Origin of the sequence: Aquabacterium sp., assembly GCF_029946005.1 — a bacterium.
GTDB lineage: Bacteria > Pseudomonadota > Gammaproteobacteria > Burkholderiales > Burkholderiaceae_C > Aquabacterium.
In genome coordinates, this window is record NZ_JAQSDR010000012.1 from 168461 (window position 1) to 224513 (window position 56053).

Genomic DNA, 56053 nt, shown 5'->3' on the forward strand with positions numbered 1-56053 from the left:
GCGTGAATACCGTTCGATGGTGTACTTGCTCACCATTGCGCCAAGAATCTGCTTGCGATTGGTGTGGATATATACACGGTGCTTCATATCGGCTGATCCTTTCTGGTCGATATTAGTCAAGTGTCGTTGCACTATCAGTCGATGCAACAGCAAGATGATTACTTAGTTCATCGCCGCAACGATGAGCTCGGCCACTTTCCCGGCAGAGAGGCTGGAAAAATGTGAGCCGTCGTATAGCGGAAATACTCCGGCGTCATTGGCTGGGAGAATGCTGGGGGTAATGTGGTAGGTGATCACCGCCAAGACGGCCAATGCCCTCATTCCGTCTATCTCGGGCCTGTCAGCCTGGGCCTGCGCGGGCATGGACATGGACATGGACATGGACATCATGCAGCGGATGGTTGCTTGCCAAGTGTGGGATGGGTGGTCCGGGATGTTTGGGTGCCTGCTTGGCGCTCATGCTGCGCCAGCCAGGATTGAAACATCAGGACATCCCATAGCTGGTAGGTCCAGTTACGCTTCCCGGCCTGATGCTCCTGCCATCGGCGCTGCACCAATTCAGGTACCAGAAAGCCTTGCCTTCTTAACAGGTCGCTGTCCAGCAAATCAGCAGCCCATGCCTTGAGTGGGCCCTTGAGCCATTCTCCGACAGGAGGTGTGAAGCCTTTCTTGGAGGTGGCGATCAACGCTTCGGGAACGTATTTGCTCATGACTTGCCGCAGGATCATCTTGCCACGGCGGCCTTGGATTTTGTCAGTGAGTGGTAGACGCCAAGCTGACTCAGCCACAAGGTGATCCAGAAACGGCGCACGTGTTTCTAATCCGACTGACATTGCTGCGCGGTCTACCTTGACCAGAATGTCGTCGGGCAAATAGCAATCGATGTCGAGCAGCATCAGGTTCTGCGCGATGGAATCCATGATCATCCCCGGCTCAGGATCCGGGCTGGCATAACCACCAATCACGATTGACTCCCGGCCGGTCTGATGTGTTGTCAATTGGGAATAAAGACTTGCCTGGGAATTGGCCGATAGTAGCTGTGCGACCTTTTGAAGTTTTTCAGCGAGGTCGCTGATCCTGGCAGGCATGGCATTCAATGCGCCCGGAGGTAGCGACTCAAGGAGCCTGCTTACACACCGTCGTGCCGAAAGTGGCAGGCGCCTGGCCAAGCTCCACAACAGCGGGCCATCCGTGTAGCGGCGATAGCCACCGAACAGTTCGTCTGCGCCATCTCCTGTGAGTGCAACAGTCACGTGTTGCTTGGCGAGCTGACATAGCAGGACTGTGGGAACCTGAGAGGCATCCGCGAACGGTTCGTCATACACATCTGCGATCCTGGGTATCGTGGACAACAATTCCGACTCATTGATGTATAGCTCGGTGTGGTGTGTCCCAAGGTATGTGGCGATGCGCTTGGCCTGGTTCGCCTCGTTGTACTTGGACTGTGCAAAGCCGATCGTGAAGGTGTTAACCGGATTAGGCGACAGACTTTGCATCAAGGCCACGACCAGTGTCGAGTCTATGCCGCCCGACAGGAACGCTCCCAGTGGAACGTCGCCGATCAACTGGCGTTGCACTGCTGATCGCAGGCGGGCATCAATGGTTTCGATCGCTGTGGCACCCTCCTCGTCCTGGCCGTGCGATGCTTGGGCGATGGTCCAGTACCTGTAAGGTGTACCAAGTACCCTGTCGGCCGGCTTGTAGGTCAGGCAGCATCCAGGCGGAAGCTTGTATATGCCCTCGTAAATCGATTGAGGCGCAGGAACATAGCCGCGCTTGAAATAGTCGGACAAGGCTGTGCGTGAAATGCGCGATGCGAAGTGAGGATGTCCCCGCAATGACGTGAGCTCTGACGAGAACAGAAACGAGTCGCCGCACATGCCGTAGTACAGAGGTTTTTCTCCGAAACGGTCTCTGGCCAGAGTCAAAGTATTTTGTTCCCGGTCCCATACGCAAAAAGCAAACATGCCAATGCATTGCTGGAGCGTCTGTTCCATGCCAAGGGCTGAAATGGCCTCGACGAGGGTTTCGGTGTCAGAGTGGCCGACCCAGGCCATCTCGCGGTGCCGGAGCCCGACTCGAATGTCAAGATGGTTGTAGATCTCCCCATTGAAGGTGATGACGAATCGGCCGCACTGCGAGGCCATCGGTTGATGCCCTGAAGGCGATAGATCCTGAATGGACAGTCTAGCGTGGCCCAACGCCACCCCAGAATGGGGTGCCAGCCAGATGCCATCGCTATCGGGGCCGCGATGGCGGATGAGCGCAGTCATCTGCCTACAGATATCGGACATCTCCGTTTCATGGAAGTTGCCTGGACTGATGAAACCGGAAATGCCGCACATGATTCAAGTGAGGTTACGCTTGGTAAGCGTATGGAAAGATGGTTTTGGCTGCGTTGTCCCAGGCATAAGCCTGTTCGACGTACACGCTATCGGAGCGGACATCTGATGCGAGGTAGCTTGCCATCAAATTTGCCGCTTCAGAGGTGCTTTTCTCCAGTGGTATGACACAAGAACCAGGCGGGGCTATTTCTGGCAAAGAGCCTCTGTCGGACACCACGATCTTTCGCCCCCATTTGCCAGCCTCTACCACCGGCAGACCAAAGCCTTCGTATTGCGACAGGAGTACAAGCGCCTGCGCAAACCGGTACAGCTGATCCAGGACTTGGTCCGTCACATTGCCCATGATGAAGATGTTTGGGTAGTCTGCGGTATATCTCTCGATATCGAAGTCATGGTTGACCGGTGTGCCAACAATCACCAGCTTGCCTTCGTAGGCATGATCGCTCACCAGTCGCTTAAAGACATCGATGGTGTAACGAAGGTTTTTGTGGGGGCGTCTGTCCCCGACGTATAGCAAATACGCGCCATTGATGAGCGGCTGTTGGTCCTGTTCGTTTGCCTTGCGGGACACACCGAGATGGCAGGGATGAATATCGACACAATAGCGCGCTGGATAGATGCTGAGCATGTCATCGCGTGTAGCGCGAGAGGCGGTGAAGCATGTTCTGCGTCGCATCAGATTGAGCCGAATAATTTCTTTGAAGTATTTTTTTTTCAAGAACACCATGCGCTGAATGTAGAGGTCAATCTTCAGCGGGATGAGATCGTGCACCACGAAGGTTGTCCGCACACCAGTCAACAAGGGGGCGTCGAAGTGGGGGTAAAAGTAGTGATCCGGGCGATGCCGGTTTAGCCATCGCGAGACGGCCACCTGCTGACGGATTGAAATCGGAGGACAGTCGATGTATTTGATGACACAGCGGCCAGCCTGGGCGGCCTGCTCGATGGCGGGAAAGTAAGGATTGCTCTCCCAGTCCAGAGAGTTCTGAAGCAGCACTGTCAAATTGATCGACGGGTGGTCATGCGTGCGCAACAGCGCCTCAATCAGAGAGCCGCTGTAGCGCCCCAGCCCTGTGTAAGGCGCGGTGATATGGCGGGCATCGTAGACGATGTTCATGGGGTGGATGCTGGCATGGCAGCCAGGCGTTCACGGATTGCATGAAGCCAAGATGGCAGACTTTTGTAGTCTTTAACGATGCATTCTTGGTCGTGGTCGACTGACTCTGGAAGCCCACCTGTGTCGGATACGAGCACGGGAATGCCCAGAAGCCGAGCTTCTCGAGACACGCGTCCATAGCCTTCGATGCATTGCGAGGGCACGATCACCAGCTTGGCGCGCTGGTAGATGCGCCAGGGCTCATTGGTCCATCCGTGCCAGGTGACGTTGCGCTCAGTTTGGCTGTTCGCCACCAGGCGCGAGTAGATCGAGAACGAAGTTTCCGGCAAGTGCCTTGCCAGCGCCTGCACGATGTCCAGCCCTTTCCAAGAGCTATCGCCAACGAAGACCACATCGGTAGGCCGGCGGCCATGCAGGCGCAGCCCCTGTGCGATCGGGACTATGTCTATGCTTGGGACATTCACCTGGGAGTCGATCCCGAACCGTTGTTTGACCTGCCCTGACATGTAGTCGGAATTTGCAACAACGGTAGAGCGTGATAGTGCCAGTCGGAGGTCTTGGCGATAACGCTGGATGGCAGGCCATTGGGCTAGGTTATGCGCGTGCTTGATCAATCGTTTCAGCCCTACCTGGTAGTTCCCTGTGATGCCGATATCGCTTTCAGATCGGATGTAATACCGCACAGGGCCTGCGAAACCGATGGCAGCCGCAGGCGCCAACGTACCGTATGTCCACAGCTCATCAAAGTCCAGCGCCGCGAAATACGTGCGCAACCGCTCTGCGTTGAGTGCGTACTCCAGATAGGCTGAGCGTGGACTGTTCACCATGTTGTCCATCTCAATGAACTGATAGCCGGCCGGCATTTTTGCCAGCGACATGGTTTTTCCCAGAAAGGTGGCCTTGCGCTGTGAGATCACAGTGATAGCCGCGCCCTCGCCAGCTGCCTTGGCCAATAACTCCCTTGTGCTGGCCTCTGCGCCGCCCATCTCGTAGGCCAGATACTTCGAGAACGCAGCAATGCGTTTCATGCCGTGACCTGCTTTCCCGCAGCAAAGTCCAAGATGCGCCGCGCACGGATATGCCAGGAATACTCCTGCTCGATTTGCAGCAAAGCCACGTTGGCACGGCGCTGTGCTTCTTTGGGAAAGGTCAGCATGGATTGCAGCGCTGAATGAATGGATGTGTGATCTTCCGGATCGAAAACGAAAGAGTTTTGGGTGTCCAGCACCTCAGAGATTGAACCAATTGCTGAGCCCAGTATGGGCGTGCCGCTGGCCATGTACTCAAACAGTTTCAGCGGAGAGCAGCACCAATAGGTGCTGGTGTCCTTGGTGATCATGTAAAACAGGATATCTGCACAAACTTGGTAGCGTCGAACGGCATCGGCGGTTTGTCGGGGCCGAAACAGCATGTTTTCCAACCCTAGTTGCTGATAGTGCTTGGACCAACGATCTATGTCCTCGGACTCACCCCCCACTTGTACAAACACCACATCGGGTGAGTGCCGGGCGAGATGTTCGAAAAGGTGCGCGCCCCTGCCCTCATAGAGACTTCCTGTGTGCACGATCAGGATTTTGTTCTGGGGCAGGCCTAGCTCTTCGCGAAGATCCTGCGTCGGTGTTTGTCTTAGCTTGACATAGTCCTCGGGGAATGCGCCGTCGTGAGCTGTCAGCGCACGTCCGTCAGGGATTCGGTAGTGTTGCTGGTAGAAGTTGCTGAGTGCCTGAGAGATGTAGACAAAGCGGATTGACGGCAGCCTGGCCAGCACCCATGTGCATATTCTGGCCGCACGCCCTTTCGGCTCCTTGTGAGCCTCATAGATCGCCTGGCCGCCTAGTGTGGCTGCCGTGAGTGCGACGAAGATATCTCGGGTGTAAATAACGATCGGTCCTTTGCTTCCCAGCACATGCCGTCCTGCGGTCAGGCATGCGGCCAGGTAGCGTCCTTTGTCGCTGATGGTACGCAGGGGGAGCGCTTGGTGATACGAAGGGCGAGGGGCTGTTCCAACGGATGACGCCAGTGTGAAACTGGCGCCTATCTGCTGGCTGAAAGCCAAAGCCATCGCCGATATTTGCTGTGATTGAGCCACGCGGGATGGGATGCGGGTTCGGGTGACATATTTCAGAATCAACGACAGACCTCCGCGTAGACATCGATGACCTTTTGCGCGTAAAGGTCCCAGGTGAAAGTGCGAACGCGTTCGCGCGCCTGTTGGCCCATGACTGCGATCTGGTCAGGGTGGCGTTTGAACCAAAGCATGTGCTCGAGAAGCGCCACTTCATCGCCAGCAGAAATGACAAAGCCATCCACTCCGTGACGCACAATGGATCCGGCGCTGTGTGTCGTGATGACAGGTAGGCCGCACGCCATGGCTTCGTAGATAGCCTTGGCCGAACCCTCACTCCAAGAAGGGAACACAAATACATCGCATTGCTGCAGGTATTGGAAGGGATCAATGAATCCTGGCGTGACGATGCCAGCATGGTTGCTATCGTGCAGAAGTTTTTTCACTGACGGGGTGAGTCGGCCGCACAGATGCAGGCGGTCTTTGGCAAAGGCAGGCTGACGCCAGCACGCCATCAGTTCATTCATGCCTTTGCGTTGATTAATGATGCCCACAAAGGCGAAGTCAAGCTGCTCTTTGCCGCTTGGCGTGGGCAATGCCTGTTCGGGCATGCACGTGCCGAATGCGATGACACGGATTTTCTGCTCTGGCACGCCATCCCTGATCAACTCCTCGGCCACGAAATTGGATGGTGCAATGATGATATCCGCGAGCTTGAAGGCTGCGCGCTCCAGGTCCATCTGTCTTTGGAAGAAGTTGAGGCATTCGCCACGTCCCGTTTTGTGCAGTCTGTTCACGTAACTGAATGGCGCCACTGGTACGTCTAGCACGATCGGAATGTGATTCCTTGCCAAGGCGCGCATCGAGTCCGTGCAAATGTCCCAGAGGTGTGCAACATCGACACTTTTGAGCAGTAAAGCATCAAGGTGCTTTTCACTGTGTCTCGCAAACAAGCGCAAATCCCATTTGCGATGATCGAACCGTGGGTTCAAATAGATGTTAGCTGCGTTCAATAGCCTCGGAACATGCCCCATCCACCCCATGTCAAGGTAGTTGTAGCCAATTTCTCGAACGGCCGCAGCGCGGCATATGCAGTATCCACTGCCACCAGCAGCAACATGCATTTTGATAATTTTGGCTGTCCTGACGCCAATATTGCCGGGCTTTCCGATGATCGTATTGGCGAAGTGGGCAATTGATATAGGGGCTCGCATCAGATATTTTGAGTTGAATTAAATCCGGTTGCCTGATCTGATCAACACCGCACGAACGCAGTGCGCGCGGCCTTCCCCCAGGGCCTCATAATTCAATGCGGCTGAAACTCATCGTGCAATGTACCAAGGCATGGCTTCGACTATGCCTTCTGCCAGCGAATGAGTAGGTGCGTAGAGCAACAGGTTTCGTGCTTTGCCGATATCTGCTTGGCTGTGGAGCACATCACCAACACGAAAATCGCGGTAGATTGGTTCGATCTGCTGGTTGACGCCAGCACTTACCAAGTTCGCGCGGAGTAGGCTGAACAGGTCGCTCAGCGACGTGCGGTCGCCAACCGCCACGTTGTAAACCTGATTCAAGGCCTCAGAATTGCCTGTTGTGGCGGCCAATAAATTGGCTTGTACGGCATTGGCAACGAAGCAAAAATCTCGACTGGTTTCACCATCGCCATTGATGTAAATCGTTTGACCTTGCAACAGCGCAGCGGTCCATTTCGGGATGACAGCGGCGTAGGCTCCATCAGGGTCTTGCCTTGGTCCAAAGACATTGAAATAACGCAGACCAATCGATGCAAAACCATAGCAACGGGAAAATACGTCAGCGTACATTTCGTTAACATATTTGGTCACGGCATATGGACTCAGGGGGGCGCCGATCACATCTTCGATTTTGGGAAGACCAGGGTGATCCCCGTAAGTGCTGCTGCTGGCAGCGTAGGTGAAGCTTTTGACTTTGACGTCGCGTGCGGCCACCAGCATGTTCAAGAACCCGGTGATATTGGATGCATTGGTTGCCAAGGGATCTTCAAGGCTGCGAGGTACGCTGCCTAGCGCGGCTTGGTGCAAGACGTGGTCCACACCTTGGCAAGCTTGCGTGCAATCAGTGAGGTCTCGGATGTCGCCTCTGATGAGTTTGAAATTGCGCCACTGGCGGGCACTTACAACTCCCTGAACCTCATCCAGGTTGCGCTGATCACCCGTTGCAAAGTTGTCCAGTCCAACAACTTGCTGGTCAAGCAGGAGCAAGGTTTCCAAAAGATTGCTGCCAATGAAGCCAGCCACACCTGTAATGAGCCAGGTTCTGGGCTCGACCAGCAGTTGAGCTTTCAGTTTTTCGTATGCGCTCATGTTCACAGCCGCAGGTCAGCTTCATCGGGCGTGAACAAGTACTTGAGGTCATAGAGAACATGCGTTGGCTTGCCGAGTCGACGGATAGCCTGTGCGCCCATGCTCTTGAACTGGTGATGCGCCACAGCGAGCACTATGCCGTCATAAAAATCCGGCCGCAACTCGGTGACGGGTGTAATGCCGTACTCGTGTTGTGCTTCTTCAACTGAGGCCCACGGGTCATAGACGTCAACCTTGCAATGATATTCCTTGAGCTCTGAAACCATGTCAACCACGCGAGTGTTGCGAATGTCCGGGCAGTTTTCTTTGAACGTGAGCCCCATGACAAGTACACGTGCGTCTTCTACCTGAATACGGCGCTTCATCATCGCTTTGATCAACTGCGAGACAACGTAGGCGCCCATGCTGTCGTTCAGCCGTCGGCCAGCCAGGATGATTTCTGGGTGATAGCCAATGGCCTGTGCTTTGTGGGTCAGGTAGTAAGGATCGACGCCGATGCAGTGACCACCAACTAGGCCAGGTCGGAAGGGCAGGAAGTTCCATTTGCTGCCGGCGGCCTTGAGCACGGCCTCGGTGTCGATGCCCATTTTGTTAAAAATGAGTGCGAGCTCGTTGATCAAGGCAATATTGAGGTCTCGTTGCGTGTTCTCAATCACCTTGGCGGCTTCCGCCACTTTGATGCTTTCGGCTTTGTGCGTGCCCGCGGTGATGATTTCGTTGTACAAGGCATCCACGATATCGGCGATGACGGGTGTCGAGCCGGAAGTGACTTTGCGAATGTTGGTGATTCGGTGTGCCTTGTCACCAGGGTTAATGCGCTCAGGGCTGTAGCCGCAGTAAAAATCATGATTGAACTTCAACCCGGAGGTCTTCTCCAGGACAGGTACGCAATCATCCTCGGTGGCCCCTGGGTATACCGTCGATTCATAGATGACAATGTCGCCCTTCTTGAGTACTTTGCCGACGGTCTCGCTGGCTTTTAACAATGGGGTCAGGTCAGGGCGATTATGTTCGTCAATCGGCGTCGGCACGGTCACGATGAACACATTACATGAACGCAGTTGGTCAATGTTCGTGGTGTATTTCAGGTGATGGGCGGCTCGGAGCTCATCGGAGGTGGTCTCGAGAGTAAAGTCTTGCCCAGAAATCAATCCATCTATGCGACGCTGGTTGATATCAAAGCCAACTACTTGGCGGATGCGGCCAAACTCTACTGCCAGAGGCAATCCTACATAGCCCAAACCAATGATGGCCAGTCTGAGATCAGACAAGTTCATGTGTTGAATCATTAAATTTCATGTTGAAATTAACCGGCTTGCATCGGCTCAGTTTGTTTGTTTGTGGATTGAGGTTGACATGTTTGGTAAATCCAACCATAAATTATTGCAAAAGCAACCGCGCCAATCACTAATGGTCCGGGTTGCTCGTTGGCCGCTACAGCCACCACCTGGCAAACTACAACCAAACCCCAGATCGTGGCGGTGGCCAAGCCATGGTTGAGCCAAGCGTGAGTTAGGTATTTCCCGCCGATGAGTTGTGATTGTTTGTATAACAACTGATGAAGGTGTGCCATGTCTGGCAAGCCGCTGCCGACATGTGCCACCACACGTCGGCGGTACACTGAGTACACCGTTTCCCATACTGGATAGAAACAGGCTAGTAAAACTGCCCAAGTGGAAACATTTGGATTTCGCGCCAGTAGCAATACGCCACATTCGGCCACCCAGAAGCCCGCCAGATAAGCCCCGCCATCGCCCAGAAAAATCCGCCCAAACGGATAGTTCAACAATAAAAAACCAACCATCGCTGCTATGCCCCAAAGGCATAGCCTCATAACCAGCGGGTCGCTGTGCAGCCATGCGATTGAAGCCAGCCCGGCAAGCATCAGCGATACGCTGCCCGCAGCCAGTCCGTTCAAGCCATCAATAATGTTAACGGAATTGGTCATTCCTCCTACTGCGAAGCAGGTGAATAGAATGGAAGCTACTGGGTATTGGATTAAAAAATCCAGAATAGGGGTGTCAAGATTAGTGAGTCGTGCATCAAGCAACCAAATTGCCATGCCGGCAGATACAAAAGAAGACAGCAGCCGTATCCGGATAGACACGCGTTTGGTCAAGTCTTCAATCAGGCCTGCAGCGAACACGGGTAATGCGCATGCCAACAAGATCATTGCCGCTGAGTGCGTCTGACCTTTCATCAAAAATCCAACTGCGCCACCCATGGCGAGAGCAACGAGCAACCCCACGCCACCGATCCTTGGAACGGGAGACTCATGAATTTTCTGTGCGCCCTCCAAATCACTGTCATGAGACAAGTGTCCGTGCCAGCGTTGTGTCATCACGAGCAGCATGCATGCTAGAAAACTGGTGCTCAATATTGCAATAGCAGGCACTACCCAAGAAGGGGTATTCATGAAAAAGTCAGTCATACTATTGGCTCCACCCAGATTTGATTTTTATCGTGATTGTAAGTCGCCAACAGTTGCGCGCATGGTCAAGACATTAGCTAACCCATCTGGATGATTACGTCTCACTCCCTGGGCGTATCCAGCAAGTCTTCCGTTGTTGGCTTGACTTCAACCCGAAACTGCTCACTCGCCCAAGCCCCCAAATCAATCGCCTTGCACCCCTTGCTGCAAAACGGCCGATAGGGGTTGTCGGTGCGGTAAGACGCCATGTCCCCACACGAGGGGCAGCGCACAAGGATTTCACTCATGTCTCAAAACTCAAGCGCAAAGGGTCAATTCAAAAGCCGCATCAATGTCTGAGGCGAGTTTCAGCTTACCCTCGATGTCCTGCCGCATCAAGCGAATGGCCACCATGAGCCTGTTGCCACTGATCTCGGGCACCAGCCCCATGCCGGGGTCGATGCGCAGGCGCAACAGCAAAAACGGCTTGTTCTCTTTCAGGCTTTGCTGATAGCTCCCACCCGGCGCAGCCACCATGTGTGGGTGCCCCGTGTCCCGCAACAGGCTGAGCATCAACTTCAGCGCCTCGGCCAGCGGGGTGAGGGTGGCCACCCACTGTTGCAAATCGGCCTGTCGCTTTGGGGCGGCTTCGTGTTGCCACGCAAAGTAAGACGGCAAATCAAACTCACAAGTACCACCCGGGATGCTGATGCGGCTGCGGATGCTCATCAGCCAATCGTTGCTGGCCAAGGTTTGCCCGGCTTTGCCGGGCACTTGCTGCAAGGCGTGGTGAGTTTGCTCGATGCGGCCTAGCACTTGGTCGAGCACGGCCTCTTGAATGGCCGGGTTGCCGCGCCAGCCCATGAACTGCGATTTGAACCGGTCCAGCTCTTTGAGCAGATCAGCCTTGAGGTCGGCCCGCGAGGCCACGTCCATGATCTCGAAGATGGTGCCCAGGGCGTAGTGGTGGTCGGTCGGGTGCTCGCGCCACATCAGCAAAATCAGGCGGTTGAACAGGTGTTCAAGCCGCAACATGGTGCGGATGCTTTCGTTGAAGGGATATTCGTACAGAATCAACGCGCCACCTGAGCTAAGTTGGGACACCAGCAGTCAAGCGTGATTGTTCCACAGGCGCCAGACCTTCTGGACCTCGTCCCTTAATTCATCCAGGCTCAAGCCGTCATTGAAGATCACCTGGTCGGCCACGGCCAGGCGCATCTCGCGCGTTGCTTGCTGCGCGATGACTTTTTCCACCGCCTCGCGCGTCCAGCCCGAGCGCGCCATCACGCGGGCAATTTGCGTTTCAACGGGGCAGTCCACCACCAGCACGCTGTCGACCTTTTGCTTCCACCGCGTGCCTGATTCGGCCAGCAGCGGCACGTCGTAAACCACGATCTGGTCGGGCTGGGCCTGGTTGGCATGCAGGTCGGCATGTTGGCCTATCAAGGGGTGCAGGATGCCTTCAAGCTGGATCAGGGCACCTGGATCAGTGAAGGCCAATTCGCGCATGCGGGTGCGGTTCATGGCGCCGTGCTCGTCCACAAAATCCGGGCCGAATTGCCGCTGAATATGGGCGATGGCCGCCCCGCCTGGCGCCGTGAGGGTGCGCGAGATGGCGTCCAGGTCGACCAGGTGGGCGCCCAGGCCGACCAGCATCTGGGCCACGGTGGATTTGCCGCTGCCGATGCCGCCGGTCAGGCCGATTGTTTTCAGGCCCAGCCCAGCCATCCCAGCACCCGCTCTGGCCCTGCCAGCATGACCACCAGGCCTGCGCCGCCCAGGAATGGGCCGTAGGGGATGTAGTGGCCTTCACGCAGGGTGCTGGCCAGTTTCATGCCGATGCCCACGATGGCGCCAATGATGGACGAGGCCAGCACCACCGGCAGCACCATTTGCCACCCCAGCCAGGCGCCCAGGGCCGCCAGCAGTTTGAAGTCGCCGTAGCCCATGCCCTCTTTGCCCGTGGCGAGCTTGAACAGCCAATAAACCGACCACAGTGACAGGTAGCCAGCCACCGCTCCCCACACAGCTTCGCTCAAGGGCAGCGTCCAGCCCAGCGCGGCAGCGATCAAACCGGCCCAAAGCAAGGGCAGGGTCAGGTCATCGGGGAGCAGGGTGGTGTCCCAATCAATGGCCGATGCCGCCACCAGCACGGCCACAAACCCGCACCACAGCAAGGTGGTGGGCTGGGCGCCAAAACGCCAGCCACAGGCAGCGAAGAGCAGCGCCGTGACCAACTCGATCAAGGGGTAGCGCACGGAGATGCGCGTGCCGCAGCTGGAGCACTTGCCGCGCAAGACCAGCCAGCTGACGAGCGGGATGTTTTCGTACCAGCGGATGGCATGGCCGCAAGAGGGGCAGCGCGAGGCAGGCTTGGACAGCGTCAGTGGCGCGGCGGTATCTTCCGCTTTGGTTGGCAGTTCCAGCATGGCCGCGCTGTCGGCACGCCATTGGCGCTCTAGCATCAGCGGCATGCGGTGGATGACGACGTTCAGGAAGCTGCCGACGCACAGGCCCAGCACGGCCAATCCCCACGTTGTCGTGAGGATGGCCAACAGTTCATGAAACTGCATGGGCCTTCAGACCACCTGGCCGAGTTTGAAGATGGGCAGGTACATGGAGACCACAATGCCGCCGATGATGCCGCCCAGGATCACGATGATGAAGGGCTCCATCAGGCTGGACAGGGCCTTGACGGCTTCGTCAACTTCTTCTTCGTAGAAGTCGGCAGCTTTGCCCAGCATGTGGTCCAGCGAGCCGGACTCTTCACCGATCGAGGCCATCTGCAGCACCATGACGGGAAACAGGTTGGCGGATTGCATGGATGTGGTCAGGCTGGTGCCGGTGGACACGTCGCGCTGGATTTGCTCGGTGGCTTCGGCGAAAACGGCATTGCCTGCGGCACCGCCCACGGAGTCCAGCGCCTCGACCAGGGGCACGCCCGCGGCGAACATGGTGGACAGGGTGCGTGTCCAGCGCGCCACGGCGGACTTGAACATCAGGCTACCAAACACGGGCATTTTGAGGAGCAGCCGGTCCATGGTTTTCTGCATCTTTTCAGAGCGGCGCCAGGTTTGCATGAAAAAGTAGACGCTGCCGCCAATGGCCCCAAAAATGGCCCACCAGTACGCCACGAAGATCTCCGACATGGCCATCACGAACAAGGTCGGGGCGGGCAGTTCGGCGCCAAAAGAGGTGAACACTTCCTTGAACGCGGGGATCACGAAGATCATGATCACGGCGACCACCACGAAGGCCACCACCAGCACGGCGATGGGGTAGGTCAGGGCCGATTTGATCTTTTGCTTGATCGCGATGGTTTTTTCTTGGTAGATAGCCAGGCGTTCCAGCAGGGCTTCCAAAATACCGGCGGCTTCACCGGCTTCGACCAAGTTGCAGTACAGGGCATCAAAGTACAGCGGGTGCTTGCGGAACGCGGCCGACAAGCTCGTCCCGGTTTCAACATCCTGGCGGATGTCGTTGAGCAGTTTGGTGACGCGAGGGTTCGTGCTTCCCCGCCCCACGATGTCGAACGATTGCAGCAAGGGCACACCGGCGCGCATCATGGTGGCCAGTTGGCGCGTGAAGATCGCGATGTCCTTTTGTTTGACCGAGCTACCACCTTTGGTGCGGCGCTTCTTGACCTTCTGCACCAGGATGCCTTGGCGGCGCAAGGTGGCGCTGACCACGGCCTCCCCGGCCGAACGCATCTCGCCGCGCACCACCTTGCCGTTGCGGTCCTTGCCTTCCCATTCGAAGACAAATTCTTGTGCTTTAGAGGCGGTTGCCGTGGCCATGTGGGGAACTCCGAGGGCGCGTCGCGCTGATCTGATTTAGTTGACTATTCGTTGGTGACCGAGATCACCTCTTCCAGAGAAGTCATGCCGGCTTTGACCTTGACCAAGCCGGCCTCGCGCAAGTCTCGCACGCCTTCGCGCTTGGCTTGCTCCGCAATATCCATGGCTGTGCCCAGTCGGAGGATGATGCGTTGTATTTCTTCACTGATGGGCATGACTTGGTAAAGGCCAACCCGCCCTTTGTAACCATTGTTGCAACTTGAACAGCCCACAGCCTTGTAAGGACGCCATGAACCGTCGAGGTCGGCCTCTTTGAAGCCGGCCCGCATCAGTGCCTCTTTAGGATACTCCGCCGGTGCTTTGCACACATCGCAAAGTTTGCGCGCCAGGCGCTGTGCCGTGATCAAGATCACGGCCGAAGCGATGTTGAACGGCGGGATGCCCATGTTCAACAGCCGCGTGAGCGTGGTGGGGGCATCGTTGGTGTGCAAGGTAGACATCACCATGTGGCCGGTCTGCGCTGCCTTGATGGCGATGTCGCCTGTTTCCTGGTCTCGGATTTCGCCGACCATGATGACGTCGGGATCTTGCCGCAGGAAGGCCTTAAGCGAGGCCGAGAAGGTCAGGCCCGCGCGGTCGTTCACGTTGACCTGGTTGATGCCGGGCAAGTTGATTTCAGCCGGGTCTTCAACGGTGCATATGTTGACGCCAGGCTGGTTCAGGATGTTCAGGCACGAGTACAGCGACACGGTTTTGCCCGAACCCGTGGGCCCGGTGACCAACACCATCCCGTAGGGCCGATAGATCGCATTCATCAGGCGCTCTTTTTCGGCAGGCTCGTAGCCCAAGGCCTCAATGCCCATTTTGGCCGACGCCGAATCCAGGATCCGGATCACGATCTTTTCGCCAAACAGGGTGGGCAAGGTGCTGACCCGGAAATCGATGGACTTGTTGCCGAACTTGAGTTTCATGCGGCCGTCTTGCGGCACGCGTTTTTCTGCGATGTCCAGCCGCGAGATGACCTTGATGCGCGAGGCCAGCTTGTCCTTGATGGCAATCGGTGGCTGCGTGACTTCGCGCAATTCGCCATCGACCCGAAACCGCACGCGGTAGTTGAACTCGTAGGGCTCGAAGTGCAAGTCAGACGCGCGGGCGTTGATGGCATCGACCAGCATCTTCTGCAGGAACTTGACGACTGGGGCGTCTTCCACCTCGGTGGACAGCTCGGCCGCCTCGGGCTGGCTGGGGTTGTTCAAGTCATCGGTGATGTCGAACTCGAAATCACCGGAGGTCAGGGCATTGAGCTGTTCTTCGGCCGAGGCGGTTTGCCCTTCCAGCAGGCGCGACAGCTTGTCGTGCTCGACGATGACCCATTCCGGGGTCAGCTGGGTGGCGAACTTGATGCGCTCAATGGCTTCCTGGTCGGTCGGGTCGGCGCCGGCCACGAACAGGCGGTTGCCGCGCTTGGACAGCACGACCACCTGGTATTGCGTCGACAGCTTGTTGTCGATCACGCCCTTGGGCAGGCGCTGCAGATCGACGGCGGCCAGGTCGAGCACGGGCACGGCCAGGGAGGTGGACAGGGTTTGGGCCAGTTCGCTGGCAGAAATGGCACCGCTGGACATCAGCGCGCTGATGAAGCTGCGCTTTTGGTCCTTGGCAGAGCGGGTGAGGTCTCCTGCGGATTTGACGTCGAGTTTGCCGGCGTTGACCAACACGCGGGCCACGCCAGTCAACGATCCGGAGCCGGGAGCTTCTACCAGGGTGTTATCGACCATTTAATAAATCATCCGCGATTCAATACCGTCTGTAAACCACAAAAGACCGTTAATCACCCTGGATTATCGCGGTTCAGGTTCAATGGGCGGACTGGATTTTCACCATGCCGGCGTAAAGACCTTGCCGTGCGATAAGTTCGGAATGGGTGCCTTGCTCCACCACTTTGCCTTCGGACATGACGTAGATGCAATCGGCGTTGCGGATGGTGCTGAGGCGGTGGGCGATCAGGATCAGGGTTTTGCTGCCGCGCAGGTCTTCGATGGAGCGCTGGACCACGGCCTCGGATTCAGAATCAAGCGCGGAGGTGGCTTCGTCAAAAATCCAGACGGCGGCGTCGCGGTAGAGGGCGCGGGCGATGGCCAGGCGTTGGCGCTGGCCGCCCGACAAGCGGCTGCCGTTGGTGCCCACGGCGGCGTCCATGCCTTCGGGCAGGGTCAGCACGTGGTTCCACAGATTGGCGGCTTTCAGGCAGTTCTCGACTTTGGCGCGGTCCAGGCCCAAGGGGCTGGCGTACGCGACGTTCTCGGCGATGGAGCCTTCGAACAACACGATGTCTTGCGAGACCACGGCGAAATGACTGCGCAAGCTGGCCAATTTCAACTGCTCTGTGGGCACGCCATCCAGGGTGATCTGGCCACTGCTGGGGTAGGCAAAGCGCAAGAGGGTGTTGACGACGGTGGTTTTGCCGGCGCCCGATGAGCCGACCAGGGCAATGGTGCTGCCCGGCGCGACGTGCAGGTTCAAGCCATTCAAGGCCGGGTTGGTGGCCCCGTCAAATTGAACCGTCACATCGTTGAAATCGATTCGCCCCTGGCTGGTGGGCATCTCCACCGTGCCGGCGTCGGGTTCGGGCGGGGTGTTGAGCAATTCGAACGCGCCCCCGGCCGTGATCAGGGCGCTGTTGATGGGTTGGAACACGTCTGTCAAATGGCGCATGGGCGAAATCGTCATCAACAAGGCGGTGATGAAGGAGACGAACTCACCCACGGTGGAAGCGCCTTTGCTGGCCTGCCACAGGGCCAGGGTCAGGATGATGGACACCCCGATGGCGGCCACGATCTGTGTCAGGGGAGTCACCAGCGAACTGGTGGCCACCTGTTTCATCGTCATGCGGCGATGCAGAGTGGCTTCTCGGTCAAAGCGCTGCAACTCAAAATCAACGGCACCAAAGGTGCGCACCACACGCCAGGCGCGGGCGTTGTCGTCCACCGTGGTCACCAGCCGCAATTGCGACTGGTACTGAGCTTGGCCCACCTTGTTCAGGCGCTTTTGCACCAGTTTCACAGTCAGCCCGAGCAAGGGCATGGACACGAAGGCGATGAGTGTCAGTTGCGGGTTGAGGTAGATCAGGTAGGCGATCAGGAAGAACAGCGTGGAGGCATCTTTCACGATGGACACGATCGCATTGCTCATCAGTGTGGAGGCGCCTTGCGGATCACTGATGACCTTGCTGACGGCCACGCCTGGGCTGATGGAAGTGAACAACTTGGCATCGGCCTTGAGCAAGGACCGCATCAAATCGCGGCGAAGGTTCAGCACCATGGTGGATGAGGCGGAATTCATCACATAGGCGCCGCCGAAGTTGAAGGTGCCTCGGACCACGAACAAGCCGATGACCACCACGGGCACCAACCAAAGCGGGTATTTCAAGCCTTCTTGGAAGCCCGAATCGATCAGTTTTTTGAACAAGGCGGGCAACAGGGGCTCCACCGCCGCGCCCAGCATGAAAAACACCAAGGCCATGCTCAGCATGCGCCATTGGGGGCGGGCGTAGCTCAACAACTGTTGAGCGGTGTCTTTCGATTCCATTAAAGCAACTGGTCCATTGAGGCGAGAACTTCGGTGCGCGATGGTACTTGGCCTTTGCCACCCAGGCTGATGACGTGGCCTGAGCCGGTGACGCCCGCCAAGCCAGGTTCGTGATCGCAGTAAATGCCCAGGGTGGGGCGGCCGTGCGCGGCGGCCAGGTGGGTCAAGCCCGTGTCCAGGCCCACCACCAATTGGGCATGCGCCAAGGTATCGCCGGCTTGGGCCACGGTCAGAAAGGGCGGCACCACGCCGTCGCACGCCTGGGCAATGTTTTTGGCGCGCTGCTCTTCTTCGGGGCTGCCCCACATCACGGCGATGGCGAGGCCTTTCTGACGCAACTGACTGGCGGCGACAATCCAGTCTTGTTGGGGCCAGAGTTTTTCGGGGCGGCTGGCGCAAGGGATCAGGACGGCGTAGGGGCCGGGCGCGGGAGTCCAGGCCTCGGCGCTGGCCTTCAAGCCGAAGTTGGGCGGGGTGGTGGGCAAGGTGTAGCCCAGCACCTGCGCGGCCAATTGGCGGCAGCGGTCTACCGCGTGCAGGTCGCGTGAGACACGGGCATGGCGTTTGTAAAAAAGGCTGGCCAGGGGCTCGCGGATGCTTTGGCGGTCGTAGCCTGCGCGCGGGCCTTGCGCAAAGCAGGCAAACAGCGCGCTTTTGAGCAGGCCTTGCATGTCGATGACCAGGTCATAGCGGTGCAGCGCCATCTCGGCGCGCCAGGTTTTGATGGCCGCTTTGGTGTCGGGGGCCCGCAGGCTTTTGCGCCACTTGCGCCATTGCAACGTGATCACGCGGTTGACCGCCCGGTGCTGATTGGGCATGGCCGCAAAGCTCTTTTCCACCAACCAGTCGATCTGAATACCTGGGATCGCCTGCGCGATGTCGCTGATGGCGGGCAGGGCGTGGACGACATCGCCCATGGAGCTGGTTTTGACGATCAGGATGCGCATTCAGGCATCTTTGGATGGCGTTCGTTGTGCAGGTCGCTCGGTCAAGCGGCCCGTGACGTACTTGTGCAGCACGCTGGCAATGAGCGTTTGATAAGGAATGCCTTCTTCCAGTGCTTTGACCTGAATGTCGGAGAGGTCTCCCGACGACAGCCGGATGTTGACCCTGCGGTCCTTGAGGGCCGTGGCCCTGGCTGCCGCCTTGAACTTGGCCAACTCGCTCTTGCTGGCGATGGACTTCAGTTGGCCTTTTTCAAAGGCCTGGAGAAGTTCGCTCTCTTCGTGATCAATCTTGGTGGGCATCATCGGCTCCTTGGGGCAAGTATTCCTTGGTCGCTTTGCGGCTAGGGATGACGGTTTTGAGAAAGAAGTATTCGTCTTCTTCGACAAACGGAACCAAGTAGGCGTAGCTGTCATGGGCGACGACAAGAACCCGTTGTCTAGGGTATTTTTGCTCATTTGGATGAGCAAGGATGTCCAGCAGGCCACCACCTTCGATGGCGACGACCATGCTTTCGAACGACACGCCTCGTTCTTCCTTGAGCACGTTGTTCTTATCCGGGCTCCAGCGGAATGGCTTCATCGCGTTATGCTAGCCCAATGTGTGCCTTTTGTCACCAGGCGGCTGGTGTTCAGCTCCTGGCCTTGTTCTGCTCCGCCACCAGCGCGGGGTTGAAGCGCGGATCGTTGTACATCTTGAACTGGCGGTAGACCTTGAAATAGGCGCGGCCTGCCTGGGTGTCGGAAATCAAGGCATCAAGGCAATCGCCCAGGTCGGCGCGCTGTTGCAGCAGTTTTTCCAGTTTGACTTGGCTGCTGCTTCGGTGATCGGCGTCCACATCGGTGCGCAAGGTTTGGGCGCGCATGGCGTGGATTTTGAGGGCCATGATGGACATGCGGTCGATGATGCTGCCGGCGGTCTCGCTGTTCAGTCGGGCGTTGGCGGGCACCTTGGAGACGGGGGCGTCGGTTTGTGCCGAGGCGGCATCCACCAGGCCCAGTTCCGTCAGCAGGATTTCATCGACGCGCTCGGTGGCGTCGTTGCGGGCCTGGTTGAACTTGTCGATGGCGCGTTTGTTCTGGGCGATCTCATCGCTGCTGACGGTGGTGCGGCGCGCCAAGTCTTCTTCAGCCCAGAGGCTGCTGTTGAAGAAGTGGTTGGTGTGAATCCAGTGCCAGAGCAGGGCTGGGCGGTCATCATCTGTCGTCGCAGGGCTTGGGGGTGCGACGGGGGGGGCGCCTGCGCAGGCCAGGGTGGTGTCGTGCAGGTGAGCGACTTGCTCGCCCAGGTTGGTCAACATGCTCATCATCAGGCTTGGTTGTTTGAGTGGCCTTGTGCATTACACCGCACGCCGCGAGGGGGTGATTATCTGGTGAGGTTCGGCGTAATATTAAAGTGCTTCGGCGCAAAACACAGCAGGGGTGACGATGCGTGCGTGACCGGCGCTGCCCAGTTGAAGTAACCCGGCGCGGCGATCGCCCGTGACGAGGTAGTTCGCGTCACCAACCAAGGCCATTGCCAACAGGAAGGCATCATTCGGGTCGTGAACTTCTACGCTTGGCGGCAGGCTGGGCCGATGTTCAAGCACGATGGCGCGCTGCATGTTATTCACCATCGCGCCGACACGGTGTGCTGGAAGAATGGCCTTGAGTTTGGGGTAGCGGCTTGCGCGCCTCACCTCATCAAGTTGGGCCAAGGATGTCACCAACTCGAATCGGGCTGCCCGCCAAGCGCGATAGATGGCATCGGGCGAGCCATGCGGAGAAATCAGCGCGCTGAGCAACACGTTGGTGTCGATAACGACCCGCATCAATGCTCACGGGCCCATTGAACCGCTTCATCAATCAGATCCGTCACTTCTGTCGCACTCATGCCAGCAGCAGTGGTGGCTGCTTTGGCTTGTTCAACAGCCCGCTCAAGGATGTACGAACGCACCGCTTGCTCAATGAAGCGAGACAAGTCGCCCTTGCGGCCACCACCCTGTGCCGCAATGAACATGCGAACTGCTTGATCGGTGTCTGGCGATACGGCGATGTTCCAGCGAACTGATTCCATAGTGACTCCGGTGTTTTGGTGCGTAAGTGTTTAGGTGTTTATATGCTTACCTGAATTGTGATGCAAGAGTTGACGAAGCAGCAGCGTCTGAACCGCGCGTTGCGTGTGGGACGCGTACGCATGCGCTTTACGCCTACGAGGCCATAGAAAAATGACCTCGCCTTTATTTTGCATAAATTTAGATAATCGTAAATAATTAGAAATAAATTCCCGTAATTTTCCGTAAAGGCCTGTGATGTCTCAATCCTTGCTCCTCCCGGGGCAGAGTGCAGATTTTTTTCACCGCAATCAGTTGGCTCAGGCCTACGCTGATGCTGCCTTGGACAAAACCCTTGGAGTGAACAGTGGCCTGTTTCTGGCTGCGCCCAGGCGCACGGGCAAATCCACCTTTGTTCGGCAAGATCTGGTGCCGGCGCTTTGTCAGCAAGATGTTGAGGTTCTTTACATTGATCTGTGGGCTGACAAAACACAAGATCCGGCTGTGCTCATATCCGATGCCATCCGCGCAGAACTCAAAAAGGAAGGTGGGGCCATCAGCAAACTGGCGGCCAAAGCCGGGCTTTCAAAATTCACCATTGGTGCGCTTGGCAGCGGCCTGAGTTTTGACCTGTCACAGCTGGGCCTCAGCGCCAATGCCACGCTCACCGATGCACTGTCGGCATTGGCCACGGCGAATGGCAAAAGGATCGTCGTGGTGATCGATGAGGCCCAGCATGCCCTGACCTCGGAGGCGGGGTCTAACGCCCTGTTTGCCCTCAAGGCGGCCCGCGACGCGTTGAATCTGGCTGGCAATGGCCTTCAGATCATCGGCACGGGCTCAAACCGGGACAAGCTTGGGTTGCTGGTACATCAGCGGGATCAAGCTTTTTTTGGTGCCGATCTGGTGAATTTCCCGCCACTTGGTGAAGATTACTGCCAGTGGCTCTGTGCCAGGTTGGGCCTGGGCCTTGATCTTCATCAAGTGTTTGAGTTGTTCAAGGAGGCAGGTTCACGGCCAGAAATGATGGTGCCTGTATTGCGAAGCCTGCGGCTTGACCCGCCAGCTGATGGACAAGACCTCAACCAAGTGTTGGCGATTCGAGTGCGCGAAAAAATCATCCAATGGCAGCAGAGTTTTTTGAACGATTTTGCGCAACTTCCCATGTTGCAGCAGGCACTTTTGCGTGAAATTGCCATCGACTCACTGGACGACGGTGCCAAGCGCGACGGCATGTTCAGCGAGGCCATGAAAGCGCGCCTCAAAAGCCGCATGGAGGCGCAAGGGCAAGACTCCAGCAACCTGTTTAAAGAAGACGCTTCAAGCACGTCGGCCATCCAGAATGCGCTGGACAACCTGCGCGAGAAGAATTTTTTGTGGCGGGCCCGCCGAGGCGCCTATTGGCCAGAGGATGAGCAGCATGTTCGCTGGCTTCTTGGTGAGTGATGGCGCTTGCCGCACTTGAATTGCGTTTGATTGACTCTGTGCCAGAAATTCATGCCGCTTTAAGCATGAACTCCACTTTGACTGAGTCAAACGGAAATTCCACTTGACCCGATGCCGATCGACTTAGAACGCCTGCGTCGAGCAATGCCGTGACATCACTGTGCACAGCCTTCACATCGCGACTGACACGCCTTGAAGCTTCGCGGATGGAAATTGGCCCAGCGCCACACATGGCCTTGAGCAACTCCCATCTTTTGGCGCTAAGAACTTGCCAAAGTAACTCAGGTGATGCGAAACCAATTCGAGCCTCTGCATCGCCCTTGCCTGTGCGCATGGCTCGGGATGCATCCGCCAATGTTTCAGACAAACTACGCACTTCAAGAATGACCGTGTTCATTGTTCCACCTCGCGATATCAGCGTTGAAATCCAGCATGAGCTGGTCCGGTGTTGTGAAGGCGTAATTTGATTCTGTCGCCCCGAAATGAAGGTGATCGCCTTTGCCACGCTCGTTGTCGTATCGCACCACACATTCACCGTTGACCACATAAGCCAGTCGATATTTGAACGGATGTTCCGATGGAGGAATGGGTTCGGAGACTTGCCAGACAGCAACCTCAGCAAATGAATCGGGCGTCAGGACGACACGGCGGCGGAGCAGTGGGATTGCCTTCATGTTGGACATTTTGACATCACAACAAGTTGTTGTCCATTACGACAACACTTTGCGAACAAAATACTTCATGCACGTGCACTGGCGGAAGAAGGACTGGGGCGAACTCAGCAAGATTGCCAATGGCGATCTTGCATGAAACGGATCGTCCTGCGGTCAAAAGCGCGCGATGATCGCCGTGACGAAGTGCGGTACTACTTGTGATGTTGTTGACGACGGTGCCAAGCGCGACGGGATGTTCAGCGAGGCCATGAAAGCACGCCTCAAAAGCCGCGTGGAGGCGCAAGGGCAAGATTCCAGCAGCCTGTTTAAAGAAGACGCCTCAAGCACGTCGGCCATCCAGAATGCGCTGGACAACCTGCGCGAGAAGAATTTTTTGTGGCGAGCCCGCCGAGGCGCCTATTGGCCAGAGGATGAGCAGCATGTTCGCTGGCTTCTGGGTGAGTGACGGTTGCTTGGGCGTGATTTGTCGTAGCGTCCACGCGCGATCGTGCGAAGTCCGGAAAGACCTTCAGCAGGCCGATGCTGTGGTGGCGCTTGTTCATGAGTACTTACCGCATTTGATGAGCCACGGAGTTTCCTCTGTGCCATTTCAGCATGGCCATGAAAGTATCCAGTTTCAATCTGTGTAGAAGTGATCTGTCTGTCGCCGTTTTCTAAGTGGGCGAAGGGCCATGTGCCAGATCAAGGCAAGGCATTCGCTCAGCGACCCTTTACCTTCGTGCTCAAGCAGAAAATTCCGCATGGGCAAGGTGCTTTTCGCTTTGCGGCGTTCTAGTTGCCATGTTCGAGACATATACCGTAACCAGACCGTTCTGCCGTGCTGAGTTTTGAGAAAATATGGAATGATCGACTGGTACCCTTTTGTTACCTCGTTGTTTGTGTTCGAAATGGTAAATGAATCAGCATGCGACCTGAAGAATACAAGAGGTTCGTTGAGGTGCTCTATATACTTGTATTCTTTGGATGTCAGCAAGGAAATCATGGCGTCGGGGCCGGCACCATTTTTTTCATATGGGTGGGATACAGAAGTCGGAAATGTCAGATGCAAATGCTTGCGAACATCTTTGGTTCTGATGAGAATAGCTCCGGGGCTGACGGGCGCCTTGCCCTCGATGAGCAGATCTACGAACAAACCCGGGCTGATCCGACTGGATGTCGGTAAATTATATTCGACCCGTGAGGCTGAGGCTGGCGACGGTCCGATTTGCGCTACACAGTAAACGAAACCGACATCGGGGTCCGCCAGTTTTGGCGTCATTTTTTGCAGGCAATCGGGGTTCAGGCAGTCATCACTGAATAAAATCTTGCAGTAATCTCCTGTTGCCTTGTTGATCCCTTGCATCCAATTCCGAACCGGGCCTAAATTTTTTTCATTGCGGATCAAAACGATGCGTGCATCTTGTTGCGCCAAGCCCTGACAGATCTGCCAAGTTTGGTCGGTGCTAGCATTGTCTGAAACAATGATTTCAATGTTAGGATATTTTTGATTTTGGGCGGATTGAATACATTCCGCGATGAATTTTTCACGGTTGTAGGTGGGAATGATTATGCTGACTTTGGTGTTGGTCATATTTTTTCCGTTCCAGTCAAGTATGAACTATTATATAGTGATGGACCGAAATGTCTTTGTTGTCAATATGTATTCCAGCCCTTAATCGGCTGGATTTCCTCAAAGCATCTTTGCTTGAATTACTGCCTGCCGCTCAATTGCTGGGTCTGGAGGTTTGTGTCTCGGACAATGCATCTTCTGATGGAACGGCGAGTTTCCTTGCTGGTTTGGTGAGCCAGTATCCTTGTTTGAAGGTGAGGAAATTCGATGTGAAGGTTGATATCGATTCTAGTATGATGGCGGAGATAGCCATGGGCACGGGGGAATATGTTTCCCCTTTAGGTGATGATGACTGTATCGAGCCTGGCGCACTTGGTTTGTTGCTGACCTACCTGCATTGTCAGGACGGCATGGTTGTCTGGAATGGGTGGCATACTGGACCTCAGCTTCAAAAAATTCACCTTCACCTGGGTGATGACTTTGCAGGAAAGGCTTACGATCGACCGGATGCAGCATTTTCATGCTTGTAGGCCAAAATGCCATTTGGCTCATTTGTTGTCCGCGCCAAATTATTCCCCAAAACGTTGTCCACGAGGTTTCATGGAACAAGTCATGCCTATACCGGCGTCGTTTGGGATGCCCTAGCTAAAAAATTCGAAACAGATGCGGTTTGCCGGGTAAGTTGCATGGCGGAACCCGTTGTGTTGTTGCGCGGAGCGGAGAAGACATGGAGAAGGGACGCTGTTGACATTCTGCTGTTCCAGATTGGTGTCTGGTTTTGGCGAGTTCCACATCAAAAAATATACCGGCATGCGGTCCTTGAGGCGATGAAGGGCTATGGGCGTATCTATTTAAAGTTTTCAAAGATAATACGATATAGATGCGCGGGAGAGTTGCAGTGGAGCAGCTTTAAAGGATTGCTGTCCATATGGCCTCAACGAAGATTTGTTATCCTTGCCGCCATGCTATTGCCGCCCTCTCTTTTGCGCCGTTATTTAAAGAGAAGAGGCGTTGACCACTCTGTCACAGGCTTATAGTTCATCGGGCGTTTTGGTTAAGGGTGGTGGTCCATTTCAGCATTTTGCTGATGCCTTCCTTTGCAGATACTTGCGGGCGCCAACCGGTTAGTTCGGATATTTTTGTAATATCAGCTACAAATACCCGTTGATCACTTTCTCGAGGTGGGCCCTGGGTAAATTCAAGAGGATGCCCAATTTCTTCTTCGAGCAGTTTGAACAATTCAAGCAGGGACAAGCTATTGCTGATACCTCCGCCAACGTTGAATGCTTGGCCGGCAGCTTTGTCGAGATGTTGCGCGACCAGGAAATACAGCGTAATCATGTCCTCGGCATGAAGCACATCGCGTACCTGTTTGCCGTTTCCGGAAATGCCAAATGGGTTTTTTCTTTCGCCATTTTTGGTTTCCATCGCCATTTGACAAAACCAGCCAATCCAGCCCTGATCAACGGTGGCGAACTGTCGGCCGCCGTACATGGACGAATGGCGAAAGGCCACCGTTCTGAGTCCAAAAATACGGTGATAGTCGCGCAGGTATTGATCAGCGGCACCTTTTGAGCAGCCGTACGGGGAGTGAAAGTCTAGTTGCGTATCTTCTGAGAAACCATTTGGGCGGTCTGTGCAGACGAAGCGCGTTGCCATTTCCTGGTAGGCATACTGCTCAAGGTCACCATATACTTTATTGGTGGACGAGTAGATGATGCCGGCGCGTGGCGCGTATTCGCGAAGTGCCTCTAGTATATTGAGCGTCCCCAAGGCGTTGACCTCGAAGTCCATTCTGGGGTTCGCAATGGAGGTTGTCATGGCGACTTGGCCCGCAAGGTGGAACACCATGGTTGGGTCAAAACCCTTAACCGCCCTTGCCACGTCATTGGCATTGCGTATGTCGCCATGCACGAATTCGAATTTCCCCAGGTTGCGAAGCCAGGTGAGATTTGCCTGTGAGCCCTGTCTGTAGAGGTTATCGAAAACGCAGAGGTCGATACCTTGAGCGATTGCATGGGCGGCAAGATTGCTGCCCAAAAAACCGCAGCCGCCAGTGATCAGCAGTTTCATGCAAACTCCAATTCAATTGTTTTTTGTAGCCCAGTATCCAGGCTATGCATGGGTTGCCAACCCAGGGTGCGAATTTGATCTATGTTGGCCTGGCAGTGCATGGCCTCATTGAGCCGATAAGGTATGGCGCCGAACCGCAGTTCGGTCTTGGATTGTGTCAATCGGTGAGCGGTTTCGACAAACTCGCGGATGGTGGGCGCCTGACCCGTGCCGACCTCGATGTCGACTGCATCGGGCAGGGCCGCAGCCTTGTCCAGCAAAGTCTCATATGCGCTGACCACGTCATCGATGTAGATGAAGTCGCGCCTTTGCTCACCCGCCGTAAGAGGAAGAACGGCGTCGTTTCTGTGGCACGTTTGCAAGACATGGGTGGTGAACTTGGACGGGTCGTCTCCCGCGCCGTACATGTGCTGCAACACCACATTGACCCACTGCAGCCTGCCACCTGTTTGGTTTGCGAAAAGTCGGCCCCACTGCGCCAGCTGGTGTTTGCTCATGGCGTAGGGGTTGACCGACTTGTCTAGTGCTGTGCCTGTGTTGATGAACACGGTAGGGTAGTCAAGGCTTTGTAAGGACTGGAGCAGGCTGATGCCAAGTCTGAGATTGGCATCCACCAACTGCAAAGTGGATTCGCCTTGGCGCCCATATGCGCACGCGGTGTGAATGAGCACATTGGGGCGCGCGCTCTGCACGAAGGCCTGCAGCTGCGCGTCGCTTTGTGGCCGCGCGATGTTGAAGCTTGCCGCCCGATCCTGCAGCCTATCAAGTTTCGAATTGGGCCGCAGTAGCAACGACACCTGATGGCCTTTGCTTTGCAGGTGCCGTGCTAAAGCACTGCCCAGGAAGCCGCTTGCACCGGTGAGCAGGATGTTCAACTTGATCCCCTCAGCTGAAGGCGTCAGAAGCTGACGCCCAGGAATTCTTCGAGCCGGTCGACCATGAAGTCGAGGTGATCCTTATTCAGTCCTGGATAGACACCCAACCAGAAGGTTTGATTCATCACGATGTCGGTGTTGGTCAATTCGCCACTTATCCTGAAGTTCTGGCCAATCATGTAAGGTTGGCGGGTCAGGTTGCCAGCAAACAGAAGGCGCGTCCCGATCTTGTGTTGATCGAGGTAGTTCAACAGATCGACACGCTTGATTCCGGCGATTTCCTTCAGCACCAAGGGGAAACCGAACCACGACGGGTCGGAGTTTGGCGTGGCCTGGGGAAGGTGCAAGAACGCCTCGCAGCTTTTCAGGCGATTCTTCAGATAAGCGAAGTTGGCCTTGCGGGCAGCGATGAAGCCATCAAGGCGTTCAAGTTGTGCCAGCGCGCATGCTGCTTGCATGTCCGTGATCTTGAGGTTGTAGCCCAGGTGGCTGTAGGTGTACTTGTGGTCGTACCCTTCCGGCAACTGGCCCAGCTTCCAGCAAAAGCGCTTGTTGCAGGTGTTGTCCTTGCCGGGAGGGCAGTAGCAATCGCGTCCCCAGTCGCGGAATGATTCGGCGATCAGTTTGAGTTCGGCATTGTTGGTGAAAACGGCGCCGCCTTCCCCCATGGTGATGTGGTGGGCGGGGTAGAAACTCAGCGTCCCGATGTCGCCAAAGGTGCCGACCAGTTGGCCGTTGTAGGTGGCACCCAGTGCATCGCAGCAGTCTTCAACCAGCCACAGCTTGTATTTCTTGCAGAGCGCGGTAACCACATCCAGGTTGAATGGATTGCCCAGGCTGTGGGCCAGCATGATGGCCTTGGTCTTGGGTGTGATGGCCGCCTCGATGAGGTTCGCATCAATGTTGTGCGTTGCCAGATCGACATCGACAAAAACCGGCACGGCGCCAAACTGCAAGATAGGGTTGACCGTGGTTGGAAAGCCGGCAGCGACGCCGATCACCTCATCGCCTGGCTTGATGGCCCGATCGCCAAGTCGGGGCGAGGTCAAGGTCGAGAACGCCACCAGATTGGCCGACGAACCAGAATTGACCGTGATCAGGTGTTTGACGCCCAAGAACTGCGCCAGCTTTTGCTCGAACTCGGCATTGAAGCGGCCTGTTGTCAGCCAGCCGTCCAGGCTGGCTTCCACCATCAGCTGCAATTCACGCGCACCAATGACTTTGCCGGAGACGGGAACGGGTGACTCGTTCGGAACGAAAGCCTTGGGCGCCAGCGCGATGTCGGCGTATTGTTGAACGAGTGCGGCGATCTCGCGGCGAATGGCATCGGGCGATTTCGGCGAAAACTGGATGGGTGTCTCGGTGCTCATGATCAAAATGGTGTCGTGTTTGTTGAGGAGGCCTCGGCGCTGTATTGCCGGATCTGATCCAGGCACAGGGCTTTGACGTCGTCTTTGGCAAGCCAGGCTTGATGCCAGGTGATGATGTGTTCAAGCGCCTGATCCAGGCGCCATTGGGGGTGCCAGCCCAGGCGACTCTTGATCTTTGAAATGTCGAGCTTCAGGTAGTTGGCTTCGTGAGGGTGCAGGCCTTCGTCAAGATGCCATGTGGCGTCCCCGCCCCATTTGGCGGCCATGCGTTCGACGATCCACTGCACGGGGCGGGCATCGTCCTCACTCGGGCCAAAGTTCCAGCCTTCTGCCCATGATTGGCCTTCGCCATAGAGCTTTTCCGCCAGCTTGAGATAGCCCGACAGCGGTTCCAGCACGTGTTGCCAGGGCCTGGTGGCGTAGGGGTTGCGTATGACCACAGCCTGATGCTGCTCAAACGCCCTTAAGATATCGGGTATCAGGCGGTCGAGTGCCCAATCGCCTCCGCCAATCACGTTGCCAGCCCTGGCCGATGCGATGGCGATGTCCTGCTGCTTGAAGAAGGAACGGCGGTAGGCGCTTGTGACCAGTTCAGAGCAACCTTTGCTGTTGCTGTAGGGATCGTGGCCACCCATGGGTTCGTCCTCCCGATAGCCCCAAGCCCACTCCCTGTTTTCGTAGCACTTGTCCGTGGTGACGTTGACGATGGCGCGGACGGTGCCGGCATGCCTTGCCGCTTCCAGAACGTGCACCGTGCCCATCACATTGGTGGCGTAGGTTTCGACGGGGTCGTCGTAGGACAAGCGAACCAGAGGTTGTGCGGCCATGTGAATGACGATCTCGGGCTTGACCAGATTCATGGCCTTGCGCACGGTGCCGTAGTCACGGATATCGCCGATGTGGCTGGCCATCCCGTCGCCAACCCGCGCTTCGGTGAACAGATTCGGTGCGGTCGGCGGCGTCAGGGCCAATCCCTGGACCTGAGCTCCCATGGTCTGAAGCCAAAGGCTGAGCCAGCTACCCTTGAATCCGGTGTGGCCCGTGAGAAGGACTGCCTTTCCCCGCCAGAATTCGGCATTCGCTGGCATGTTCAATCCCACCCCTTCCAGGGCGCTTTGTTGGCTGCCCACAGTTCTTCGAGCAAGTTCTTGTCGCGTAGCGTGTCCATAGGTTGCCAGAAACCGTGGTGCTCATAGGCCATCAGTTCACCATTGTCGGCCAACTGCATCAACGGCTCCTGTTCCCAGATGGTGGCGTCTCCGCTGATGTGGGACAGCACCTTTGGCGACAAAACGAAAAAACCGCCATTGATCATGGCACCGTCGCCCTTAGGCTTCTCCTTGAAACTGCGCACCTGCTTGTTCTTGATGTCCAGGGCGCCAAAGCGACCTGGTGGATAAGTGGCTGTCAACGTGGCTGCCTTGCCGTGGGCTCGGTGAAAGGCGATGGTCTCGCCAATGTCGATGTCGCCGACACCATCACCGTACGTGAAGCAGAAGGCCTCTTCATCCTGGACATACTGCGCAACACGGCCAAGGCGGCCGCCTGTCATGGATTCGTCGCCCGTGTCGACCAGGGTCACTTTCCAGGGCTCCGCGCGTTTTTCATGCACGTTCATGCTGTTGGACCGCATGTCGAATGTGACGTCTGACATGTGCAGAAAGTAGTTGGCGAAGTACTCTTTGATGACGTAGCCCTTGTAGCCGCAGCAGATGATGAACTCGTTGATGCCATGGTGGGAGTACATCTTCATGATGTGCCACAAGATCGGTTTTCCACCAATTTCAACCATGGGCTTTGGGCGAGTTGAGGTCTCTTCACTCAGGCGTGTACCCAGTCCACCGGCAAGAATCACTGCTTTCATCAACGCGTCCTTCAATCTCGAATCAAACGGCGGCCGAGCATACGAATGCATCGGAGAGGAATCTATTCTTCTGCAACCCCGCCTGCAACAGGGCGTGCCTAGCACCGTGGATCATGGCATCGGAACCGCATGCATAGACTACTGTGTTGGTCAGGTCGACGCCCTCGGAGAGCAGCGCATCTTGCACGTGTCCCCGTGCTCCCAGCCAGGTGTCGTTGCCGCGCGAAAGCACGGGTACGAATCGGTGGGGCATGGTCAAGCCGGATGGGGCCCAATACAGATCTGCCGCTGTCCGCCCGCCCCAAAACACAGTAATGGCGCGGGGGCGCTGTTCTTGGGTCATTTTTTCGAGACCTTCCAGCATCGCTTTGACTGGTGCAATACCGGTTCCAGTGGCCAGGAAAACCAGGTCCAGTTGTGAGACGTCCCGCAGAAAAAAAGTGCCGAGCGGGCCATTGAGGCGAAGCAAGTCGTTCGGCTTGGCCTGCTCAAACCAGTACCGGCTCATGACACCGTTTTCGACGGCGCGAATGTGCAACTCCAGCATCTGATCCGCTCTTGATGCGTTGGCTACCGAATAGCTTCTGCGAACGCCACCCTGACCAATGATGTCGATGTATTGGCCGGGGAGAAATGCCCAAGGGCTGCTGGGTGGCAGCCGCAGGGTGGCCTTCAGTACGTCGGGTGCCAGTTTGTCTAGGGTGTGAATCCGACAGGGCAGGGTCCTGGGCGGCGGGATGGTTTGCCCGCTGAGGTCGTCGGCCTCAATTGACAGATCGGTTTCGGCAGTTCTAACGCAGGCGAGCACCCAGCCGTGGACTTTTTCGTCCTCGGACAAGCCAAGTTCCGGACTCATGGCCGATGTGGTCCCGCTGCCGACCTTGCATTTGCAGCTGCTGCAGCGGCCGGTGCGACAGCTGTAGGCCAGCTGCACACCCTGTTTCAGGGCTGCATCAAGGATTGATTCAGCTGGTGCGACATTGAATGTCTTGCCGGCGGTGGTTGTAACTATGGGCATGCCTTCTTGTCCGTGTCGTCAAATCGCCTTGGGGCATATGGCGCAGCCCGTCATTATTGACGATCGCCGCCATCACCCTGGGTGTTGGCGGTGCGAGGGAAGGTATGTCAGCGTGGGTTCCCGGTTTATGCTTGCATCCTTCGTTAAAATTGCATCATCGAAATGATGAAAATACAGTAGCAACCTGGGCAGGGAAGATTGCGAGAAAACGCGCTATGGTTGTGATACAAAATAAATCTGGTCAGTTGGCGAACAGGCTGTTTGCTTTCGCGCACTTCATTGGTAACGCCATCGAGTACGACTACGAGCTTGTAAACCCTTGCTTCGATGAGTATTGTCCTTACTTTCCAGCGTTGACCTCCGCTGAGTGCAGGGGGTTGCGGATTTCAACGGCGTTTCATCCGTCCCTTCCGTACCGTTTTTTTCGCAAGGGTTCTGAGCTTCTCAGGAGGCGTATGCCCGCGTCTCCCTGGCATTGTTTTTACACCCTGGCTGATGGTGATCCGGTGTTTGATCTCCAGGATGCCGCTTACTTGCGCGATGCGCGCCGAAAAGTGGTCTTCACGCACGGTTGGGAGTTCAGGGACCATGCAAGCCTGCTCAAGCACCGGCCTGTCATCAAGGCGCTCTTTGCGCCTGATGCGCGCGTACTGGCGTTGGTCGCCGAATGGCGTGAGAAGGCCATACGAGGGGCCGACGTGCTGGTTGGGGTACATGTCAGAAGAGGCGACTACGCTCGTTGGCAGAACGGCATCTATCTCTATGACGACTCGGTTTACCGGTCTCGGATGATGGACGTGGAAAGGGCATTGAAGGCGCAAGGCAAAACAACCGCATTCGTGATTTGCTCGAACGAGGGCATTGACATGGGGGTTTTTTCACCTTTGCAAGTGACGCCGGGCCCGGGGCATGCCGTGGCCGATCTCTATATGTTGGCGTCGTGCGATTTGATCATGGGGCCGCCAAGCACCTACTCGCTATGGGCTTCTTATCACGGTGGCGGCAAGCTGCTGTTCATCAAGGATCCACACACCGAAGTCAGTCTGGCTGATTTCGAGGTGCATTTTCCAGACGGCGGCGGTGTCAGGCCGTAAGGTGTGCGATCCGTTCAATGAAATGACGCGGGGCTCTTGACTCGATGACCTGCCGCCGCAGCAAGGAAGCCTTGCTTTGCAAGTCAGGCGCCTGAGTCAGAAAAACCCCCACGGCTTCGGCGAGCCCTTCAGGTGAGTGGGTTTTCATTTCGACATGAGCCGATGCGCTTGTTGCTGTGCAGTAGTCGCTCAATGAGTTTGGCCCGGGAGGGACGATGACTGGGGTGCCACATCCAAAGGCCTCAGAGACTATATTGGAGTTCTTGAGCAGATATGCCTGCGGATCGTAGGGCAGCAAGACGCAGTCGGTCTGCCCCAGCGCCTGGAAATACTCGGCCTCTGAGAAGAATGGCTTTGCCACCAACTCCACGAAGCTGCGGCCTTCGAGCAACGGGGCGACGGCGCTGGACTTTTCCGGATGGGTCAACAGCAGTTTGATGGTGATGCGTCCAGCCAGCGGTTCAAGCAGGGGGAGCGTATCGAGAATGAGCTGAAGTCCTTTCTCAGGACGGGGGTCGCCAATGAACAGAAAGCTTGTTCGGTCAGTTTGCGGCCTTTCAAACGCTGTGTCGGGGAGCCTGCAGGGCAGGTCGAGTAGCGCGATGTGCTTGCAGCCCAGACCTTCATATGCGGCTTTGAGCAGCCTGTTTTCACAAAAGAAGCGGATGTGCGGATGGCCTGCGGCAAGTCGGAAGGCATGCTCATATTGCCGCCTTTGCTCAGCCTGGGCCGGCGGCGCCGCATCAAAGTCCGGTGGCAGCATCAGATAGATGTTGGTGGGGCATTGGCGTTTGGCCAGGCGGAGGAACCCGACGGTAGCCAGGATGTGAGGCGCGGAAGCCGTGTGTATCAGGATGGCCGTATTTGCGGGTATGCGGTCAAGCCTGGCTTCTAGCATGTCTTTGAAAAAAGACCGGACGGTTCTTCTCAACTTCTTGCGGGCTTGCTTGGGCTTGCCCACGGCACCATAGGTTCCCCTGGTAAAGATGGGATCGGTGTGGCTGTCGATCAGTGGTGGGGCAATGCCGCGGTTGGCCAGCACATGCACATGCCAACCGGCCTCCTTGCCCGCTGATGTCAGCAGTTTGTTCAAGGCATGATGGTGCCCGGATACGCCCTCATAGGAGAAGTCCAGCACTAGCAGCCGCGGCCACGGTTTGGAAAACAGTGCTCGTCCAGCTGTGAAGCGGCGGAGGAGACTGTAGTAAAAGTAGAAAAGCCGCTGGTACAGGGACATGGTGTCAATCGTGGCGAACATACTCGGGTGATGATCGCCGACGGCGCAGTGCCAATCGCTTTGCTTTGAGGATGCCGAGCGTACCTTGAAGCAGGGCATAGCCCCGGGGCCATCTGAAAGCGTTGACGAGATGCGCGCGGGCCGCGCGGTCCTCTGGGCGTGGCGAGGCGGACAGCCAATCCAGCACCGCGTCGGGCTTGGACGTCATGGCGGCAAGCGAACGATGGGTGATGGCGGCATAGAGTGCATAGGTGGGGTTGCGGACCTCTCTGCATTGCCTGATGGCTTCAAGCAGCTTGCGAGCCATGAACACGTCTGCCATGAGCGCCAACTGGGGATCTGGCGGGAGCCTTTGGATCGATTGGCTGGCGTGTGCAGCGGCCTGGATGGTGTCGGTGCAACTGCGTTCGCTGCGCTCCTTCGTTTGACCGCCTGCGCGCAGACGGTATTGCAGCAAATGCGATGGTACATACAGCAGGGTCCGAGCAGAGGCGACGATGTGCGGTGTCGTGGCCAGATCCTCATGCATGCCCCATTCGGGGAACGGCGGATGAGGTAGCGCTTGGAAGACGCTGCGTTTGATGAATCGGCTCCACAGGCACGGGATGCAATCGTCCAGTGTTTCATACAAGTTGCGTGCAGGTGATGAACTCATCTCCAACGGGCCATGCGAGCGCTTGCGTGATGGTGTCAAGGCGCCCCTTCCATCGTCGGCCCAATCGAGGTAGTCCATCACCAGGATGTCCGGTGCCTGTCTTTCCAGATGTTGGCGCGCGAGGCGAATGCTTTCCGGGCGGACAACATCGTCGCCATCCAAAAAAAGCACATAGTCCTTGCTTGCCGCTGCTAGTCCGGTGTTACGCGTGCTGGCAACTCCCCCATTCTGCTTGTCGATGACTTTGACGAGTGTGCTGCGCTGCTGGACCTGCGTCAGCTTTAGTCTGGTGCCATCTGTGCTGCCGTCGTTGACGATGATGACTTCATCGCCAATTGCTAGGCTCTGCAGCACGCTGTCAACGCATGCGTCGATGTAGCGTTCAAGGTTGTACGCAGCGATGACAAACGAGATGGTCATTCAGTGGTTTTGGCGGAATGCGTCTAGAAACTGCTTCCAGCGTGCCATGGCCATGCGGGCTGACACATAACGCCAGCGATGCAGCAACATACCCCTGGCGTGGCCGAGCAGTTTACGGTGTTCGCGGGACTTGCTCAGTTCATTGAACAGCTCCTGGGGCGACAAGGTCAGCGTGTTCAAGCCATGCGTGATGGTAATGTCGATGTGGTCACGCTTAATGGGCCGAATCTGCGATGCATTGCGAACCGCCTGGACCATGTGTTTGAGGGCCAGCACGTTGGCGGCGTGTTCGACCGCTTGCCCTTGCCTACTGCTCACCATGGATGGCAGCACACCTTTGAAAGAACTGCTTAGGTCAATGCACCGCTGGACAGTGTGTGATCGCGTGATGCTGCCCTCGCGGATGCGATAGCGGAAGATGGGGAGGGGCAAATAAGCCATGCGATCAGCACCATCGACCAAGTGCGGAATGGTGGCGTTGTCTTCGTAGTATTGTCCCGGCGGGAAGATGTCCGGGGCCCATCTTGTCAGAAAGCTGTGCTTGAAAATGCGGCTGGAAGACGATAGGAAGTTGTCGCGAAAAGTCGATAGCAAGGCCGTTTCCCGTGAGGGGATGATCCCTTTGGGCAGGCTGTGTACGACGCGTGACTCCGCCTCGCGCGGTGTGCCTTCATGCCAGATCAGTGCATCGCAAGTGAGGATGTCGGGATTGCTAGCCTTGAGTGCATTTCGGGCTTCCGTGAAATCCTTGTGACAGAGCAGATCATCGGAGTCCAGAAAATACACGTAGGCCTTGGTGCTTGCAGCAAATGCCCGATTCCGAGCCACGGACAGGCCTTGATTGGTTTGATGTATCACCGAAATGATGGCCCGGTGCTTTTGCTGCCAAGAGTCACACAAGGCACCAGACGCATCCTTGCTACCGTCATTGACCAGGATGATCTCGTCGCCGGGCTGAACGGCGGGCAGCAAGCTGTTCAGACAATCGTCCAGATAGCGCTCTACGTTGTAGACCGGGATGAGAAAAGACAGACTGGGGTTCATCTGGTCGGAGGCGGTCTCATGATTCATCGCTGCCCACGAGGTCATGTGCATCGGTGGTACACGCCAATAAAAAATCTGGTCGTTGGTGATTGAGGTTGGGGTTGTAGAAAGGATCGCATCTCATGCGACTGGTCCAGCGTTGTCGCATGTAGGCAGCTTCTGGCAAAAAGCGCGCTATGTTTTTACTGGAGGTGTCTCGGCCGCGACTGATGGACTCGTGGTGGTAAAGAATTGCATGGGGCGTCCAGATGTTGTGAAGACCTAGTTCGCCAACACGCAGGCAAAAATCCACATCGTTGTACGCGACGCTTAAATTTGCGCTGTCCAGCCCACCCACGTCTAAAAAAGTTGACTTGCGAACGACGAGGCATGCTGCCGTGACAGCCGTCAGTTGTTGGGTGACGATGGCGCGATTGGCGTAGCCAGGTGCCTCTCGTGGGATGCCGCGCAGATAGTGGGCCGCGATGGTGTTCGGGGCTTGGATGCCTCCTCCGACCAGCACGCCTGCATGTTGGATGGTGTCATCGGGGTACAGCAGCTTGGCGCCCACACACCCTACCTCGGGCCGCAGCGCGTGCCCGATCATCTCGGTTAGCCAATTGCCGTTGATCACTTCGATGTCGTTGTTGACCAAGGCCACCACTTCACCTTGAGCGTGCTCCACCGCCATGTTGTTCAGGGCGGAATAGTTGAAGGGGCTGTCGTCCCTGATAACCCGCACACGCGCATCCTTGTTTGGCAGCTGTTGCAGATAGGTCAGGGTTCGGGCTTCGTCAGAGCCGTTGTCCACGATGATGACCTCATACTGAGGATAGGTCGTTTTTTGCGTGATGGACTGAATGCAGGTGTGCAGCAACTTGTATTGGTTGCGCGTGCAGATCACGATCGAAACAAGGGGCGGTAACGCGGGCACCGGGTAGCCGACCTTGAGAAACCCTTGGGATGTGGTGCTCGCCCTGGCGCCTGGTGATACGCGATCCAAGTGCTCCTGCAGAGCCTGGACATATGGCGCATCGAGGGAGTGGCGGACTGTTGCCGGGTGGTGCCACAAAACATGCGGTACGTGAATGATGTCCGTTGCGGGCAAGCCTTCGATACAACGCAGCAGGGCATCAAATGTGTAAACAGCACCACCCTGGTGACGATGCCCGACTGCGGCGATCAGATGAGAGGTCGATATCAGGCAGGCACTGCCAATGTAATTGGCTGACAACTGAAAGTCGTAGCTCCACTCAGGTTTGAAGTGGTGGCCACTGCGTTGGCCATTGCCGTCGATCTGGTCGTCATCGGTGTAGATGATTTTTGCGCCAGGATGGGACTGCATCGCTTGGGCCATCAGCAGCAACGAGTGTTCGCGCAGCTGATCGCCAACCTGCAGCAGTGCGGTCCATGTGCCTTTGACTTGGGCCAAGGCATCATCGTGGGTCGGCTGGCTTTGAATTCGGAGATCTTCAGCGGTCGATGAGGGAATGGGGGCGCGACCTTGCTCTGGTGAGACCAAGATCAGTTGCCAGTGTGGATAGGCCTGCGATCGCACGCTGGCGATGCTGCGCTTTAGCAACTCTGCATCACTGTTGGCCTCGACGTTCAAGATCAGGCTGATCGTCGGCGCATTGGTGTGTGCTTCGAGCCAAACTTGCCATGCAGCGCGGTCTTGAGCCGTGGGTGTGTCATGGCGGGCAATCCAAGTGGCGTAGTCCACGCCTTTCTTCATCCTCCGACGGTGCAGGCGGTTCCTGTTGGCAGCCCGAATGCCCTGCTTCATATTCTGTAAGGCGTCGCGTATTGCATCGCGCGGCTTATTGATTAGTTTCAAGATTTAACCTGTCGTGATTTCATGTCGTCTGGATAGCGCCAAGCCCCCGCTGCGCGTCCGAGGACTCGGGTGGCCCTGACCAGGTCCAGCACCAGGGCGCGAAGCATTATTTCTAGGACCGCAGTCATGCAGTACCGCCAACGCCGCGCCCTTGATACCTGCTCCCCCTGGTGCTTGAAGTCAAACAGGAACTTGGACTGGATGTGATGGTAACCGCGCAGGTATTCAGCCTTGAAGCGTGCCTTGCCGCTGCTGGAGCCTCGCGACAGGTGTGTGACCTGCGCCTGCGGGGTGAGGATCAACTCGCCCCATTGCTGTGCCAGGCGCAGGCACAGGTCGGTGTCTTCCTGGTACAGGAAAAAGTCTTCGTCGAAGCCTTTGACCCGTAGCATGGCCTCGCGCCGGATCAGCATGCATGCGCCTGAGACAAAGCCCACGCAGGTGTCGGCCTCGGCACCTGGGCCTTGGGCTGCCCAGGTGCTGGGCGTCCAGCAATAGCTCAGATCCTGCTTGCCTTGGCGGTTGATCAGTTGAGGGGCCACGACGGCGGCAGTGGGATAGCGCTCTGCGGTTTGGAGCAGTGCTGCCACGGCGTTGCCATTCAGGATGCAGTCGGGATTGAGCAGCAGCACGAACTCGGTAGTGGCCGCCCAGACGCCCCGGTTATTGGCTGCACCAAAACCGAGGTTGTGTTCGTTGACCAGCACCTGCGCTTGCGGGAGGTGCTGGCGCACCTGGGCCAGAGTGTCGTCGCTGCTGGCGTTGTCCACCACGATGACGTGTCGGAAGTCGGCCAGACTGCGCCCCAGGTCAGCGGCGCAGTGCCCGCTGTGGTAAGTGGCCAGGACCACGGTGACGCGCGCAAGGTCGGGGATCTGGAGGGTGCTGGGCATGCCCAATTTTGCCAGTGAAAGGCAGGCGCTCAGACGTTCAGGTGCCATCCTGTTGCAGGCACAGGGCCAGTTGGGCAAAGACCTGCTCCGTGGAGGGCCACAAGTCGGTGCTGCCTTGCACGATGCGGGTTTGCGGGCTCCAAGGGGCCCATTGCTCGGGCTTGGTGGGGCCCAGTACGCTAAGGACAGGTGTGCCTACGGCAGCGGCCATGTGGGCGGGGCCTGTGTCGTTGGAGACGACCAGGTGCGCGCGCTTGAGCAGGCCGCAGTAGGTGCCCAAGTCCAGCCCCGGCAGGCAGATGGCGCCGGGGTGGTCTTTGAGAGCGGTGGCCTCTTCGCCGGGGCCGGGGCAGACGACGATGTCCCGGTCTTTGTGGAGAACCAGTTGGGTGAAGGTTGGGAAGTCGGGCCAGCGTTTGTCCTTGCCATCGACGTCACCGGCTGCGAAGGGCACGATGCAGATGAAGCCAGAGCGCACGCCATGCTGAGTCAGCAGTTGGTCTGCCTTGGCTTGAGCGGCGCTGGACACGGCCAAGTCGATGCTGGCGGGCGGGAGGGCTTGTTGCCCGGTCAATTGGCAGGCCAGGCCCCAGAAGCCTGTTAGCGCGTGTTCGGGCGGTGGGGCGGGCTTCCAGGCGCGGTGCAGCAGCAGGCTGCGGCCGTCCCGTGCATAGCCGCAGGGCCTTAGGCCAGCCCAGCGACCTTCGAAAGCGCTAGAGAAGGAGTTGGGCATGACCAGCATGTTTGGGCGCTTGTCGAAGTCCGGATCAATGGACAGGCATTGCGCGCGCAGATCTCGCAGTTGCTGAATGCGCTGCTTGAGCGTGCGGGCGCGGGTGGTGCAAGGCCATCCATGGCCTGCCAGTAGCGACGCGGCCCAGCCTTTGCCGTAAAGGTGCAGTTGGTAACCCTGGTCTTGCAGCAACTTCAGTGCGGGCACTCCAAGCACGACGTCGCCGACCATGTTGCACAGGCGAATGATCAGGGGTCGAGGGGCGGGGGTGGAGTGTGATGTGGCGGGCATGAACTAACCCCGGCAATTGTAGAAAAGCCCTGCCAGCTGGAGGCCGACCGGGCTTTTGAATTTGGCGTCCAGGAACGGACTCGAACTACCGACTAGCGGGTTTCAGCAGTTCGAAACAACTTCGATGCACCCGCTTTGTCCAGAAAAGCAAACCAACCGCCTACTTGGCGGCCGCTTCAATCCTGGATTGTATCGCGAGGTCGATCTGGTATCCGGAGGATGATTGGCCGCCTGGGCGGCTGCCTGCCGACTGTCAACCCCTCCACGGGATCCATTTCTCACTCATGATTCAGCTTTGGTGCACGAATTTATTGGGTACCGATCAGCCTATTTCAGGGTAGGGCCTGAATCAGCATGGAAAAATATGCTAAAAACTCACGCCTAGCTTGGTAGAGCTACCCAATTTTTCGAGACTATTTTCATGCCCACTTCACAGGAATCCACGAGAGTTAATCCCTTGCTTGAGCTAGGCAGTATTACCAGAAGCTTGAGTTTTGCTCCTGCGCCTTGGGTGCTCAAACAATGTGTTAAGACTGATTTTGTGTACCTTGAAAACCCACCTGGTTACGAATCCTTGAAAGAGGATTTTTCTTGGGATATCACTTGGAAACAGGAAGTTGATCGACGTCAGTCTGCCGAACCAATTCGGTATGCGGTGAGCGTAGGTGTTAAAAAATTTCGTAGTCAAGTTATCAAGCGGAACAAAGTGGCTTCCTTGGCCAGGCAGTTCATTGGGCGCATTCAGTCTCCAACCATCAACTTACTTGACATGGGCTGTGGTCAAGGTGGATTGCTTGAGGGGGTGATTTCGGCTTTGCCGCCGACACTTGGCTCCCGATGTGCTCCTCATGGTATCGAGCTATCAACCGATCTTGCGCGGATAGCTGATGATAACCTTCGGCGACTTGGGGGAAGATGTATTCATGATAATGCTCTCCACGGACTTGATGATTTTCAAGAGGGATACTTCGACATGATCATCATGTCGTCTTTTCTTGAGCATGAAATAAATCCTCTTCCTTTATTGCGGCGATGCCGTGAGCGGATGCGTGAGGGGGGCTTCATCATCATCAAGGTTCCTAATTTTGATTGTTGGAATCGGCATATGCGTGCGGAAAAATGGTGTGGCTTTCGCTGGCCGGATCACGTTAATTACTTCACTCCCAAAACGCTTCAGGCAATGATTAATCGGGCGGATCTTGGTGTTGCTAGAATGAATTTCATGGATCGACACCCGCTGAGCGATAGTATGTATTTGGTGGCCCAGAAAATACAAAAATAAGTAAGGGAGGCGCTGAGGTAGACGTTGGCGCGTTTTGTAAAGGGTGCTAAGGCTTTGTGCCTGGTTCGCCATCGAGCGTGGGCAACACGTCAAGGCAGCAACTTGCGCAAGCCCGACGTAGAGACGTCATCGATGTGGCGGAAAGCTGGCGCAATCTTGTCCATCTCAAGGGCCGAGACACCGAAGCTTTCAAAGAAGACGCGCCACTCGCGCACCACGTGCCAGACGTCGGCCATCAGCTGGCATGCCACTGACTTGGACAGCGTGAACTTGTCATGCGAGCCCAAGGCATGGTCCAGTGTGGCCAGGCGTCCTTTTGGCCCCACGCCCAGATGAAGGAAGCGCTCGGTGGCGATGCTGGCGCGTGGGAGAACGTCGTACAGGGGGCTGAGCCTCCAGCCCGGTAGCCGCAGGTGGTCATCGTCATTGCTGATAAAAATGTTGTAGACCATGCGCTTGAAGAGTTCTGCGTTGTCTTTGCGGATGACGCTTGGGTGGCAGTGCCTGCGCACGGCCTCGGCCAGGTCAGCGTAGGACTTGGTGCCGGTGGCCACCCAAAGTGCCCCACCTGGCTGAGGTGAATTGACCCATTGAATTTGGTGAGTCAGGCGCCTCAGCCCTGACGTGCAGGACGTAACTTTCGCCCCCTTGGACACGAGGGGGAGCTAACGAGGTGAACGTCTTGAAACCACATCTGCAAACAACCATTTGGACGCTTCTCAAGGCTGGCAACAGCCAGAGAGAGATTGAGCGTCGCACGGGCATATCCCGCCACACCATCCGGTCCTGGGCCAAACGCTTCGCGGCGCAGAGCGATCCGCCGCCGCCAGAGGAACCATCAGAGGACCCGCCAAACTGCCCCGGGGTGGCCACCGACCCAGTCGAGCCGCCCGACACCCAGGCCGATCAAACTGCTCCACCCCGGCCACCGGCATCACCACTGGGCGCAAGCGCGGGCACATCCTTGTGCGAGCCCCACCGCGCCTTCATCGAAGCGCAACTCAAGCTGGGCCGCAACGCCATGGCCATGAGCAGAGTCACCCGGATGAGATGCTGCCCTTGATTGCAGACGGAGCTGCGCAGTAATTTCTTAGTGATTAAGCGACAGAAATCGAACTTGTTTAGTGTTTAAGCGACAATCTGCATTCGGAATGCCGATTTCTTAGTGAATCTGCATGAGCCAAAAATGACTTAACGTGGACCTCGATGAGCTACATCTAAGTGGATAGACGACAAATCTGCTATTTTCTTAGTCGACCAGCGACATGCTGGGCAGCCTTCTTAGTGAAACGACGACTCCTCTCATGAAATCCACCCGCCTGTTGGCCCCGGCTGAAGAAATGCTCTTCGCGTCCTCGTTGTCGGCTGCGCAAGCTCGACACTTGCAACGGCAGGCTGTGGCAGGGGAGTTCATCCGCGTATGTAAGGGCGTCTACGCTCCCAAAGTGTCAGGCGACGAACTGGCAGCGGTCGTGCGGCGGAACTGGCAACGGGTTGCCGGGGTTGTGGCTCCTGGAGGCGTGGTCTCGCACATCAGTGCTCTGAAAGGGGGCGTTCTGCCCAGCGGCGAGGTAACGCTTTCGCATCCCACTGTTTACAACAAGACGGTGGCGCTTCCCGGGTTGGTCGTCAGGGTGGTGCGGGGGCCCGGCCCTCTCCCTGGGGACTTGGCGATGGGAACCTCTGGTCTTCATTACGCCGGCCGCACGCGAATGCTGCTCGAAAACATCGGGCGCAGAGGAGACCTTCGAGCACCACGGGAGGACGTCGAGAGCCTCCTGGTGTCGGTGCTCAACGCCTCGGGAGAGAAGGCCCTCAATGACATTCGCGACCAGGCCGCGGCACTGACCCCTGCACTTGGTGCAGAGAAGGCGCTGGAGGAGCTTCGCAGCATCATCGGGGCCCTGCTGGGAACCCATTCCAAAGGGGAGTTGCGCACCCGAGCAGGCTTGGCCGTTGCGCAGGGCTCTCCCGTGGACCAAGAGCGGACCGCTCGATTTGAGGCGCTCGCCGCTCACCTGCGGGCAGAGCCGCTGCCGCGCATCGCGTCGAGCGTGAGCGGAGTTGCTCGGCAGCATTTTGGGTTCATAGAGTCGTACTTCTCCAACTTCGTGGAGGGCACGAAGTTTGACATCGAGCAAGCACGTGACATCGTGATGAACAACGTCATCGTGCCCAATCGCCCCAAGGATTCGCACGATATCCTTGGTGTGTTTCGTCTGGCCATCACCTCGCCCTATAGAGACAGCCCTCCCGTTGCGGGCCCTGAGTTTCTGGAGGGCCTTGAGCGCTGGCATGCTGAGATGCTGAAGCTGCGGCCTGAAGCAAATCCGGGAAAGCCCAAGCTCGAGGTGAACTACGCGGGGACGACCAAGTTTGTAGAACCTGCGTATGTGCGTGGCACCCTTGACGAGGGCTCGCGTCTGGCGCTTTCCGTTCCAGAAGGCTTGGCACGTGCCGTGTACTACGCGTTCCTCGTGTCTGAGGTGCACCCGTTCGACGATGGTAACGGCCGCCTCTCTCGGCTGGTCATGAACGCGGAGCTCACGCGCACGGGCTTGAGTCGCATCATCATCCCGACGCTTTATCACCCGCAGTACGTCGACTGCGCTCGCGCGCTCACTCGCGGGAGTGACCCGAGGGGATTTGCGCGCAGTCTCGCGAAGATGGCGCGATGGGCAAGCCAGTTTGACTATTCGAATCTGGATACGCTCATCAAAGGCCTGCGGGCAGCCAATGCGCTGGAAGAGTCGCCAGCTCAATTCCACCTGTTGAATGCGGATGGGAGCTATGAGGCGTAGACAGGCGCCTTGTTGTGGCCGTTCTCCTGGCCCTCTGCCGGAAACATTTCAGGCGCAGATACGCCCTCTGAAACTTCGGGATTCAGATGGCTACTCAAGCCCCTAAGGGGTAGCCACCAACACTTCAAGCCAGCGCCCCAAGTCGAGACTGGGGCGCCGGCTTTGACAAGGCCCGCAAGGCGGCGGGCGTGTCGTTCCCGTTCCGGGACATCCGGGCCAAGGCCGCCACCGACACGGGCGACCTGGCTCATGCCCAGGTGCTGTTGGGCCACAAGCGGCGGGAAATGACTGAGCACTACGTGAAGCGCCGAACCGGTGAGCGGGTTAAGCCGCTGCGCTGAGGCCTGCCGCTGAACTTCAAATTCTGGCCAAGTGGATAATTAACCAACTTGCCAAATTAAACCAACTAGGTTAAATTCAATCATGGAAAAAGGCTCGCCTCATTGCAAGCTGTCACTGGTCAAAGCATTGATCGAAGCGGGCAAAGTCCGCTCCACCATGTCAGCACTGGCAGGTGGTGCGGCTTTGGGTTTGGACTTCGGTGGAATCATCGGTGTGATCCAGGCCATGACTCCAGCAGACTTCTACAAGAGCATGACCACGCATGCCGACCACCGTGTTTGGCAAGACGTGTACAGGCCCAGCACGCCAGTCGGTGAGGTCTATCTGAAACTCACGGTCATTGATGACGTGTTGATCGTGTCCTTCAAGGAGTTGTGAACATGAAATGCCCAACTTGTGCGGCGGCGAAACTGGTGCCTGACACCCGTGACATGCCTTACACCTACAAAGGTGAATCGACCACCATCCCGACTGTGAGCGGCGACTATTGCCCGGCGTGTGGCGAGGTGGTGCTTGACGTGGCGGAATCGACGCGCACCAGCGCGGCGATGCTGGACTTCAACAAGCAGGTGAACGCAGCGATTGTTGACCCTGGCTTCATTGCCCAAGTGCGCAAGAAGCTGGCACTTGATCAGCGCGAAGCCGCTGAGATCTTTGGCGGCGGCGTCAATGCGTTTTCTCGCTACGAGAACGGCAAGACCAGGCCGCCCTTGGCCCTGGTGAAGCTGCTCAAGGTGCTTGACCGCCACCCCGATTTGTTGGGCGAGGTCAGGGCCGGGTAAAGGCCATCGCACCACGGCATTGGGCGCCCCTCTGGCAACGGTGGGGCGCCTTTTTCATGTGCTGGGCGGGGTCTGTATCAACAGCCATGCCAGCGAGCCCCACAGATCGCGTGATGGGCGTGGGCATGGCCCGCGCCGCGCCATCAAGACCGGCTGTTTTGTAGAACGGAGGCCCGAAATGTAGAACGGCCCCGCGAGGTCAAAAACCTTGCGGGGCCGCATAAATACTGGTGGCCAAGGGCGGAATCGAACCACCGACACGCGGATTTTCAATCCGCTGCTCTACCGACTGAGCTACTTGGCCTCTCGCTTCATCAGCGAAGACCGCTAATATACCTCAGTTTGCAGCTGCTTTCTTGTTGCGACTCAAGTCCACGCCCAATTGTTTGAGCTTGCGGTACAGGTGGGTGCGCTCCAAGCCAGTCTTCTCGGCAACGCGGGTCATGCTGCCGCCTTCGCGGGCCAGGTGGAACTCGAAGTAGGCGCGCTCAAAGTCATCGCGGGCTTCGCGCAATGGGCGGTCCAGCTCAAAACTTTGCTCGTGAGACAGGGCCTGATGCGCGGCAAAGCCATGGTTGGCGGGCGCATGGTGGTGATGGTTCTCAACGGGGTGGTGCGTTTCGATGCGCACCGCGGCCAGGCTGGGTTGCATCATGCTGCTGTAAGACGGGGCCGCCGTGATGGGCGTGACCGTGGCCAGGTGCATCGGGGCTGACGAGATGGCGGCGCGTGGCGCGGGCTTGGTCAGACCTTGCTCAACGGCGCGCAGCAGCTTTTGCATGGTCACCGGTTTTTCAAGGAAGGCTTGGGCGCCGAACTTGGTGGCCTCAACCGCGGTATCGATGGTGCCGTGGCCGGACATCATGATCACGGGCATCGTGAGCTGTCCGTTGGCAGACCATTCCTTGAGCAGCGTGACGCCGTCTACATCGGGCATCCAGATGTCGAGCAAGACCAGATCTGGCTTGCAGGACTCTCGCATGGTGCGAGCTTGCGCCGCGTTTTCTGCGACTTCGACGGAATGACCTTCGTCGGTGAGGATTTCTGAGAGCAGGGCACGGATGCCGAGTTCGTCGTCAACTACAAGAATGGTGGCCATGAATTTAATGTCCTCGGTAGTCGGAACACGTCTAGTGTGAACCAGCCTGAGGTAATGTGGATGACAGCTTTGAAAATGATAACGAAACTTGTGCCCCTCTCCAAACGACTTCTTCCGGGGACTTGCCTGGGGGTGCGGTCATTGTGACGGGGTTTTCAAGGTTTCGGATGCGCACCAGGGCATGGTGTTCATCGGCGATTTTCTTGACGACGGCCAAGCCGAGGCCTGTTCCTTTTGCTTTGGTGGTGACGTAGGGCTCGAAAGCCCGCTTGAGTATTTTGTCTGAAAAGCCAGGCCCATTGTCGCGCACGGCGAGCCTGACCGCGCGAACGCTGCCATCAGGATGGCGCGGCATGTCGGTGCGCACCATGACTTGGGCCGCTTGATCGGCCGGTGGGTGCTCGTTGACGACGTCCAAAGCGTTCTGCACCAGGTTGTGCACCACCTGCCTCAGCAAGGTCGCATCGCCAAGTATGGCTGGCAGCTCGGGCGTCAGTTCGGTGACCAGCACGCCCTGGTCAATGGCGTGGCCGTACAGGGCCAACACATCGGTGATCAGGGCGTTCAGGTCCAGCGGCACGAGCTTGGCCGTGGGCAGGCGCGCGTAGTCGCGGAACTCGTTGATCAAGGTCTTGAGCGCTTGCACTTGCGTGACGATGGTGTTGACGGAACGGTTCAGCAGTGAGCGGCCTGGCTCATCGAGCTTGTCTTCCAGCTTGAGTTGAAGGCGCTCCGCCGACAGTTGGATGGGCGTGAGTGGGTTCTTGATTTCGTGGGCCACGCGCCGCGCGACTTCGGCCCAGGCTTCGGCACGCTGGGCCGAGACGACCTCGGTGATGTCGTCAAACACGATGAGGTTGGCATCGGGCGGCAGGTCGGCGCCGCGCACCAGCAGGGTCTGGGGTTCTTGTTGTGGGTTCAGTTGCAATTCATAGGATTCTTGCCATTGCTGACGTTCTCCGGGCGTGGGATCGCTGGCGTACAGCTCGAAGCGCTCGTTCAGGCTGGCGGCGAAGCTCTCCAGGCCGGGCACGTCGGACAGCGGTCGGCCTCGGTAAGCCGACAAGGGCAGGCGAAGGATGCGCGTGGCACCGGGGTTGACGGTGTCGATGTTGCCGTGCTCGTCGAACACGATCACGCCGGCGGTGAGGTTGTCCAGGATGGTCTGCAAGTGGCCGCGTGCGCTGTCGAGCTCGGCCACGCTGCGTTGAGCGAGGCTGCGGGCATCTGACAGCTGCTGGGTCATGGCCGCGAAGGAGCGTGTCAGGCCGCCGAGTTCATCGTGGCTGGCGAAGATGGCTTTGGGGCTGAGGTCGCCCTTGGCCACCTTGTCCACGCCTTCGGCGAGCAGCAGCAAAGGGTGGGCCAGTTGCTGACCGAGGATCGCCGCCAGCAGAAAGGCGCCGAACACGGCCAGGATGAGGGCTAGGGTCAGGGTGCCGATGTACATGCGCCGCAGGCCTTCGCGCCCCAGCGAGCGTTGTTGGTATTCGCGGTAAGCGTTCTGCACGTCCAGGGCATTCTTGACCAGGTCGGCGCGCAGTTTTTGCGTGACCATCAGGTAGTGGCCCTTGCTTTGCAGGCTGAAGCTGCGGTCGGGCATCCAGGCCAGCGCGACGATGCGGGCGTCGTTGTTCACGCTGTTCGTGCCGTTGATGAGCGGCGGTGAGGCAGCAGGGTCCCCTTTTTCTTCCAGGCCTTCGATGAGGCTGACCACGCCTTTGTTGCGGGCGTCCTGGCGCATGCTCAGGGGCACGCGTTCGGCCGACATGAGGGGCAGGGTCTCGCTGCCAGCGCCGATCTGCAATTGCCCGCTCTCGCTGATCAGGGCCACGGATTGCGCGCCAAGTTGTTCGCGCACGCGTTCCAGGTCGAGCACGCCCGGGGTGAACGCGGTTTCAAGGATGCTGGTGGGCGATGAGCTGAGGCGTTCGGCGGCCAGGCGCGTTTTGTTGCCCAGATCCAGGCCGAGGGTGTCGATGGTGTTGCGGCCCAGGTTGAGGCCGGCCTCCAGCGCGCTTTCGACGCGCACGTCGAACCAAGTCTCGATGCTGCGCGAGACGAACTGGTAGGACACGGTGTAGATCAGCAGGCCGGGGATCACGCCGACCACGGCGAAGATGCCGGCCAGTTTGAGCAATAAGCGGCTGCCGAACTTGCGCCGCCGCAGCCGCACCGCCAGCCGGAGCAGGGCCAGCAGGATCACCAGCACCAGCAATGAAGCGATGGCAATGTTGGCGATGAACAGCCACTCGAAGTGCCGTTCGTAGCGTTCGCCGTTTTGCGTGGCGAACACGAGCATGAAGGCCAGCACCAGGCCGACCCCAATCATGGCCAGGGCGGAGACGAGCCATGCCCAACGGTTGGCTTTGATTGAGCTCATGGTGGTGTCAGCGGCCCTGCGTGACGGCGATGCGACGCTGAACGGCCAGGTTCCAGTCGTTCTGGCCACCCAGTCCGATCTGCATGGGCCGGGGCAACTCGTCGGTGTCCAGGCGGAAGCTGAAGACGACGTAGTGGTCGTCTTCGCCCGAGACGTTGTCCGAGATGCGCCATTGCGAGGCCCGGCGCATGACGCCCAGGGCTTCGCTCAATGAATTGTAAGAGCGGCTGAGGCCGTCAAAGCTCAAGCGCCAATGTCGGGTCAGGGGTTGGTAGGCCAGGCGCCATCGGCGGGTGACTTGCGCTTTGGGTTTGTCGTACCAGTACCAGCGGCTTTTGAAGAGCCCGACTTCGGCCACGAAGACCACGGCGACGCCTTTGTAGAGTGCATCTTCAACGTCTTTGGAGAGTTCGAGGCGGACGGCGTAGCTCAGCAGCAGGCCGTCGTCGCCGCGTTCGGTGCTCAGTTGTGTCAGTTCAATGCCGGGGTGGCCGCCGCTGCTGGTTTGAGCTTGGACGAGCGCGGGCAGCCCTGTTGATGCCAGAGCGGCGGTCAGCAGTGCAGAGGCACTGCGTTGCAGCAGGTCTCGGCGGCGCAACAGGGGCATCGAGCACCTAGGGGGTTTTGATCAGCAGGGCGTAGAAGAAGCCGTCGCCCATGTCCTGCAGCAGGGCCGGGTTGGCCAGGGCAGGGTCGTCGGGATATTCGACCACAGGGAGCAGGTGGCCGGGGGACGGCATGGCCCGGGCGCTGGGGGTTCGTTGCAAAAACGCGTCGATCCGCGCTTGGCCTTCTTGTTTGAAGACGGAGCAGGTGCAGTAGACCAAGCGACCGCCTACTTTCAGTTTGGGCCACAGGGCGGTGAGCATGGCGTCCTGGGTGCGGGCCAGGTTGGCGATGTCACTGTCGCGGCGCAGCCAGCGCACATCGGGGTGGCGGCGCACGATGCCGGAGGCGCTGCAGGGCGCATCGAGCAGGATGGCGTCGAAGAACTCGCCATCCCACCACTTGTCGGGTTGGCTGGCGTCGGCGGCGATGGTGGTGGCTTGCAGTCCGAGGCGGTTCAAGGTGTCGGTGACACGCTTGAGGCGTTCCGGGTCGGCATCCACCGCGGTGACGTTCAGGTCGGCTTGCTCCAGCAGGTGGGCGGTCTTGCCACCGGGGGCGGCGCAGGCGTCGAGCACGCGGGCGCCTTGGGCCAAGGTCTGGCCGTCAATGGGGGCCAGCAGCAAGCTGGCGGCCAGTTGAGCGCTGGCGTCTTGCACCGACACATCGCCTTGGTCGAAGCCAGGCAGGCGGCTCACCGGGACGGCGGCTTCCAGCACGATGGCGTCGGGGGCGTGGGCGTCGTCGGGCAGCAGGTGGCCGTTGATGCCAGCATCTTGCAATCGCTGCAGGTAGGCGCTGGCGGTGGTCTTGCGGGCGTTGACGCGCAAGGTCATGGGCGGCTGAACCTGGTTGACGTTGAGCAGCGCTTCCCAGTGGTCGGGCCAGTCTTTGCGCAGGCGGGCGATCCACCACTCGGGGTGGTTGTAGCGGGCCATCAGGTCGCGGTCGGTCTCGGCCATCAGGGCGTCGCGCTCCCGCAGGAAGCGGCGCAGCACGGCGTTGACCAGGCCTGAAGCGCGTTCGGCTTTGCGCTTGGCGGCCTCCACGGCCTGGTCGACCAGGGTGTGTTCGTCGTACTCGGTGCCGCAGGCCAGGGCCAGCGCGGAGATGATCAGGCTGTCGACCCAGGGGGCAGGCTTCTTGGGCACCAGGGCCTGGCGCAGGGCCTGGGCGCGGCCAATGCGGCGCAAGACCGTGAAGGACAAGGCCTGGACACCGGGCCGTTCGGCCGGGCGGCAGGCAGTGAGGGCTTCGGTGAGGGATTGGCCGTCGCTCACGGCGGTGACGGCGTCGGCGCAGCCCGCCAGCAATTGCCACAAAGGCAGGCTGAGCGGGGTAGTGGAAGAGGGGGAAGGCGAGGTCATGGCGCGCAGTCTATGCGCGTTTGCCCCAGGATCCCGGCCTCAGTCCCCCAGGAAGTGCCGACGGTAACGGTTGGGCAGGTCGCCGATGCGCATCAGCATGGGCAGGTCGGCGGTGTTGAAGTCCGGGTCCCAGGCGGGCGCGCCCAGCACTTTGGCGCCGCAGCGGAGGTAGCCTTTGATCAGGGCGGGGGCCTCGACGTTGAGGTGGTGGTCCAGTTCATCGACCGGCAGGGGCAGGCGCGGACGCACTTGCAGCTCAATCGGAGCCAGGTGGGTGTGGCGCAGCTTGTTCCAGAGGCTGGCCGCCATGTGGCCACCATCGCGCATGCTGATGCTGGCGCAGCCGATCATGGTGTCCAGGTCGTTGCGCACCATGAATTCGGCCAGGGCGCCCCACAGGGCCAGGATGGCGCCGCCGTGGCGGTGGTCGGGGTGCACGCAGGAGCGGCCCAACTCGACCATTTTGGCGCGCAGGGGGCGCAGGCGGATCAGGTCGAATTCGGTCTCGCTGTAGAGGCCGCCCACGCGCTTGGCGGAGGCGGGCGTGAGCACACGGTAGGTGCCGATGACCAGGCCGGCGTCCGGGCCGGGGCCGGCCAGGCGCACCAGCAGGTGTTCGCAGTAAGGGTCGAACAGGTCGATGTCGTGGCCTGCGGGGCTGCCGGCGGGCACGCGCAATTTGGCGCCCATTTCCTCGGCAAAAACTTGGTACCTCAGGCGCTGTGCCGCGAGAACATCTTCTTCAGTGCGCGCCCAAACGACTTCAAGTGCGTGTGAGCTTGGGTGAAGTGACCTCCGGGCGGCGCGCGACTCGGCCGTAAAGTTGGGACGCAAGTCGGCAATGGGCAGCGTGGGCAGCGGCAAATCCCTCATGGTCGGCTCCTTCAGTGGGTTCAATGAACGTGTGACGGGGCCGAGTGTTGGCGGGGGGCGTGACGCTGGCGTGAATCTCGCATGACAGAACGGTGACGGGCGGCGGATCCTTGTAAATCCTGACGCTGTGGCCCGTTCAGCGCTGTTAGCATCGAAGACCATGAGCATCCAGATATTCGGTTTGCCTGTCTCAAGGGGCGTGGCCATTGGCCGGGCGGTGCTGGTCGCCTCCAGCCGGGTGGACGTGCCCCACCATTTCGTCGACCCAGACTTGGTCAACGAGGAAATCTCGCGCCTGCTGGATGCCCGCGATGTGGTGGCACATGAATTCGAGGTGCTCAAGCGCGATCTGCCACCAGACGCACCATCCGAGTTGGCCGCGCTGCTGGACGTGCACCAGATGCTGCTGCAGGACGAGGCCCTGATTGGGGCCACGGCCGACTGGATCACCTCGCGCCACTACAACGCCGAATGGGCGCTGTCGGCCCAGCTTGAAGTGCTGGCGCGTCAGTTCGACGAAATGGAAGACGCCTACCTGCGCGAGCGCAAGGCCGACCTGGAACAGGTGGTTGAACGCATTTTGCGCACCCTGGGGCGCGGCGCGCCGTCGGTGGTGACCAACGCCAAGGATTTTGGCGGCGACGAGCCCCTGGTGCTGGTGGCCAGCGACATCGCCCCGGCCGACATGCTCAGCTTCAAGCGCAGCGTGTTCAAAGGCTTCGTGACCGATGTGGGCGGCAAGACCTCGCACACGGCCATCGTGGCCCGCAGCATGGACATCCCGGCCGTGGTGGGCGCCCGCCAGGCCAGCCACCTGATCCGGCAAGACGACTGCATCATCATCGACGGCGATGCCGGTTTGGTGATCGTGGACCCTTCGCCGATCGTGCTGGAAGAGTACCGCTTCAGGCAGCGCCAGAGCGAGTTGGAGCGGGGCCGCCTGGCCCGTTTGCGCCACACCCCGGCGGTCACGCTGGATGGTGAACGCGTCGAACTGTTGGCCAACATTGAGATGCCCGAAGATGGCGCGGCGGCCCTGGAGGCCGGTGCCGTGGGCGTGGGCCTGTTCCGCAGCGAATTTTTGTTCATGAACCGCGGCATCGACAACCTGCCCGACGAAGAGGAGCAGTACCTGGCCTACCGCGCGGCGGTCGATGCCATGAAGGGCCTGCCGGTGACGATCCGCACGGTGGACATTGGCGCCGACAAGCCTTTGGATGGCCTGTCGCCCAACGAATTGCGCCACGAATCGGTGCTGAACCCGGCGCTGGGCCTTAGAGCGATCCGCTGGAGCCTGTCGGAGCCCAGCATGTTCCGGCGTCAGTTGCGCGCGCTGTTGCGGGCGGCGTACCACGGGCCGGTCAAGGTCTTGATCCCCATGCTGGCCAGCTTGCACGAGATCCGCCAGACGCTGGAAAACATCGCGCATGTGCAGCGGCAACTCACCGAATCGGGCAAGCCTTTTGGCACGGTCGAGCTGGGCGCCATGATCGAGGTGCCGGCGGCCGCGCTGACCTTGCCGGTGTTCTTGCGTCACTTTGATTTCGTGTCGATCGGCACCAACGATTTGATCCAGTACACCCTGGCGATTGACCGGGCCGACGAGGCCGTGGCGCACTTGTACGACCCGTGGCACCCGGCGGTGCTGCACCTGGTGTCGACCACCATCCGGCAGGCGCGCGCGGCGGGCCGGGGCGTGAGCGTTTGCGGTGAAATGGCGGGCGACCCCATCTTCACCGAGTTGCTGCTGGCCATGGGCTTGCGCAGTTTCTCGATGCACCCGTCGCAGATCGCCTCGGTCAAGCAGCGCGTGCTGCGCGCAGACACGCGCCGCCTGGCAGCCTTGCTCGAGCCGGTCTTGAACAGTGACGATCCGGAAGAAACGTGCACGCACCTGTTTCCGGCCGTGGCCACGCCGGGCTTGGCTGGCAAGACTTTGCTGTCCGTGGCGGCCTAGGCCAACAATCTGGCGTTCAAAGACAGGCGGTGAGGGCAGCGGGCTCCTAAAGTCGTGCGGTTTGTCACAGTTGGGCTGTTCGCCCGTGAACCGATCATGTCTTCGAACCCAGATATCAGTCGCCAATCGCCTCACGAGCGGGCCGAATACGTCAAGCGCGTGGTCACGCAGGAAGGCGGGTTCTTGCGCCAGCGCTTCCCCATCCTGAAGCAGCAGAACGCCATCGGCGCGACCATCCTGGCGCTGTCGTGGGCGGGCATGCTGGCCTCGGCGGCGGGCTACGTGCAAGGCGCCGTGCCGGCCTGGGCCACGATCCTGCTGGTCGCTTTCTTCGCCTCGTTCACGCACGAGCTGGAGCACGACCTGATCCACTGGATGTACTTTCGGCAAAAGCCCTGGGCGCACCACTTGATGATGACGCTGGTGTGGCTGGCCCGGCCCAGCACCATCAACCCCTGGATACGCCGTGAGATCCACTTCAACCACCACAAGCATTCGGGCACCGAGCGCGACATCGAAGAGCGCGCCATCACCAATGGCGAGCGCTGGGGTCTGCGCCGCTTGCTGATGACGGGCGACAACATGCTGTCGGTGTTGCTGCGCTTGCACCGGGCGCCGACGCGTCAACTGCGCGTGCGCATGCTGACCCGAACGATGGCGGCCTACTTCCCGCTGGGCCTGTTGCATTGGGGGCTTTGGTATGTGTTCCTGGCCGTGCATGCACTGGCCCTGGCCGGCCACCCGGTCGATGCTGCCTGGGTGGCGGGTCTGAACACGCTGGTGGTGGTTTGGATCGCACCCAATGTGTGGCGCACTTTCTGCCTGCATTTTGTCAGCAGCAACATGCACTACTACGGTGACATTGAGGACGGCAATGTGCTGCAGCAATGCCAGGTGCTGACACCGGTGTGGATGTGGCCCTTCCAGCTGTTCTGCTGCAACTTCGGATCAACCCACGCCATCCACCATTTCGTGATCAAAGAGCCGTTTTATGTGCGGCAGATGACCGCGCCCGTGGCCCACCGCGTGATGCGCGAAGTCGGCGTGCGCTTCAATGATCTGGGCACGTTCAGCCGGGCAAACCGCTGGCGCGCCGATGCTCGGTCGGCGACTGTCCCGTCCAACGCCGGAAAGCCCGCGTGAAGTTGCTGGTGTCGGCAAAGCCCAGCAGGTAGGCCACTTCGCTGATTGAGCACGCCGGGTCGGCCAGGTGCGACAACGCCAGCGCTTGCCGGGTCTGGTCCAGCAGGTCGGTGAAGCTGGTTTGCTGGTCTGACAGGCGGCGTTGCAAGGTACGCACGCTGCAGTTCAATTGCTGCGCTACCTGGGTTTGCGAAGGCTCGCCACGCGGCAGCAGATTGGTCAGGCACGCGCGCACCTGGGCCACGGTGTTTTCCTTGTGGACGCCGGCCAGGTAGGTGGTGAGCAGAGCCTCGCTGTGGCGGGCCAGCTCGGGGTTGGCGCCTTCCAGCCGGGTGTCCATCAAGGCACTGGGCCAGGCGATGAGGTTGCCCTCGGCGTTGAAGCTGACGGGGCATCTGAAGGTGCGTGCATAGGCGTCCGCGTTGAGTGGGACGGCTCGCTGCAATTCAACCCGAGTCGGGGCCACCGCGCGGTTGCCCAGCAGCAGGCGCGCGGTGTAGACCACCAAGGCGGCGGCCGCATCGATCGCTTCAGGTTCAGGGGGGATGCCAGAGGCCGGGGCCAGCAGGCGCACGATGTGCTCGTCACCTTGCGGCGTGAATGACAGGCTCCAAGCTTCGGTGACGACGCGGAAGTGCCGGGCCACGCGCTCAAACGCATCCTTCAAGGTCTGGCTGGCCGACTGGGCCTGCCACAAGGCGTGAAAGGACGTGGGCATGACTTGTCGCGCGGCCTTCAGTCCAAAGGCGTCGTCGCCCGTGGCTTGCGCCGACAGCCGCCACAGCCGCGCCATCGCCTGCGCGGGGCAGCGGCCATTCGGGTCGTCGAGCATCGCATTGCTCAGGCCCGCTTCGATCAGCAAGGGCGTGCTATCGCAGCCGCTGACATCCAGCGTTCGCCGGATGACGCGGGCCCAACTGGCCAGAACGGTTTGCTGCGCGTTGTGGACCACGTTGCCTGGCTTATTTGGGAGCCAGGGTCTCCCAGCGGTCCAGCAGGGTGAGCAGCTCTTCGTCGATGGAGGAGATCCGCTCCTGCATGGCGGGCAGGCCTTGCGGGTTTTTCTTGTAGATGTCCGGGTCGGCCAGTTGGGCGTTCAAGGACGCCTGCTCGGTCTCCAAGTCGGCGATGCGTTTGGGCAGCTCGTCCAGCTCGCGTTGCTCTTTGTAGCTGAGCTTGCGGGCTTTGGCGGCTGGTGCTGCCGCGACCACGGGGGCGGCGGGCGCTGGTGCGGGCGCAGCGGCAGGCGGTGTGTTGCCCGATGACTTGGCATTGGCATTGGCCAGTGCTTCGGCGCGGCGCGACTGGACCAGCCAGTCTTGCACGCCACCTTCGTATTCGCGCCAACTGCCGCCACCTTCGGACACCACGGTGCTGGTGACCACGTTGTCCAAAAAGCGCCGGTCGTGGCTGACCAGGAAGACGGTGCCGGGGTAGTCGGCCAGCAGGTCTTCGAGCAGGTCAAGCGTGTCGATGTCCAGGTCGTTGGTGGGTTCGTCCAGCACCAGCACATTGGAGGGACGCGCGAACAGGCGCGCCAGCAGCAGGCGGTTGCGTTCGCCGCCACTCAGTGTTCGCACGGGCGAGTTGGCGCGCGCAGGCGAAAACAGGAAGTCCTGCAGGTAACCCATCACGTGCTTGCGCGAACCGTTGATCTCGATCCACTCGCTGCCGGGGCTGATGAAGTCGGCCAGCGTGGCGTTCAGGTCGAGGTTGTCGCGCATC

General features: G+C 58.5%; 58 protein-coding genes, 1 tRNA gene and 2 pseudogenes (2 of these 61 cut by a window edge). 14 read left to right on the top strand and 47 right to left on the bottom strand.

Features of this window, described 5'->3' with window-relative positions:
• The 23 genes from PSV38_RS08995 to PSV38_RS09105 form a co-directional block, all read right to left on the bottom strand.
• Positions 1-120 carry the 5' end (the start) of a hypothetical protein gene (locus tag PSV38_RS08995; protein WP_300546715.1) on the bottom strand. The gene continues 780 nt to the left of window position 1, outside the view, so only the first 120 of its 900 coding nucleotides appear in the window; its start codon is at positions 118-120; the stop codon falls past the left edge of the window.
• Positions 121-162: 42 nt separating this feature from the next.
• Positions 163-381, bottom strand: a complete 219-nt coding sequence (locus tag PSV38_RS09000) for a hypothetical protein (protein ID WP_300546716.1) — start codon at positions 379-381, stop codon at positions 163-165.
• A 5-nt stretch (positions 382-386) separates the two neighbouring features.
• Complete coding sequence (asnB, locus tag PSV38_RS09005; protein WP_300546717.1) at positions 387-2345, bottom strand: asparagine synthase (glutamine-hydrolyzing); 1959 nt, start codon at positions 2343-2345, stop codon at positions 387-389.
• 13 nt (positions 2346-2358) lie between these two features.
• Positions 2359-3462, bottom strand: a complete 1104-nt coding sequence (locus PSV38_RS09010) for a glycosyltransferase family 1 protein (RefSeq protein ID WP_300546720.1) — start codon at positions 3460-3462, stop codon at positions 2359-2361.
• Positions 3459-4490 carry a glycosyltransferase family 4 protein gene (locus tag PSV38_RS09015; protein WP_300546722.1) on the bottom strand — a complete coding sequence of 344 codons (1032 nt, stop codon included), beginning with the start codon at positions 4488-4490 and terminating at the stop codon, positions 3459-3461. The genes PSV38_RS09010 and PSV38_RS09015 overlap by 4 nt, the downstream gene beginning before the upstream one ends.
• The gene (locus tag PSV38_RS09020; RefSeq protein WP_300546724.1) at positions 4487-5593 is read right to left on the bottom strand and encodes a glycosyltransferase; all 1107 of its coding nucleotides are present in this window, start codon (positions 5591-5593) and stop codon (positions 4487-4489) included. The genes PSV38_RS09015 and PSV38_RS09020 overlap by 4 nt, the downstream gene beginning before the upstream one ends.
• The gene (locus PSV38_RS09025) at positions 5590-6741 is read right to left on the bottom strand and encodes a glycosyltransferase family 4 protein (RefSeq protein ID WP_300546726.1); all 1152 of its coding nucleotides are present in this window, start codon (positions 6739-6741) and stop codon (positions 5590-5592) included. Before PSV38_RS09025 ends, PSV38_RS09020 begins: the two co-directional genes overlap by 4 nt.
• 108 nt (positions 6742-6849) lie before the next feature.
• The gene (locus PSV38_RS09030) at positions 6850-7869 is read right to left on the bottom strand and encodes an NAD-dependent epimerase/dehydratase family protein (protein WP_300546728.1); all 1020 of its coding nucleotides are present in this window, start codon (positions 7867-7869) and stop codon (positions 6850-6852) included.
• Positions 7870-7871: 2 nt separating this feature from the next.
• Positions 7872-9146 carry a Vi polysaccharide biosynthesis UDP-N-acetylglucosamine C-6 dehydrogenase TviB gene (gene tviB / locus PSV38_RS09035; RefSeq protein ID WP_300546730.1) on the bottom strand — a complete coding sequence of 425 codons (1275 nt, stop codon included), beginning with the start codon at positions 9144-9146 and terminating at the stop codon, positions 7872-7874.
• A gap of 29 nt (positions 9147-9175) precedes the next feature.
• Positions 9176-10300, bottom strand: a complete 1125-nt coding sequence (locus tag PSV38_RS09040) for a glycosyltransferase (protein ID WP_300546732.1) — start codon at positions 10298-10300, stop codon at positions 9176-9178.
• A 101-nt stretch (positions 10301-10401) separates the two neighbouring features.
• The gene (locus PSV38_RS09045; RefSeq protein WP_300546733.1) at positions 10402-10587 is read right to left on the bottom strand and encodes a DNA gyrase inhibitor YacG; all 186 of its coding nucleotides are present in this window, start codon (positions 10585-10587) and stop codon (positions 10402-10404) included.
• Positions 10588-10597: 10 nt separating this feature from the next.
• A complete protein-coding gene (gene zapD, locus PSV38_RS09050; RefSeq protein WP_300546935.1) occupies positions 10598-11356 on the bottom strand; it encodes a cell division protein ZapD in 759 nt (252 codons plus the stop codon).
• A gap of 33 nt (positions 11357-11389) precedes the next feature.
• Positions 11390-12007, bottom strand: coding sequence for a dephospho-CoA kinase (coaE, locus tag PSV38_RS09055; RefSeq protein ID WP_300546735.1), 618 nt, complete (start codon positions 12005-12007; stop codon positions 11390-11392).
• Positions 11989-12852, bottom strand: a complete 864-nt coding sequence (locus PSV38_RS09060) for an A24 family peptidase (protein WP_300546736.1) — start codon at positions 12850-12852, stop codon at positions 11989-11991. The genes coaE and PSV38_RS09060 overlap by 19 nt, the downstream gene beginning before the upstream one ends.
• 6 nt (positions 12853-12858) lie before the next feature.
• Entirely contained in the window at positions 12859-14076 is a 1218-nt protein-coding gene (locus tag PSV38_RS09065; protein ID WP_300546737.1) for a type II secretion system F family protein, read from the bottom strand.
• A 44-nt stretch (positions 14077-14120) separates the two neighbouring features.
• Positions 14121-15854, bottom strand: a complete 1734-nt coding sequence (gene pilB, locus PSV38_RS09070; RefSeq protein WP_300546738.1) for a type IV-A pilus assembly ATPase PilB — start codon at positions 15852-15854, stop codon at positions 14121-14123.
• 79 nt (positions 15855-15933) lie between these two features.
• A complete protein-coding gene (locus tag PSV38_RS09075) occupies positions 15934-17664 on the bottom strand; it encodes an ABC transporter transmembrane domain-containing protein (RefSeq protein ID WP_300546739.1) in 1731 nt (576 codons plus the stop codon).
• Positions 17664-18611, bottom strand: coding sequence for a lipopolysaccharide heptosyltransferase I (waaC, locus tag PSV38_RS09080; RefSeq protein ID WP_300546740.1), 948 nt, complete (start codon positions 18609-18611; stop codon positions 17664-17666). Before waaC ends, PSV38_RS09075 begins: the two co-directional genes overlap by 1 nt.
• Complete coding sequence (locus PSV38_RS09085) at positions 18612-18911, bottom strand: hypothetical protein (RefSeq protein WP_300546742.1); 300 nt, start codon at positions 18909-18911, stop codon at positions 18612-18614.
• Positions 18895-19191, bottom strand: a complete 297-nt coding sequence (locus tag PSV38_RS09090) for a hypothetical protein (protein ID WP_300546744.1) — start codon at positions 19189-19191, stop codon at positions 18895-18897. Before PSV38_RS09090 ends, PSV38_RS09085 begins: the two co-directional genes overlap by 17 nt.
• A gap of 49 nt (positions 19192-19240) precedes the next feature.
• A complete protein-coding gene (locus PSV38_RS09095; protein ID WP_300546745.1) occupies positions 19241-19915 on the bottom strand; it encodes a DUF4254 domain-containing protein in 675 nt (224 codons plus the stop codon).
• 84 nt (positions 19916-19999) lie between these two features.
• A complete protein-coding gene (locus PSV38_RS09100; protein WP_300546747.1) occupies positions 20000-20419 on the bottom strand; it encodes a putative toxin-antitoxin system toxin component, PIN family in 420 nt (139 codons plus the stop codon).
• Positions 20419-20664 (bottom strand): ribbon-helix-helix domain-containing protein, encoded by a 246-nt coding sequence (locus PSV38_RS09105; protein ID WP_300546748.1) that lies wholly within the window; start codon positions 20662-20664, stop codon positions 20419-20421. The genes PSV38_RS09100 and PSV38_RS09105 overlap by 1 nt, the downstream gene beginning before the upstream one ends.
• Positions 20665-20899: 235 nt before the next feature.
• On the opposite strand from PSV38_RS09105, the pseudogene PSV38_RS20450 reads away from it, so the two are divergent.
• Positions 20900-21421: pseudogene (locus PSV38_RS20450) on the top strand (ATP-binding protein); the annotation flags it as partial.
• Positions 21422-21439: 18 nt separating this feature from the next.
• Entirely contained in the window at positions 21440-22087 is a 648-nt protein-coding gene (locus PSV38_RS09110) for a hypothetical protein (protein WP_300546750.1), read from the top strand.
• A gap of 49 nt (positions 22088-22136) precedes the next feature.
• Here the strand turns inward: PSV38_RS09110 and PSV38_RS09115 are convergent, their stop codons facing one another.
• Both PSV38_RS09115 and PSV38_RS09120 read right to left on the bottom strand, forming a co-directional pair.
• Positions 22137-22484, bottom strand: coding sequence for a DNA-binding protein (locus tag PSV38_RS09115; protein ID WP_300546751.1), 348 nt, complete (start codon positions 22482-22484; stop codon positions 22137-22139).
• Positions 22465-22761, bottom strand: a complete 297-nt coding sequence (locus tag PSV38_RS09120) for a DUF6516 family protein (RefSeq protein ID WP_300546752.1) — start codon at positions 22759-22761, stop codon at positions 22465-22467. Before PSV38_RS09120 ends, PSV38_RS09115 begins: the two co-directional genes overlap by 20 nt.
• Here PSV38_RS09120 and PSV38_RS09125 point away from each other — a divergent pair.
• Positions 22760-22897, top strand: coding sequence for a hypothetical protein (locus PSV38_RS09125; protein ID WP_300546754.1), 138 nt, complete (start codon positions 22760-22762; stop codon positions 22895-22897). The genes PSV38_RS09120 and PSV38_RS09125 overlap by 2 nt on opposite strands.
• A gap of 111 nt (positions 22898-23008) precedes the next feature.
• Positions 23009-23206 (top strand): hypothetical protein, encoded by a 198-nt coding sequence (locus PSV38_RS09130; protein WP_300546756.1) that lies wholly within the window; start codon positions 23009-23011, stop codon positions 23204-23206.
• A 171-nt stretch (positions 23207-23377) separates the two neighbouring features.
• On the opposite strand, the gene PSV38_RS09135 is transcribed toward PSV38_RS09130, so the two are convergent.
• On the bottom strand, positions 23378-24331 hold the full coding sequence (locus tag PSV38_RS09135; RefSeq protein WP_300546757.1) for a glycosyltransferase family 2 protein: 954 nt from the start codon (positions 24329-24331) through the stop codon (positions 23378-23380).
• A 50-nt stretch (positions 24332-24381) separates the two neighbouring features.
• Here PSV38_RS09135 and PSV38_RS09140 point away from each other — a divergent pair, with 50 nt between their 5' ends.
• Complete coding sequence (locus PSV38_RS09140) at positions 24382-24840, top strand: glycosyltransferase family 2 protein (protein WP_300546759.1); 459 nt, start codon at positions 24382-24384, stop codon at positions 24838-24840.
• A 508-nt stretch (positions 24841-25348) separates the two neighbouring features.
• On the opposite strand, the gene PSV38_RS09145 is transcribed toward PSV38_RS09140, so the two are convergent.
• Genes PSV38_RS09145 through PSV38_RS09170 form a run of 6 tightly spaced genes read right to left on the bottom strand, consistent with a single transcriptional unit; the run spans position 25349 to position 31510 of the window.
• Entirely contained in the window at positions 25349-26383 is a 1035-nt protein-coding gene (locus PSV38_RS09145) for a GDP-mannose 4,6-dehydratase (protein ID WP_300546761.1), read from the bottom strand.
• Positions 26380-27258, bottom strand: coding sequence for an NAD(P)-dependent oxidoreductase (locus PSV38_RS09150; protein ID WP_300546762.1), 879 nt, complete (start codon positions 27256-27258; stop codon positions 26380-26382). The genes PSV38_RS09145 and PSV38_RS09150 overlap by 4 nt, the downstream gene beginning before the upstream one ends.
• A gap of 23 nt (positions 27259-27281) precedes the next feature.
• Positions 27282-28628 carry a lipopolysaccharide biosynthesis protein RfbH gene (gene rfbH / locus PSV38_RS09155; RefSeq protein ID WP_300546764.1) on the bottom strand — a complete coding sequence of 449 codons (1347 nt, stop codon included), beginning with the start codon at positions 28626-28628 and terminating at the stop codon, positions 27282-27284.
• 2 nt (positions 28629-28630) lie between these two features.
• Positions 28631-29716 carry a CDP-glucose 4,6-dehydratase gene (gene rfbG, locus PSV38_RS09160; RefSeq protein WP_300546766.1) on the bottom strand — a complete coding sequence of 362 codons (1086 nt, stop codon included), beginning with the start codon at positions 29714-29716 and terminating at the stop codon, positions 28631-28633.
• Positions 29717-29718: 2 nt separating this feature from the next.
• Positions 29719-30492: a glucose-1-phosphate cytidylyltransferase gene (rfbF, locus tag PSV38_RS09165; protein ID WP_300546768.1), complete on the bottom strand. Its 774-nt coding sequence runs from the start codon at positions 30490-30492 to the stop codon at positions 29719-29721.
• 22 nt (positions 30493-30514) lie between these two features.
• Positions 30515-31510, bottom strand: coding sequence for a 2Fe-2S iron-sulfur cluster-binding protein (locus tag PSV38_RS09170; RefSeq protein WP_300546769.1), 996 nt, complete (start codon positions 31508-31510; stop codon positions 30515-30517).
• A 56-nt stretch (positions 31511-31566) separates the two neighbouring features.
• Between PSV38_RS09170 and PSV38_RS09175 the strand changes: the two genes are divergently transcribed.
• On the top strand, positions 31567-32604 hold the full coding sequence (locus PSV38_RS09175; protein ID WP_300546770.1) for an alpha-1,2-fucosyltransferase: 1038 nt from the start codon (positions 31567-31569) through the stop codon (positions 32602-32604).
• Here PSV38_RS09175 and PSV38_RS09180 read toward each other — a convergent pair.
• From PSV38_RS09180 to PSV38_RS09205, 6 genes are read right to left on the bottom strand one after another with little or no spacing between them, the layout of a single operon-like run.
• On the bottom strand, positions 32594-33841 hold the full coding sequence (locus PSV38_RS09180) for a hypothetical protein (RefSeq protein ID WP_300546772.1): 1248 nt from the start codon (positions 33839-33841) through the stop codon (positions 32594-32596). The two genes, PSV38_RS09175 and PSV38_RS09180, sit on opposite strands and share 11 nt — an antisense overlap.
• Positions 33842-33845: 4 nt before the next feature.
• Entirely contained in the window at positions 33846-34916 is a 1071-nt protein-coding gene (locus PSV38_RS09185) for a glycosyltransferase family A protein (RefSeq protein WP_300546774.1), read from the bottom strand.
• Positions 34917-36011 (bottom strand): glycosyltransferase, encoded by a 1095-nt coding sequence (locus PSV38_RS09190; protein ID WP_300546776.1) that lies wholly within the window; start codon positions 36009-36011, stop codon positions 34917-34919.
• Entirely contained in the window at positions 35977-37776 is a 1800-nt protein-coding gene (locus PSV38_RS09195) for a glycosyltransferase family 2 protein (RefSeq protein ID WP_300546778.1), read from the bottom strand. Before PSV38_RS09195 ends, PSV38_RS09190 begins: the two co-directional genes overlap by 35 nt.
• Positions 37773-38669 (bottom strand): glycosyltransferase family 2 protein, encoded by an 897-nt coding sequence (locus PSV38_RS09200; RefSeq protein WP_300546780.1) that lies wholly within the window; start codon positions 38667-38669, stop codon positions 37773-37775. Before PSV38_RS09200 ends, PSV38_RS09195 begins: the two co-directional genes overlap by 4 nt.
• A 37-nt stretch (positions 38670-38706) precedes the next feature.
• On the bottom strand, positions 38707-39693 hold the full coding sequence (locus tag PSV38_RS09205; RefSeq protein WP_300546781.1) for a glycosyltransferase family 9 protein: 987 nt from the start codon (positions 39691-39693) through the stop codon (positions 38707-38709).
• A gap of 421 nt (positions 39694-40114) precedes the next feature.
• Between PSV38_RS09205 and PSV38_RS09210 the strand changes: the two genes are divergently transcribed.
• On the top strand, positions 40115-40975 hold the full coding sequence (locus PSV38_RS09210) for a class I SAM-dependent methyltransferase (protein ID WP_300546782.1): 861 nt from the start codon (positions 40115-40117) through the stop codon (positions 40973-40975).
• 89 nt (positions 40976-41064) lie between these two features.
• Here PSV38_RS09210 and PSV38_RS09215 read toward each other — a convergent pair whose 3' ends face one another.
• The gene (locus PSV38_RS09215) at positions 41065-41529 is read right to left on the bottom strand and encodes a HipA domain-containing protein (RefSeq protein WP_300546784.1); all 465 of its coding nucleotides are present in this window, start codon (positions 41527-41529) and stop codon (positions 41065-41067) included.
• A gap of 119 nt (positions 41530-41648) precedes the next feature.
• Between PSV38_RS09215 and PSV38_RS09220 the strand changes: the two are divergent.
• The 5 genes and pseudogenes from PSV38_RS09220 to PSV38_RS09240 form a co-directional block, all read left to right on the top strand.
• Positions 41649-42005, top strand: a pseudogene (locus PSV38_RS09220) (hypothetical protein); the annotation flags it as partial.
• 274 nt (positions 42006-42279) lie between these two features.
• Positions 42280-43776 carry a Fic family protein gene (locus PSV38_RS09225; protein WP_300546786.1) on the top strand — a complete coding sequence of 499 codons (1497 nt, stop codon included), beginning with the start codon at positions 42280-42282 and terminating at the stop codon, positions 43774-43776.
• A gap of 188 nt (positions 43777-43964) precedes the next feature.
• Complete coding sequence (locus PSV38_RS09230) at positions 43965-44117, top strand: hypothetical protein (RefSeq protein WP_300546788.1); 153 nt, start codon at positions 43965-43967, stop codon at positions 44115-44117.
• Positions 44118-44199: 82 nt separating this feature from the next.
• Positions 44200-44496: a type II toxin-antitoxin system MqsR family toxin gene (locus tag PSV38_RS09235; protein ID WP_300546790.1), complete on the top strand. Its 297-nt coding sequence runs from the start codon at positions 44200-44202 to the stop codon at positions 44494-44496.
• A 2-nt stretch (positions 44497-44498) separates the two neighbouring features.
• A complete protein-coding gene (locus PSV38_RS09240) occupies positions 44499-44900 on the top strand; it encodes a type II toxin-antitoxin system MqsA family antitoxin (protein ID WP_300546792.1) in 402 nt (133 codons plus the stop codon).
• A gap of 228 nt (positions 44901-45128) precedes the next feature.
• On the opposite strand, the gene PSV38_RS09245 is transcribed toward PSV38_RS09240, so the two are convergent.
• The 6 genes from PSV38_RS09245 to PSV38_RS09270 form a co-directional block, all read right to left on the bottom strand.
• Positions 45129-45204, bottom strand: a tRNA-Phe gene (locus PSV38_RS09245).
• 33 nt (positions 45205-45237) lie between these two features.
• On the bottom strand, positions 45238-45999 hold the full coding sequence (locus tag PSV38_RS09250) for a response regulator (RefSeq protein WP_300546793.1): 762 nt from the start codon (positions 45997-45999) through the stop codon (positions 45238-45240).
• A gap of 31 nt (positions 46000-46030) precedes the next feature.
• Positions 46031-48382, bottom strand: a complete 2352-nt coding sequence (locus tag PSV38_RS09255) for an ATP-binding protein (protein WP_300546795.1) — start codon at positions 48380-48382, stop codon at positions 46031-46033.
• Positions 48383-48389: 7 nt separating this feature from the next.
• Positions 48390-48989 (bottom strand): DUF4390 domain-containing protein, encoded by a 600-nt coding sequence (locus tag PSV38_RS09260; protein ID WP_300546797.1) that lies wholly within the window; start codon positions 48987-48989, stop codon positions 48390-48392.
• Between the two features lie 7 nt (positions 48990-48996).
• A complete protein-coding gene (rsmB, locus tag PSV38_RS09265) occupies positions 48997-50355 on the bottom strand; it encodes a 16S rRNA (cytosine(967)-C(5))-methyltransferase RsmB (protein ID WP_300546798.1) in 1359 nt (452 codons plus the stop codon).
• 39 nt (positions 50356-50394) lie between these two features.
• Entirely contained in the window at positions 50395-51228 is an 834-nt protein-coding gene (locus tag PSV38_RS09270) for a GNAT family N-acyltransferase (protein ID WP_300546799.1), read from the bottom strand.
• A gap of 160 nt (positions 51229-51388) precedes the next feature.
• Here PSV38_RS09270 and ptsP point away from each other — a divergent pair, with 160 nt between their 5' ends.
• Entirely contained in the window at positions 51389-53185 is a 1797-nt protein-coding gene (ptsP, locus tag PSV38_RS09275; protein ID WP_300546801.1) for a phosphoenolpyruvate--protein phosphotransferase, read from the top strand.
• A gap of 96 nt (positions 53186-53281) precedes the next feature.
• Positions 53282-54328 (top strand): fatty acid desaturase, encoded by a 1047-nt coding sequence (locus PSV38_RS09280; RefSeq protein ID WP_300546802.1) that lies wholly within the window; start codon positions 53282-53284, stop codon positions 54326-54328.
• Here PSV38_RS09280 and PSV38_RS09285 read toward each other — a convergent pair.
• Together PSV38_RS09285 and PSV38_RS09290 are read right to left on the bottom strand one after the other, a co-directional pair.
• A complete protein-coding gene (locus PSV38_RS09285) occupies positions 54255-55280 on the bottom strand; it encodes an AraC family transcriptional regulator (RefSeq protein WP_300546803.1) in 1026 nt (341 codons plus the stop codon). The genes PSV38_RS09280 and PSV38_RS09285 overlap by 74 nt on opposite strands.
• 10 nt (positions 55281-55290) lie before the next feature.
• Positions 55291-56053, bottom strand: partial view of an ATP-binding cassette domain-containing protein gene (locus PSV38_RS09290; RefSeq protein ID WP_300546804.1) — the final stretch only. The gene runs 1136 nt beyond the window's last position; the window shows 763 of its 1899 coding nt (coding positions 1137-1899); its start codon lies beyond the right edge, outside the window; it ends in the stop codon at positions 55291-55293.

Coding starts and splice junctions, on each gene's coding strand:
- PSV38_RS09000 (WP_300546716.1), bottom strand. CDS start 381: ATGTCCATGTCCATGTCCATGCCCGCGCAGGCCCAGGCTGACAGGCCC.
- asnB (WP_300546717.1), bottom strand. CDS start 2,345: ATGTGCGGCATTTCCGGTTTCATCAGTCCAGGCAACTTCCATGAAACG.
- PSV38_RS09010 (WP_300546720.1), bottom strand. CDS start 3,462: ATGAACATCGTCTACGATGCCCGCCATATCACCGCGCCTTACACAGGG.
- PSV38_RS09015 (WP_300546722.1), bottom strand. CDS start 4,490: ATGAAACGCATTGCTGCGTTCTCGAAGTATCTGGCCTACGAGATGGGC.
- PSV38_RS09025 (WP_300546726.1), bottom strand. CDS start 6,741: ATGCGAGCCCCTATATCAATTGCCCACTTCGCCAATACGATCATCGGA.
- PSV38_RS09030 (WP_300546728.1), bottom strand. CDS start 7,869: ATGAGCGCATACGAAAAACTGAAAGCTCAACTGCTGGTCGAGCCCAGA.
- tviB (WP_300546730.1), bottom strand. CDS start 9,146: ATGAACTTGTCTGATCTCAGACTGGCCATCATTGGTTTGGGCTATGTA.
- PSV38_RS09040 (WP_300546732.1), bottom strand. CDS start 10,300: ATGACTGACTTTTTCATGAATACCCCTTCTTGGGTAGTGCCTGCTATT.
- PSV38_RS09045 (WP_300546733.1), bottom strand. CDS start 10,587: ATGAGTGAAATCCTTGTGCGCTGCCCCTCGTGTGGGGACATGGCGTCT.
- coaE (WP_300546735.1), bottom strand. CDS start 12,007: ATGGCTGGGCTGGGCCTGAAAACAATCGGCCTGACCGGCGGCATCGGC.
- PSV38_RS09060 (WP_300546736.1), bottom strand. CDS start 12,852: ATGCAGTTTCATGAACTGTTGGCCATCCTCACGACAACGTGGGGATTG.
- PSV38_RS09065 (WP_300546737.1), bottom strand. CDS start 14,076: ATGGCCACGGCAACCGCCTCTAAAGCACAAGAATTTGTCTTCGAATGG.
- pilB (WP_300546738.1), bottom strand. CDS start 15,854: ATGGTCGATAACACCCTGGTAGAAGCTCCCGGCTCCGGATCGTTGACT.
- PSV38_RS09075 (WP_300546739.1), bottom strand. CDS start 17,664: ATGGAATCGAAAGACACCGCTCAACAGTTGTTGAGCTACGCCCGCCCC.
- waaC (WP_300546740.1), bottom strand. CDS start 18,611: ATGCGCATCCTGATCGTCAAAACCAGCTCCATGGGCGATGTCGTCCAC.
- PSV38_RS09085 (WP_300546742.1), bottom strand. CDS start 18,911: ATGCCCACCAAGATTGATCACGAAGAGAGCGAACTTCTCCAGGCCTTT.
- PSV38_RS09090 (WP_300546744.1), bottom strand. CDS start 19,191: ATGAAGCCATTCCGCTGGAGCCCGGATAAGAACAACGTGCTCAAGGAA.
- PSV38_RS09095 (WP_300546745.1), bottom strand. CDS start 19,915: ATGAGCATGTTGACCAACCTGGGCGAGCAAGTCGCTCACCTGCACGAC.
- PSV38_RS09100 (WP_300546747.1), bottom strand. CDS start 20,419: ATGCGGGTCGTTATCGACACCAACGTGTTGCTCAGCGCGCTGATTTCT.
- PSV38_RS09105 (WP_300546748.1), bottom strand. CDS start 20,664: ATGGAATCAGTTCGCTGGAACATCGCCGTATCGCCAGACACCGATCAA.
- PSV38_RS09115 (WP_300546751.1), bottom strand. CDS start 22,484: ATGAACACGGTCATTCTTGAAGTGCGTAGTTTGTCTGAAACATTGGCG.
- PSV38_RS09125 (WP_300546754.1), top strand. CDS start 22,760: ATGTTGGACATTTTGACATCACAACAAGTTGTTGTCCATTACGACAAC.
- PSV38_RS09120 (WP_300546752.1), bottom strand. CDS start 22,761: ATGAAGGCAATCCCACTGCTCCGCCGCCGTGTCGTCCTGACGCCCGAT.
- PSV38_RS09130 (WP_300546756.1), top strand. CDS start 23,009: ATGAAAGCACGCCTCAAAAGCCGCGTGGAGGCGCAAGGGCAAGATTCC.
- PSV38_RS09135 (WP_300546757.1), bottom strand. CDS start 24,331: ATGACCAACACCAAAGTCAGCATAATCATTCCCACCTACAACCGTGAA.
- PSV38_RS09140 (WP_300546759.1), top strand. CDS start 24,382: ATGTCTTTGTTGTCAATATGTATTCCAGCCCTTAATCGGCTGGATTTC.
- PSV38_RS09145 (WP_300546761.1), bottom strand. CDS start 26,383: ATGAAACTGCTGATCACTGGCGGCTGCGGTTTTTTGGGCAGCAATCTT.
- rfbH (WP_300546764.1), bottom strand. CDS start 28,628: ATGAGCACCGAGACACCCATCCAGTTTTCGCCGAAATCGCCCGATGCC.
- rfbG (WP_300546766.1), bottom strand. CDS start 29,716: ATGCCAGCGAATGCCGAATTCTGGCGGGGAAAGGCAGTCCTTCTCACG.
- rfbF (WP_300546768.1), bottom strand. CDS start 30,492: ATGAAAGCAGTGATTCTTGCCGGTGGACTGGGTACACGCCTGAGTGAA.
- PSV38_RS09170 (WP_300546769.1), bottom strand. CDS start 31,510: ATGCCCATAGTTACAACCACCGCCGGCAAGACATTCAATGTCGCACCA.
- PSV38_RS09180 (WP_300546772.1), bottom strand. CDS start 33,841: ATGTCCCTGTACCAGCGGCTTTTCTACTTTTACTACAGTCTCCTCCGC.
- PSV38_RS09185 (WP_300546774.1), bottom strand. CDS start 34,916: ATGACCATCTCGTTTGTCATCGCTGCGTACAACCTTGAACGCTACATC.
- PSV38_RS09190 (WP_300546776.1), bottom strand. CDS start 36,011: ATGCACATGACCTCGTGGGCAGCGATGAATCATGAGACCGCCTCCGAC.
- PSV38_RS09200 (WP_300546780.1), bottom strand. CDS start 38,669: ATGCCCAGCACCCTCCAGATCCCCGACCTTGCGCGCGTCACCGTGGTC.
- PSV38_RS09205 (WP_300546781.1), bottom strand. CDS start 39,693: ATGCCCGCCACATCACACTCCACCCCCGCCCCTCGACCCCTGATCATT.
- PSV38_RS09210 (WP_300546782.1), top strand. CDS start 40,115: ATGCCCACTTCACAGGAATCCACGAGAGTTAATCCCTTGCTTGAGCTA.
- PSV38_RS09225 (WP_300546786.1), top strand. CDS start 42,280: ATGAAATCCACCCGCCTGTTGGCCCCGGCTGAAGAAATGCTCTTCGCG.
- PSV38_RS09235 (WP_300546790.1), top strand. CDS start 44,200: ATGGAAAAAGGCTCGCCTCATTGCAAGCTGTCACTGGTCAAAGCATTG.
- PSV38_RS09240 (WP_300546792.1), top strand. CDS start 44,499: ATGAAATGCCCAACTTGTGCGGCGGCGAAACTGGTGCCTGACACCCGT.
- PSV38_RS09250 (WP_300546793.1), bottom strand. CDS start 45,999: ATGGCCACCATTCTTGTAGTTGACGACGAACTCGGCATCCGTGCCCTG.
- PSV38_RS09255 (WP_300546795.1), bottom strand. CDS start 48,382: ATGAGCTCAATCAAAGCCAACCGTTGGGCATGGCTCGTCTCCGCCCTG.
- PSV38_RS09260 (WP_300546797.1), bottom strand. CDS start 48,989: ATGCCCCTGTTGCGCCGCCGAGACCTGCTGCAACGCAGTGCCTCTGCA.
- rsmB (WP_300546798.1), bottom strand. CDS start 50,355: ATGACCTCGCCTTCCCCCTCTTCCACTACCCCGCTCAGCCTGCCTTTG.
- PSV38_RS09270 (WP_300546799.1), bottom strand. CDS start 51,228: ATGAGGGATTTGCCGCTGCCCACGCTGCCCATTGCCGACTTGCGTCCC.
- ptsP (WP_300546801.1), top strand. CDS start 51,389: ATGAGCATCCAGATATTCGGTTTGCCTGTCTCAAGGGGCGTGGCCATT.
- PSV38_RS09280 (WP_300546802.1), top strand. CDS start 53,282: ATGTCTTCGAACCCAGATATCAGTCGCCAATCGCCTCACGAGCGGGCC.